At 53.1% G+C, this 52,950-nt stretch carries 48 protein-coding genes and 1 pseudogene; 25 read left to right on the top strand and 24 right to left on the bottom strand.

All coding sequences use genetic code 11. The annotated features are described in order from the left end of the window. Positions 1-113: 113 nt before the first annotated feature. From M0P74_12410 to M0P74_12345, 14 genes are all read right to left on the bottom strand, one after another. On the bottom strand, positions 114-293 hold the full coding sequence (locus M0P74_12410) for a hypothetical protein (GenBank protein MCK9364385.1): 180 nt from the start codon (positions 291-293) through the stop codon (positions 114-116). Beyond that, positions 290-754 carry an acyl-CoA thioesterase gene (locus M0P74_12405; protein MCK9364384.1) on the bottom strand — a complete coding sequence of 155 codons (465 nt, stop codon included), beginning with the start codon at positions 752-754 and terminating at the stop codon, positions 290-292. The genes M0P74_12410 and M0P74_12405 overlap by 4 nt, the downstream gene beginning before the upstream one ends. A gap of 215 nt (positions 755-969) precedes the next feature. Next, positions 970-2,193 (bottom strand): ABC transporter permease, encoded by a 1,224-nt coding sequence (locus M0P74_12400; GenBank protein ID MCK9364383.1) that lies wholly within the window; start codon positions 2,191-2,193, stop codon positions 970-972. 2 nt (positions 2,194-2,195) lie between these two features. Further along, positions 2,196-3,410, bottom strand: coding sequence for an ABC transporter permease (locus M0P74_12395; protein MCK9364382.1), 1,215 nt, complete (start codon positions 3,408-3,410; stop codon positions 2,196-2,198). Next, positions 3,403-4,080, bottom strand: a complete 678-nt coding sequence (locus tag M0P74_12390; protein MCK9364381.1) for an ABC transporter ATP-binding protein — start codon at positions 4,078-4,080, stop codon at positions 3,403-3,405. Before M0P74_12390 ends, M0P74_12395 begins: the two co-directional genes overlap by 8 nt. Further along, positions 4,077-5,300, bottom strand: coding sequence for an efflux RND transporter periplasmic adaptor subunit (locus tag M0P74_12385; GenBank protein MCK9364380.1), 1,224 nt, complete (start codon positions 5,298-5,300; stop codon positions 4,077-4,079). Before M0P74_12385 ends, M0P74_12390 begins: the two co-directional genes overlap by 4 nt. A gap of 43 nt (positions 5,301-5,343) precedes the next feature. Then, complete coding sequence (locus tag M0P74_12380) at positions 5,344-6,618, bottom strand: TolC family protein (protein MCK9364379.1); 1,275 nt, start codon at positions 6,616-6,618, stop codon at positions 5,344-5,346. Between the two features lie 125 nt (positions 6,619-6,743). Beyond that, entirely contained in the window at positions 6,744-7,964 is a 1,221-nt protein-coding gene (locus tag M0P74_12375) for an MFS transporter (GenBank protein ID MCK9364378.1), read from the bottom strand. A 25-nt stretch (positions 7,965-7,989) separates the two neighbouring features. After that, positions 7,990-9,648, bottom strand: a complete 1,659-nt coding sequence (gene ilvD / locus M0P74_12370; protein ID MCK9364377.1) for a dihydroxy-acid dehydratase — start codon at positions 9,646-9,648, stop codon at positions 7,990-7,992. Between the two features lie 10 nt (positions 9,649-9,658). Continuing rightward, positions 9,659-10,402, bottom strand: a complete 744-nt coding sequence (locus M0P74_12365; protein ID MCK9364376.1) for an MBL fold metallo-hydrolase — start codon at positions 10,400-10,402, stop codon at positions 9,659-9,661. Further along, positions 10,402-10,965 carry a cob(I)yrinic acid a,c-diamide adenosyltransferase gene (cobO, locus tag M0P74_12360; GenBank protein MCK9364375.1) on the bottom strand — a complete coding sequence of 188 codons (564 nt, stop codon included), beginning with the start codon at positions 10,963-10,965 and terminating at the stop codon, positions 10,402-10,404. Before cobO ends, M0P74_12365 begins: the two co-directional genes overlap by 1 nt. A 19-nt stretch (positions 10,966-10,984) precedes the next feature. Beyond that, a complete protein-coding gene (gene meaB / locus M0P74_12355) occupies positions 10,985-11,962 on the bottom strand; it encodes a methylmalonyl Co-A mutase-associated GTPase MeaB (GenBank protein ID MCK9364374.1) in 978 nt (325 codons plus the stop codon). Between the two features lie 70 nt (positions 11,963-12,032). Continuing rightward, positions 12,033-12,437, bottom strand: coding sequence for a cobalamin B12-binding domain-containing protein (locus tag M0P74_12350; protein MCK9364373.1), 405 nt, complete (start codon positions 12,435-12,437; stop codon positions 12,033-12,035). Between the two features lie 27 nt (positions 12,438-12,464). After that, a complete protein-coding gene (locus M0P74_12345) occupies positions 12,465-14,153 on the bottom strand; it encodes a methylmalonyl-CoA mutase family protein (GenBank protein ID MCK9364372.1) in 1,689 nt (562 codons plus the stop codon). A gap of 301 nt (positions 14,154-14,454) precedes the next feature. Between M0P74_12345 and M0P74_12340 the strand changes: the two genes are divergently transcribed. Beyond that, entirely contained in the window at positions 14,455-16,245 is a 1,791-nt protein-coding gene (locus M0P74_12340) for an amidohydrolase family protein (protein ID MCK9364371.1), read from the top strand. Positions 16,246-16,443: 198 nt separating this feature from the next. Here the strand turns inward: M0P74_12340 and M0P74_12335 are convergent, their stop codons facing one another. Then, entirely contained in the window at positions 16,444-16,692 is a 249-nt protein-coding gene (locus tag M0P74_12335) for a hypothetical protein (protein MCK9364370.1), read from the bottom strand. A 407-nt stretch (positions 16,693-17,099) separates the two neighbouring features. Between M0P74_12335 and M0P74_12330 the strand changes: the two genes are divergently transcribed. The 24 genes and pseudogenes from M0P74_12330 to M0P74_12215 all read left to right on the top strand — a co-directional run bounded on the left by M0P74_12330 (position 17,100) and on the right by M0P74_12215 (position 43,156). Further along, positions 17,100-17,588, top strand: a complete 489-nt coding sequence (locus tag M0P74_12330; GenBank protein MCK9364369.1) for a C-GCAxxG-C-C family protein — start codon at positions 17,100-17,102, stop codon at positions 17,586-17,588. Between the two features lie 31 nt (positions 17,589-17,619). Next, the gene (locus tag M0P74_12325; GenBank protein ID MCK9364368.1) at positions 17,620-18,996 is read left to right on the top strand and encodes a B12-binding domain-containing radical SAM protein; all 1,377 of its coding nucleotides are present in this window, start codon (positions 17,620-17,622) and stop codon (positions 18,994-18,996) included. Between the two features lie 13 nt (positions 18,997-19,009). Then, a complete protein-coding gene (locus tag M0P74_12320) occupies positions 19,010-20,335 on the top strand; it encodes a SpoIID/LytB domain-containing protein (protein MCK9364367.1) in 1,326 nt (441 codons plus the stop codon). A 128-nt stretch (positions 20,336-20,463) separates the two neighbouring features. Beyond that, complete coding sequence (locus tag M0P74_12315; GenBank protein ID MCK9364366.1) at positions 20,464-21,993, top strand: PAS domain S-box protein; 1,530 nt, start codon at positions 20,464-20,466, stop codon at positions 21,991-21,993. Next, complete coding sequence (locus M0P74_12310; GenBank protein ID MCK9364365.1) at positions 21,986-23,356, top strand: sigma-54 dependent transcriptional regulator; 1,371 nt, start codon at positions 21,986-21,988, stop codon at positions 23,354-23,356. Before M0P74_12315 ends, M0P74_12310 begins: the two co-directional genes overlap by 8 nt. A gap of 514 nt (positions 23,357-23,870) precedes the next feature. Continuing rightward, entirely contained in the window at positions 23,871-25,508 is a 1,638-nt protein-coding gene (locus tag M0P74_12305) for an AMP-binding protein (GenBank protein MCK9364364.1), read from the top strand. A gap of 158 nt (positions 25,509-25,666) precedes the next feature. Next, the gene (locus M0P74_12300; protein ID MCK9364363.1) at positions 25,667-27,235 is read left to right on the top strand and encodes an acyl--CoA ligase; all 1,569 of its coding nucleotides are present in this window, start codon (positions 25,667-25,669) and stop codon (positions 27,233-27,235) included. Positions 27,236-27,251: 16 nt separating this feature from the next. After that, on the top strand, positions 27,252-27,518 hold the full coding sequence (locus tag M0P74_12295; protein MCK9364362.1) for a phosphopantetheine-binding protein: 267 nt from the start codon (positions 27,252-27,254) through the stop codon (positions 27,516-27,518). 34 nt (positions 27,519-27,552) lie between these two features. Further along, on the top strand, positions 27,553-28,779 hold the full coding sequence (locus tag M0P74_12290; protein ID MCK9364361.1) for a beta-ketoacyl-[acyl-carrier-protein] synthase family protein: 1,227 nt from the start codon (positions 27,553-27,555) through the stop codon (positions 28,777-28,779). Between the two features lie 189 nt (positions 28,780-28,968). Next, on the top strand, positions 28,969-29,739 hold the full coding sequence (locus M0P74_12285; protein ID MCK9364360.1) for a hypothetical protein: 771 nt from the start codon (positions 28,969-28,971) through the stop codon (positions 29,737-29,739). 68 nt (positions 29,740-29,807) lie between these two features. Continuing rightward, complete coding sequence (locus tag M0P74_12280) at positions 29,808-30,506, top strand: enoyl-CoA hydratase/isomerase family protein (GenBank protein ID MCK9364359.1); 699 nt, start codon at positions 29,808-29,810, stop codon at positions 30,504-30,506. Then, positions 30,497-31,651 carry a 6-hydroxycyclohex-1-ene-1-carbonyl-CoA dehydrogenase gene (had, locus tag M0P74_12275; GenBank protein ID MCK9364358.1) on the top strand — a complete coding sequence of 385 codons (1,155 nt, stop codon included), beginning with the start codon at positions 30,497-30,499 and terminating at the stop codon, positions 31,649-31,651. Before M0P74_12280 ends, had begins: the two co-directional genes overlap by 10 nt. Before the next feature lie 89 nt (positions 31,652-31,740). Continuing rightward, positions 31,741-33,282, top strand: coding sequence for a radical SAM protein (locus tag M0P74_12270; GenBank protein ID MCK9364357.1), 1,542 nt, complete (start codon positions 31,741-31,743; stop codon positions 33,280-33,282). A 10-nt stretch (positions 33,283-33,292) separates the two neighbouring features. Then, complete coding sequence (locus M0P74_12265) at positions 33,293-34,219, top strand: MBL fold metallo-hydrolase (protein ID MCK9364356.1); 927 nt, start codon at positions 33,293-33,295, stop codon at positions 34,217-34,219. Next, entirely contained in the window at positions 34,216-34,917 is a 702-nt protein-coding gene (locus tag M0P74_12260) for a nitroreductase (GenBank protein ID MCK9364355.1), read from the top strand. Before M0P74_12265 ends, M0P74_12260 begins: the two co-directional genes overlap by 4 nt. A gap of 47 nt (positions 34,918-34,964) precedes the next feature. Beyond that, the gene (locus M0P74_12255; GenBank protein ID MCK9364354.1) at positions 34,965-35,441 is read left to right on the top strand and encodes a hypothetical protein; all 477 of its coding nucleotides are present in this window, start codon (positions 34,965-34,967) and stop codon (positions 35,439-35,441) included. 26 nt (positions 35,442-35,467) lie between these two features. Then, positions 35,468-36,238 (top strand): enoyl-CoA hydratase-related protein, encoded by a 771-nt coding sequence (locus tag M0P74_12250; protein ID MCK9364353.1) that lies wholly within the window; start codon positions 35,468-35,470, stop codon positions 36,236-36,238. Between the two features lie 297 nt (positions 36,239-36,535). After that, a pseudogene (locus M0P74_12245) lies at positions 36,536-36,712 on the top strand (ISKra4 family transposase). Between the two features lie 86 nt (positions 36,713-36,798). After that, on the top strand, positions 36,799-38,055 hold the full coding sequence (locus M0P74_12240; GenBank protein MCK9364352.1) for an ABC transporter substrate-binding protein: 1,257 nt from the start codon (positions 36,799-36,801) through the stop codon (positions 38,053-38,055). Between the two features lie 21 nt (positions 38,056-38,076). After that, positions 38,077-38,946 (top strand): branched-chain amino acid ABC transporter permease, encoded by an 870-nt coding sequence (locus M0P74_12235; protein MCK9364351.1) that lies wholly within the window; start codon positions 38,077-38,079, stop codon positions 38,944-38,946. A 3-nt stretch (positions 38,947-38,949) separates the two neighbouring features. Next, positions 38,950-39,960, top strand: coding sequence for a branched-chain amino acid ABC transporter permease (locus tag M0P74_12230; protein MCK9364350.1), 1,011 nt, complete (start codon positions 38,950-38,952; stop codon positions 39,958-39,960). Then, positions 39,957-40,724, top strand: coding sequence for an ABC transporter ATP-binding protein (locus tag M0P74_12225; protein MCK9364349.1), 768 nt, complete (start codon positions 39,957-39,959; stop codon positions 40,722-40,724). Before M0P74_12230 ends, M0P74_12225 begins: the two co-directional genes overlap by 4 nt. Before the next feature lie 6 nt (positions 40,725-40,730). After that, complete coding sequence (locus M0P74_12220; GenBank protein MCK9364348.1) at positions 40,731-41,477, top strand: ATP-binding cassette domain-containing protein; 747 nt, start codon at positions 40,731-40,733, stop codon at positions 41,475-41,477. Between the two features lie 11 nt (positions 41,478-41,488). Then, positions 41,489-43,156, top strand: coding sequence for an acyl--CoA ligase (locus tag M0P74_12215; protein ID MCK9364347.1), 1,668 nt, complete (start codon positions 41,489-41,491; stop codon positions 43,154-43,156). A 172-nt stretch (positions 43,157-43,328) separates the two neighbouring features. Here the strand turns inward: M0P74_12215 and M0P74_12210 are convergent, their stop codons facing one another. The 9 genes from M0P74_12210 to M0P74_12170 form a co-directional block, all read right to left on the bottom strand. Beyond that, complete coding sequence (locus tag M0P74_12210) at positions 43,329-44,267, bottom strand: 2-dehydropantoate 2-reductase (GenBank protein MCK9364346.1); 939 nt, start codon at positions 44,265-44,267, stop codon at positions 43,329-43,331. 74 nt (positions 44,268-44,341) lie between these two features. Beyond that, the gene (locus M0P74_12205; protein MCK9364345.1) at positions 44,342-45,730 is read right to left on the bottom strand and encodes an FAD-dependent oxidoreductase; all 1,389 of its coding nucleotides are present in this window, start codon (positions 45,728-45,730) and stop codon (positions 44,342-44,344) included. Between the two features lie 53 nt (positions 45,731-45,783). Next, positions 45,784-46,524 (bottom strand): 3-oxoacyl-ACP reductase FabG, encoded by a 741-nt coding sequence (locus tag M0P74_12200; GenBank protein ID MCK9364344.1) that lies wholly within the window; start codon positions 46,522-46,524, stop codon positions 45,784-45,786. Positions 46,525-46,566: 42 nt separating this feature from the next. Next, positions 46,567-48,183 carry a long-chain-fatty-acid--CoA ligase gene (locus M0P74_12195; GenBank protein MCK9364343.1) on the bottom strand — a complete coding sequence of 539 codons (1,617 nt, stop codon included), beginning with the start codon at positions 48,181-48,183 and terminating at the stop codon, positions 46,567-46,569. Between the two features lie 85 nt (positions 48,184-48,268). After that, entirely contained in the window at positions 48,269-49,570 is a 1,302-nt protein-coding gene (locus M0P74_12190; protein ID MCK9364342.1) for a TRAP transporter large permease, read from the bottom strand. Continuing rightward, positions 49,567-50,046 carry a TRAP transporter small permease gene (locus M0P74_12185; protein ID MCK9364341.1) on the bottom strand — a complete coding sequence of 160 codons (480 nt, stop codon included), beginning with the start codon at positions 50,044-50,046 and terminating at the stop codon, positions 49,567-49,569. The genes M0P74_12190 and M0P74_12185 overlap by 4 nt, the downstream gene beginning before the upstream one ends. A 77-nt stretch (positions 50,047-50,123) precedes the next feature. Beyond that, positions 50,124-51,155 (bottom strand): TRAP transporter substrate-binding protein, encoded by a 1,032-nt coding sequence (locus tag M0P74_12180; protein MCK9364340.1) that lies wholly within the window; start codon positions 51,153-51,155, stop codon positions 50,124-50,126. A gap of 74 nt (positions 51,156-51,229) precedes the next feature. After that, a complete protein-coding gene (locus M0P74_12175) occupies positions 51,230-52,405 on the bottom strand; it encodes an acetyl-CoA C-acetyltransferase (GenBank protein MCK9364339.1) in 1,176 nt (391 codons plus the stop codon). Between the two features lie 181 nt (positions 52,406-52,586). Next, on the bottom strand, positions 52,587-52,950 hold a 364-nt coding region (locus M0P74_12170), incomplete at its 5' end, for a hypothetical protein (GenBank protein ID MCK9364338.1).

Genomic DNA, 52,950 nt, shown 5'->3' with positions numbered 1-52,950 from the left:
TGCGAGTTGGAGTTAAAGACCGAAAAAATTGGAGGGACGCGCTTCGTCGCGTCCGGAACGGCGCTTCGTTTTCAAGTGAAAAAATGCCTATGTGAGGCTTCTCTCCAAAATTGCTATTTTTTCCGATAAACGTTCAGCCCGACCTTGGCCTCTTCATGTCCGTCCACGGAAACGTTCCCTTCCGTCGAGGCGATGATAATGGTCTTCCCTGATGAGGACGGGCCAAAATCTTTCGACAGGTCAACCTTGATGGTAAGAATATTGCCTTCAACCTTCATCTCTACGTTCTTCATAAATCGCTCCTTTTGTGAACATTAAGCTTCGCTTTGTGGCTTTCAAGGGCCAATATTCGTTGCCTTAATTCCTCCGGCACGGGAACCTTTTTGTTTTCTTGATAATTGAAGGTCACGATCAGCCCCTCGCCTTCGGCGGCCATTTTCTGACGGCTTGCACTGAAAACGCAGTAGCCCATCATAAAACTGTGCTTTCCGATGTTCGTAACTTTGGCTCCGATCAGAACATCGTCCGGATATGTAATCTGCACCTTGAATTTGCAGGAGAGGGAGGCGAGAATCGGGCCGATTCCTGTCCTGGCCATTGCCTCGATCATGTCCAGCTTGTAAAAATAGGCAATCCGGGCGCTTTCGAAATACCTTAAGTAGATGATGTTGTTGACATGCTGGAAGGCATCCATCTCCCCCCAGGCCACAGGCGTCTTTATCACTACCGGATAACCATTCAATAGGTTTTCCATCCCGACCTCCGTTGTAATATCTGGTTACGGCGCTCATACCACATATTTTTTATTCCCGGCAGAGGAAATTATGAATTTTTTTTGGCTAACACCCATTCCCGAGGTCGGGAACTTTGCCGGATACGCCTGACCGAAGGAAGAATGAAAACATTGCATCCAACTTTCCGCCCCTTCAAAGGATGGGCCAGGGTGGGGATGGGTGGGGCCCGGCAATTTCAGGAGCGGATGATATCAACCGGGTTGATCTGGATCGCCTTGACCGAGGGGTATATCCCCGCGACGATCCCGGAGAGGGCCGAGGCGGCGAAGGAGAGAATCAGTCCCGGTACGGAGATGGTTGCCGGATAGACCAGAATCCTGGCGATGGCAAGGCTGGCCAGGATTCCCGCGAGAATCCCGATCAGACCGCCGGTTACCGAAATGAAGGAGGATTCGAGCAGGAATTGCAGGATGATATCGCGCCTGCGCGCTCCTACCGCCCGGCGGATCCCGATTTCTATCCTCCGTTCGTTCACGATCAGAATCATGATCGACAGAATCCCGAGGGCGCCGATCAGAAAGGATGCCGCCGCCGCTGTTCTGCCCAGGATCGTTATCATGCCCATCGCGTCATTTTTCAGGGAGTTGACGTCCTTCAAATCGACAACGGTGAAATCGTCTTTAAATCCTTCCTTTATCCTGTGCCGCATCCGCAACAGCGCGGCGATGTCCGTTTGCAGGGTCGCGATGGCGTTGCCATTTGCCGCCTGAATATAGATAGAATTGACATATTCCTGGTTGGTAAAGGTGCGCAAGAAGGTCTTGAGCGGGATGAATATCTGGTTGTCCTGGTCATTTCCCGCGATATCGGAGCCCTTGGCAATCGTAATGCCGATGACCTGGCAGGGGACCCGCCAGATCAGGATTGTTTTTCCCACCGGGTTTTCCTTGCCGAAAAGTTTTTCGGCGGTGGTCGGACCGAGCACGGCGACCTTCCGCTGGTTTTTGTCATCGTCGTCGGTTATCGAGTTCCCCTCGGCAATTTCAAAATTACGGACTTCCGCGAAATTGGGGGTAACGCCGTTGACGGCGATGGCCTTCAATACCGAGTTTCTGTAGCGGATGGGGAAGGCCTTCATCCCTGCCGGCGAGACCTGGGTTGCCGCGGGCAGCGAGTCCAAAATGGCCGTGCCGTCTTCCCGTGTCAGGGTGGTGGAGCGGCTTGTCAGGGAGGTCCGCGGGCCGTGCTGATGGAACTGGCCGCTGAAGACAATGACGAGATTTTTGCCGAGATTGTCGATTTCCTGTGCCGTTTTTAACGAGAGGGAGTCGGAAAGGTTGCCCACGATAACCAGAGACAGCGTCCCGAAAAACACCCCGAGCACGGCGAGCGCCGTCCGGAGTCGGTAGTTGCCGAGCGCGCCGAGGGCGATTTTCAAATTGAGGATGATTCTATTCATGTTCAGCCTCGGATCGCTTCGATGGGTTTCAGGTTGGCCGCGCGGGATGCCGGCTGGAGGCCAAAGGCAATGCCGACAATCCACGAGAGGATAAGCCCGATCACGAAGGCCTTCCAGGAAAAATAGATCGGGAAATCGGCCAGTTTCTGGAGCAGTTTGGCCCCGGCAAAGCCTAAGAGAAAGCCGCAGGCGCCGCCCGCCGTGGTTAGAAGCAACGCCTCGCCGAGAAACTGGTACAGGATGTCCCGTTTTTTTGCCCCGACCGAACGGCGGATGCCGATCTCCCCAGTGCGCTCCCGGACGGACAGATGAAAGAGATTTGCCAGGACAAAGCCTGCGACGACAAGCGAGATGATCCCGACGATGCCCACAAAGACGATCAGCGATCCGGTCAGGGCGACGAGAAATTTTATGATGTCCTTGGAAGAGAATATCTGAAAGTCGTCCACTTCCCGCTCGGGAATGCGGTGCCGCATCCGCAGGAATTCCTTGAGTTCCTCCATGCGCAGATCGATGTTTTCAATATCCTCGAAACGCACCCGCAGCACCGAGACGTATTTTGCCTCGTTCTGCAGCTTTTTCATGACGGTTGTAATCGGCATCACCACCCGATTGTCGAGGTTGCTGCCTCCCATCGAGGCCCCCCTTTCCAAAAGAACGCCGACCACCTGAACGGGAATCGTTCTTACCTGGATAAACTTGCCGACAGGGTTTTCATCGCCGAAAAGCTCATGCATGGTTTCGCTGCCGATCAAGGCAACGTTTGCGGAACGTTTGAGGTCTTCTTCGGTGAAATCCGACCCCTCCACGACCGGCCAGCTCCAGGCGACGCTGTAATCGCTTGTTGAGCCGACAACCTGGGACGCGTAGCGGTTTCCCAGGTAGGAGACGGTTACATCGCGGAGAGTGTTCATCGGGGCAACGAGGTAGGCGGTGCCGAACGAGGCGCGGATCGCGTCTGCGTCCGCTATCGTCAGAGTTTTTACGCGCCGGGTAATCGCCCGCGACTCCTCCGAGCCGCCGACAATCAAAACGGCGTCGGGGCCGAAGACATCCACAATATCGTAGGCTTTTTGAAAGGCGCCCTCGGTTGTGGCGACAATGATCGTGATTGCCGAAATGCCGATGGCGATGCTGAGGATGCAGAAAAAACTCCGCAGTTTCAGGGCAATGACCGCGGCAAGCGACTGGGAGAGGATGTTGATGATTCTACTCATCGATGATGACACCGTCTTTTATCCGGATGATCCGCTGGGCGTTGGCGGCAATCGCCGCGTCGTGGGTCACGAGGATTACGGTTTTGCCTTTTTTGTTCATTTCGGCAAGCAGGTTCATGATTTCCGAGGCGGTTTTGCTGTCCAATTGACCGGTCGGCTCGTCGGCAAGGATCATCTCCGGGTCGTTCATCAATGCCCTACAGAGGGCTACCCGCTGCTGTTCCCCCCCGGAGAGCCGGTTCGGACGGAAGTTCATCCGCTTTTCGAGGCCGACCAGGTGGAGAAGTTCAACGGCGCGCTTCTCGACGTGTCCCCCCCCTTTTTCCCTGTAAAGCGTCGGCAGCAGCACATTTTCCAGAACGGTCGCATAGGGGAGAAGATAGAAGCTCTGAAAAACAAAGCCGATATGGGTGTTGCGAAGTTCGGAAAGATCGTCGTCCTGCAGTCCCAGCACCTCCCTCCCTGCTAGCAGATAGCGCCCGGAAGTTGGGACGTCGAGGCAGCCGATCAGGTTCATCAGCGTGGATTTCCCCGAGCCCGACGTGCCCATGATGGCGATGAATTCCCCTTCGTCAACCGCCAGGTCGATTCCCTTCAGCACCTCGACGGATACGTTTTCGCCGAGGCTGAAGGTCTTTGTAACATTTTCCATCAGGCATAGTGCGGTCATGGACGGCTTCCACTCGCGTTTTTAGCAGCGCCGTTCTTGGGCGCGGTCGGCAGGACGAGTTTTGTCGCAAGTTCGGTTCCCTCGGCAACCCCGGAGAGAACCTCGGTGCGCTCTTCGCCGCGGATTCCGAGCTTCAACTGCACCTTTTTGACGGACCGGGAACCTTTCGCTGCTATATATGCGATCTGACGTCCTTTTTCGAATTTGATCGCGGCGTTCGGAACCGTCAGCACGTCTGACTTTTCGGTCAGGACGATCTTCACATGGGTTGTCATCTCCGGACGGAGGAAGGCCGCGTCGGCGGGGGAGACTTTCACCGTTGCGAGGTAATAAACGATGTTGTCCTTGACGACCGGCTGGGGGTTGATTCTCTCGATTGAACTGGCGAAGGTGCGGTCGGGGAAGGTATCGACGGTGTATTCGACCATCTGCCCATTTTTTGCCCGGCCGACATCGGTTTCGTCAATATAAGTCCACATTTCGAGTCGCGTCGGATCGAGAACCGTAACGAGGTTGGCGACCTGAAGACCGGCGACGATCGTTTCGCCCTCCTGCCCGGTGACATCGGCGACGATCCCGGCGAGCGGCGAATAGATGCGCGTATAGGAAAGCCGGATCTCCTGCTGTTCGAGCTGGGCCGTTATTTCTTTGATCGTGGAGTTGGCGATCTGCTCTTGCGTGACGAACTCCTCTTTGAGCCGCTGCAAAACCGCCTCCGCCGCCAGGGATTGATTCTGCGCCCGGTCCAGCGCATCTTTTGTAGTGTATTCCTTTTTGAGCAGTTCCTGCTGGCGCTCGTAGGCGATGCGGGCGTAGCTCCGATTCGCCTCCGCCTCCTTTATTTTCTGCGGGTAGGTAAGTTTGGTCTGCGCCAGGGTGCTTTGGGCGACGCGCAGGGCGGCCTTCTGCTGATCGATCGCTTTCAGGGTTTCCCGGTCGTCTATTTTGGCGATAAATTGTCCGGCCTTGACCCGGTCTCCCACCTTGACGAGCATTTTATCCAGTCTGCCTGTGGCCCGGGCGCCGATTTTCACCACCGCCCCCACCTGGGATTTGATGATCCCGGTTTCGACAAGCACGCCCCGGATATTGCCCTTTTCCACCCGTCCTGTCTCGAGAACCTGTGTCTGCGGTTTGGGGTACAGCTTTTTGTATCCGGCAAATCCTCCCGCGCTCAGTATTGCAATCAGAACAACTGCCCACAATAATTTTTTCTTCACGTTATTCCCTCGTAAGACACATATTTCTTTCGCGTTTCTCTAATCAAAGCTGTTTTCCCGATATTTTTTCCAGAAGGGCCGTGGCCAGGGCGACGTTCAACTGCGCGGCAATCAGTTGTTCCCGCGCGCCGGCCAAGAGGCTTTCCGCCTGGACAAGCGACAGGATGTCCCCCACGCCGACCTTGTATTCGCCAAAGGCCTGTTCGTAGTTCTGAGTCGCCTGCTGAAGTTGTGCGCCGGCAACCTTATTGTTGCGCATCGCCGTCGCGAGATCCTCCCACCCCTTGCGGCAATCAAGCAGGAGCTGCCTTTTCAGCTCCTTGATGTTTTCGTCGGAAATCGCAATCTCAATTCCCGCAGCTTTCTTCCGGTAGAATTTGCCCAGTTCGAAGATATTCCAGGATGCTGTTAAACCGATGTTTTTGTCTTCCACCATCCTTGTTCCCAACGTGCCCGCATCACCCCGGCTGTACGAGAGATTGGCGGACAGGGTCGGATAAAAATCGGCCCCGGACAATGAAAGGTTGCTTTGGGCCGTTTTCAGGGCGATTTCCGCTTGGCGTATTTCCGGCCGCTGAAGCGTGGCGTCGGCCAGGGGGTTGAACTCCGGGAGGGCGCTGTCGAACGACAACGTTCCTTCCGGAAGATCGTTCAAAATATTGTTTTCGTATGCATTATGAACATCAAGCTCCGCTTTGCCGATCAGGGAAGAGAGCTCGGAGACGGTTTTGTTGAGTTCCCCCTCCGCCTGAACGACGTTGAAACGGGCCTGTTCGAGACGCACGGAGGCCTGAAGAACCTCGGAAAGCCGCGCGACGCCCAGCTTGCGCCTCCCTTCAGCGATGTCATAATCCGTCTGGGCATTCTTTAGTTGGATCCGGCGCTGATCAAGGATATTTTTATCAGCCAGAGCCGTGTAAAAGATGACCTTTACCCGATAGTCGAGTTCGAGCAGATTTTTCCGCAGCTCTTCCTTTTGTGTTTCGAGATTGAATCCCGCTATATCCCTCACAGGACGGCGCCGGGGATTGAAGAGGCCGTAAGAAAGCGTCGCGCCGTAGCCCTTTGTGCTGTAATCGTCGCTGCTTCTATAGTCCCGATCCGCCTGCGCGGACGCATCTATGCTGGGAAGGTAGGGACCAAGTGTCGCTTGATATGAAGCGTCAGCCGCCTCCACCTTTTTTTTCACCGCCTGATAGGAGGGGAGGTTTTCCCGCGCCTTTGACAAAGCATCCTGCAGCGTCAACGCCGAAGCCGACCCCATGAAGGCCGGCATTATCCCCAAGATAAAACCGATAAGCGCCGCTTTTCTAAACATTATCCGTTCCCCATAAAAAAGACCGCCCCAGTTCCCTGCCTTCGGCTATGGACAAAACGGCGATGCGCGGAATATACCGTAAATAACGACCATACGCAAAACAAATGTTTGCAGGCGGCGAGGGTTCATATCCCGCGATAGGCGCGGCTGGAAAGACCGAAGATGATGACCGCAAGGGCCAGTAAAAGCCCGCCAGACCCGACCGCTGCCTGAACTCCAAAGGCGTCGGTCAAAAGGCTCATGAGCATGTTTCCCAGAGGCAGGGCGGAAAAGGTAAGCATGTAAACGCTCATGACGCGGCCGTGATATTGCCTTTCTGAGCGGCCCATGATGAGGGTGGCGTTCAGGGAAAGATAGCCTGAGGAGGCGATGCCGATGACAAAGAGCATTGGCAGCGCCAGGTAAAAAGAACCGCTGAAGGCAAAAATCGCCAGCGTCACCCCTAAGAGAGCCCCGAGGGCAAGCTGAACCATGCCGGGCCGCTTTAGACTGCCTGACGAGGCGATGGCAAGTGACCCGGCGATGGCGCCGGCGCCGTTTGCCATCATCAGCATCCCCAGCCCCGCGGGGCCCACGGCGAAGATATTTTTTGCAAATACCGGCATCAGGGCCTGGAAGGGCATGCCGAGGATGATCGGGGCGATGCTCAATACAAGAAGTACCAGCAGGACCTGGTTTCCCCGGATATAGGAAATTCCCTGAACGAAAGATTGCCACCCCTTTGCGCCAGGTTCTTTCCTTTGTGCGCGGTCGGGGATTCTAAGAATGCTGGGGATTACCAAAACATACATGGCGGCCATCAGCAGATAGACGCCGCCCGCGTTTATCCAACTGATGCCGATCAGCCACCCGGCAAGCGGCGGGCCGATAACCCGGCAGGCATTGAACCCGGCGCTGTTTAAGGCAATCGCGTTCAGCAAATATTTAGGGCTGACGAGTTCAGCTATAAAGGACTGGCGGGCCGGCATTTGAAAGGAGAAGGCGGTTCCCTGAAGAAAGGAGATGGCCGCCATCTGCCATATTCCGAGGGCGCCCGATATCACTAAAACGGCCATGAGCAACGCGGCGGCGGTGGTAACTCCCTGGGAGGCCAATAAAATCATCCGCTTGGAATACCGGTCGGCGATTACGCCAGCCGGCAGGGAGAAACAGAGCATGGGAATGCCGAATCCGAGCGATATCAGGCCGATTGACGCTGCCTTGCCGGTAAGCTCGAAGGCAAGATAGCCATTGGTAAAGAAATTCATCTGTATCGCCAGAATGCCCGGCAGCATCCCTGCCCAAAGGACGCGGAAATCACGTTCCTGGAGCGACGGAAAGGTTTTTAACCAGGGACGACTCGTCATTTTGCATCCATAAAGCTCTAACTAATTAGCACAGAACCGCGCCCCGGTTGCCCGAAGTGACGACCCGGCGATAACGGTTCAAAAACGGGCTGTCCACCGGCTGTTCATAGGGTTTCCATTCGGCGCGGCGGCGTTCCAGCTCCTTTTCATCCACAAGGAGATCAAGCTTTTTCGCGGGGATATCAATGGCGATCAGATCGCCTTCGCGCACCAGCGCGATCGGGCCGCCCGCGGCCGCCTCCGGCGATACATGGCCGATGGACGCGCCCCGGCTGGCGCCGCTGAAGCGCCCGTCGGTGATCAGGGCGACGGTTTTGTCCATCCCCATGCCGGCAAGGGCAGAGGTGGGGGTGAGCATTTCGCGCATCCCCGGCCCGCCTTTTGGCCCCTCGTAGCGGATCACCAGTACGTCTCCGTCCTTGATTGATTTTTGGCGGATGGCCTGGTAGGCGGCCTCCTCGCTTTCAAATACCCGGGCCGGCCCGGTATGGACGAGCATCTCATCGGCCACGGCCGACTGCTTGACGATGCCGCCCAGGGGGGCGAGCGTTCCCTTGAGCACCGCGAGCCCGCCTTTCGCATGGTACGGAGTGGCCAGCGGGCGGATCACGTTTTCATCCCTGACGCGGACTCCGCGCAGGTTTTCGCCGACGGTTTTCCCGGTGGCGGTGATGAGTTCCTGACGCAGCAGGCCTCCTTCTGCCAGACGGGCCATGACGGCCTGGACGCCGCCGGCGCGGTAGAGGTCCTGGATATGGTGGCTGCCGCCGGGGCTCATGTTGCACAGATGGGGAACCCGCTCCGCGATCGTGTTGAAAAGTTCGATCGGCAGCTCGATCCCCGCCGCATGGGCGATTGCGGGCAGATGGAGGGCGGTGTTGGTGGAGCCGCCCAGGGCGAGATCGACGGCGATGGCGTTTTCGAACGCTTCTTTCGTCAGGATGTCGCGGGGGAGGATATTCCTTTCCAGGAGTTCCATGATTTTCCGCCCTGCTTCCTTGGCCAGACGGTCCCGTTCGGAATAGACGGCGGGGATGGTTCCGTTTCCCGGCAGACCGAGCCCAATCGCTTCCATCATGCAGTTCATCGTGTTGGCGGTGAACATCCCCGCGCAGGAGCCGCAGCCGGGACAGGCGGAGTTTTCTATCTCCCCCAGTTCGGCATCGGTCATGTTGCCGGCAATGTGCTTGCCTACGGCCTCAAAAACAGTGGCAAGGTCTATCTCTTTTCCGTTATGGAGCCCCGCCAGCATCGGCCCGCCGCTGACCACGATGGACGGGACGTTCAACTCCGCCGCCGCCATCGCCATGCCGGGGATGATCTTGTCGCAGTTGGTGACCATAACCAGGGCGTCCAAGGCGTGCCCCTGCGTCATGATTTCGATCGAGTCCATGACGATCTCCCGGCTCGGCAGCGAAAACTTCATGCCGATATGGTTCATCGCTATGCCGTCGCAGACGCCGATGACGGGGAACTCAATGGGAAGCCCCCCCGCGGCATACACCCCGATCTTCACCGCTTCGGCGATTCGCTTCAGGTGCACATGTCCCGGAATAATCGCGTTATAGGCGTTTACCACCCCAATCCAGGGACGGTCAATCTCCCAGTCCGTATAGCCCGATGCCTTCATTAGCGAACGGTGCGGCGCCCGTTCAACGCCCTTCTTGGCTTGGTCGCTTCTCATGCTAAACTCCTTAATCTTCCTGGTTAATTCGATATGTGCCTGTTTGCCGGAGGCGGGAGCAGACAACGTATCTGCTTCCCCCGTTAAGATTTTCGAAAGCCTCTTTCACCTTGATTACGGTGTTGTTTTTTTCGGAGAGATGCGCCAGCAGCACCAGCGAAAGGTGGGTCCCGTAACGGCTGATAAAATCGCTCGCATCGTCGTTGCTCAGATGGCCGCGGTCGGAGGCAATCCTGGCCTTCAGATGCGCGGGGTAGGGGCCGTGAAAAAGCATTTCCTCGTCGTAATTCGATTCCAGAACGACAACCTTCAGATTGCCCATCGCCTCTTTCATCCCTCCGGTGACGCGGCCCGTATCGGTGAAGATCCCCAGGCTGCCGACGACAAAACCGAACGAGACGACGTCATGGGATGTTTCCACCGGGGTGATCACCATTCCGTTGATCTGGAAACATCCTTGAAAATGGTGGATCTCAACTTTTCCCAGCCTCTCCCGGCAGGATTTATAGACCTCCCGGTCGGCATAGACGGGGATATCCAGATTTCTGGAGAGGGGACCTATCCCCTGATAATGATCCGAGTGGGCGTGAGAGAGGACAATGCCGTTTAACTGCCGGATATCCTTGCCGAGCGCGGCAAGCCTTTGGACTGTCTCATGGAGGCCTATGCCGGCATCGATCAGCACCGAGGCGCCGCTTTCTTCCAGAAGATAGCAGTTTCCATTACTTCCCGATGCGATTACCGATAATTCCATTAGTACTCTATTCCCGCCCGGTCTTTGATGCCGGCGTTATAGTGGTGTTTTATTTCCCGCATTTCGCTTGCCGTATCGGCAAGGGCGATGATTTCCGGCGGGGCGTAGCGGCCGGTGAGAACGATATCGAGCGCGGCCGGTTTCTGTTGAATCAGCTCGATTACTTCAGGCAGGGGCACTAATTTGAAGTCGAGCGCTACGTTGATTTCGTCGAGGATGACCATATCGTAGCTTCCCGAAGAGACAGCCTCCCGGGCAAGAGCGAGGCCCTTTTGGGCAAGCTCGATGTCGAGCGGGGCAGGATTGTCGCGCATGACAAAACTGTCAAGACCGGAAAGATATACGGTCAAATCGGGGGAGAGGCGCTCAGCGGCTATGTATTCCCCGTATTTGCGCCCCTTCATGAACTGGATGATGCAGACTTTCAGCCCCTGGCCAACGGCCCGCAGCGCCTGACCGAACGCGGCGGTCGTTTTTCCCTTGCCGTTTCCGGTATATACCTGAATGATCCCCCGGCGGTATTTTCCGATGACCTCTTCCCGTGGATCGGCTGCTGTTTCCATCTGAATTACCCCTGACTTGTTACTTAAGATACCGGCGCGCCGCCTCTTCGGCGATCGTGTAGGGGTCGGATTCTCTCTTCAAAAGCCGCTCCACGATTAGGTCCATCTCCCCGCTTTTCGTCAGCTCTCTGAGAATCGGCGTCAGGATCGCGTCGCGGAGAGCCTCGCCGATTTCCACCATCGCCTTGCGCTTCATCCGGTCGCCAAGGAGACCGGTTTCTTCGAGACGCCGATAGTGATCGGCGATCGCGCCTGTCAGCTCCTCGATGCTGGGCGTAAAAGACTGCGGCTCAAAGCAGCTCCCGATCTTGACGACCGGGGGCCGCCAGCCTCCGGGAAAGGCGGGGGCCATGTTCAGCATCGAACCCAGCTCGTTGGCCAGTTGGTTGGCGCCGTCCCGATCCGCCTTGTTGATCACAAAGATGTCGGCGATTTCCATGATTCCCGCCTTGATCGCCTGTATTTCATCCCCCATGCCGGGGACGAGGACGACGATAACCGTATGGGAGTGGTTGATTATCTCCACCTCCTGCTGGCCTGTGCCGACGGTTTCGATCAGGATAAGATCCTTGCCCATCACGTCGAGCACATGCACCGCGTCGCCCACCGCCTTCGAAAGCCCTCCCAGGGCGCCGCGCGTGGCGAGGCTCCGGACGAAAACGCCCGGATCCTCCGCATGGCGCTGCATCCGGATGCGGTCGCCGAGGATTGCGCCGCCGGTGAAGGGGGAGGTCGGATCAACGGCCAGGACGCCGACCGTTTTTCCCATTTTCCGGAACGAGGTGATCATCGCGTCAACGAGGGTGCTCTTCCCGGCACCGGGGGAACCGGTTATCCCGATGACATGGGCCCGGCCGGTGTCGAGGAATATCCGTTTCAACGCTGTTCTCGCCTCGGGAAGTTCGTCTTCAATATTTCTGATCAGGCGGGACGCGGTGCGGACGTCGCCTGCCTTGATTTTTTTAAGCTGTTCCGCTTCTTCCATGTTTTTTGTCATTGCTGTTCTGCTCCGGGATTAGCCTTGCGGCTGTTTGCCGCGCAGAGGGCCGCTTGGGGAAAAGATACTGCTATTCCCTCGGTTTAAGGTTATTTTTTATCCAGTCAAGAATCGAATCAAGGGTGGCGCCCGGGGTGAAGATCGCCTTGATGCCGGCGTCATAGAGCTTCTGAAAATCCTGATCGGGGATGATGCCGCCGCCGATCACGGTGATGTCCTCCGCCCCCTTTTCCTTCAGCAGCTCAACTACGCGGGGGAAGAGGTAGCCGTGGGCGCCGGACAGACAGCTCAAGCCGACGAGGTCAACATCCTCCTGAACCGCCGCCGCCGCGATCTGTTCCGGGGTCTGGTGGCAGCCCGTATAGATTACCTCGTAGCCGGCATCCCGAAAGGCGCGGGCGAGAATCCTCGCCCCCCGGTCATGGCCGTCGAGGCCGGGTTTGGCAACCATAATGCGTATTCTTCTTTCTGCCATATTGTCTCCTCAAAAATGGGGTGATACTCAAAATAGGCCGGGGTCGCGGTATTCGCCGAATGCCTCGCGGTAAACATCGCATATCTCCTGAAGCGTAGCCATATCCTTGACGGCCTTAATGCAGTAGGGCATGACGTTTTTCCCGGTTATGCAGGCATTTTTCAGATCTTTCAGATCGGCGCTGACGGCCCGCGAGTCGCGTCTCCGCTTGACGTCGGCCAGACGCTTAAGCTGTTCTTGCTCAACCTTTTCGTCGATCTGGAGGGTCGGGATGGGCTGTTCTTCGGAGGTAACATACTTGTTGACGCCGACCATGATCTTTTCGTTATGGTCTATCTGCTGCTGGAAACGATAGGCGGCGTCGGCGATCTCCAACTGCGGGAATCCCTTGTCAATGGCCGCGATCATGCCGCCCATCTCGTCAATCTTGGTTATGTATTGCCAAGCCTCTTCCTCCATCTTGTTCGTCAGCGACTCGATGAAGTAGGAGCCGGCGAGCGGGTCGATTGTGTTGGCGACGCCGGTTTCCTCGGCGATAATCTGCTGGGTGCGCAGCGCGATTTGAACGGAGTGTTCGGACGGGAGGGCCAGCACCTCGTCGAGGGAATTGGTGTGCAGCGACTGCGTTCCGCCCAGCACCCCGGCCAGGGCCTCGATCGCCGTGCGGACGACGTTGTTGTACGGCTGTTGGGCGGTGAGCGAACATCCCGCCGTCTGCGTGTGGAAGCGCAGCCACCAGGAGCGCGGGTTTTTGGCGTGGAACCGTTCCTTCATTACATGGGCCCAGATTCTTCTCGCTGCCCGCATCTTGCAGATCTCCTCGAAAAAATCGATGTGCGAGTTGAAGAAAAAGGAGAGGCGGGGGGCAAATGAATCAACATCCATACCCTTGCGGCGAATGGCGTCTTCGACGTACTCGATGCCGTCGCGGAGCGTAAAAGCCAGCTCCTGAACGGCGGTGGAGCCCGCTTCCCGGATGTGGTAGCCGCTGATGCTGATCGTGTTCCACTTCGGGACGTATTTCGTGCCGAATTCCACTGTGTCGCTGATGATCCGGACCGAGGGTTCCGGAGGGCACATGAAGGTCTTCTGGGCGATAAATTCCTTGAGCATGTCGTTCTGAATCGTTCCCCCGATTTTGGAGAGCGGCACCCCTTTTTTGTCTGCGGCGGCGCAGTACATCGCCCAAAGCACCGAGGCGGGGGGGTTGATGGTCATCGAGGTGGTCACCTTGTCTAACGGAATTTTGTCCACCAGGGTCAGAAAGTCGTCGAGGGTGTCTATTGCCACACCGCACCGGCCGCACTCGCCGCGGGCGTTAGGGGAATCGGTATCGTAGCCCATCAGCGTCGGGAAGTCAAAGGCCGTGCTGAGCCCTGTCTGACCTTCGCGGAGCAGCATGTGCCAGCGGGCGTTGGTGTCGGCGGCGCTGCCCATTCCGGAGAACATCCGGAATGTCCAGTAACGTCCCCGATAGCCGGTCGGCTGGTTGCCGCGCAGGTACGGAAACTCCCCCGGCGCGCCGATGTCGCGGGCGAAGTCGGTATCCTTGATGTCTTCCGGCGTATAGAGCCGCTTGATTTCCAGATCGGAGACGGTTGACCAGCGCGATTTCTGATCGGGGCTCTGCACGACGCTGTGCGCTACTTCGTCTTCCCATTTTTTGGTCAATTCCTGCGACTTATTGACCGTATCGTCTGAAAAATATGAACCCATTCCCAACGCCTCCCGGTTTCCGGATATATTATGAAGATTATGCGCGTCGCACGCGAAGCCGGATTTTCATAACTATCGGCCTGCTTTGGTTATGTTTCGCGCAATAATTATGGAACATTTTAAAAATTGAACCTGTGCTTTCTATCCCCAAAAGCTTTTTTCTGTCAAGAGATTATGTGCCGTCTGCCGCAAGACGGTTTTTAAGGTCAGGATGTCTATTTTTCTTGAAATTAAAGGCGACAGCGATTAAAGGGAACAGGCTTGAGGAAAAAATACAAAAATAGTGCAGGGAGGTATTTTCGTGATCGCATCGGGGGAAGTGGCTGTAATGCAAAACAGCGAGGCCAGGGAAGTGATGCAGACGGCGCTGGGACGTCAGACAGCCGATCTCGTGGTTGTCAACGCCAAGGTGGCAAATGTCTATACAGGTGAAATTCTTGATGATTATTCCGTGGCAGTGAAAGGCAAATGGATTGCTTATGTCGGGCGGGAGCCTCGGGAAAACATCGGCGCGAAAACCGTTGTTATTGACGCGGCGGGTATGACCGTCATCCCCGGTTTCATCGAGAGTCACACCCATTTGGTGCAGATTTATGACAGTGCGGAGTTTTTACGCTATGCAATAAAGGGGGGGACAACCACGATCATCACCGAAACGATGGAAGTTTTTCCCATCGGCGGTTGCGATGCCGTGGTGGATTTTCTGGAATCGTTTCGCGACCAGCCTGTGAAGGTCTATGGGACAATGCCGGCGATGGGTTCCATCAGCAGCGTCTCCAACGGAATATCAGTTGAGGCCATTCAGAAACTGCTGCTCAGGGACGATATTCTTGGTTTGGGAGAGACTTACTGGCAGTTGCTGCTGCAGAACCCCGATCAGTTCCTTCCTATTTTTGCAGAGACCCTGCGGCGGGGGAAGACGCTGGAAGGTCATTCCGCCGGGGCCGGCGGTCGGAAACTGATGGCCTACGCGGCGGCCGGGATTTCTTCCTGTCACGAGCCGATAACGGCCGAAGAGGTGCAAGAAAGGCTGAGATTGGGGATTTACGTGATGATCAGGGAGGGAAGCATCCGGCGCGAGCTGGAAGCCGTCGCGCGGATAAAGGAGATGAATGTTGATCTGCGCAGGCTGATTCTTGTGACCGACAGCGTTGAGCCCAACGATCTGCTGGAGAAGGGCTATATGGAATATGTAGTTCAGAAGGCGATTGATGTCGGGTTTAAGCCGATGGATGCCCTGCGGATGGCGACGCTGAATGCAGCCGAACATTTTTCTCTCGATGGAATTATGGGAGGAATAGCGCCCGGCAAGTACGCCGACATGGCGATTATCCCGGATTTGCAAACCATCAGGCCCGAGTATGTAATTGCCAATGGCAAGATAGTGGCGAGGCAAGGCGAGGTTCTTGTAGCTCCCCATGAACACGTTTACGCGGAGGCGAGTCGCCACAGCGTTCATCTGCCCGCCGAGTTCCAGCCGGATGATTTTTCCATCCGGGCAGATGCGGCTGCCGCCAGTGTGAATGTCCGGGTGATGGATCTGATAACGGAGCTGGTAACGAAGGAACTAAAGATGGATATGCTCGTTAGCGACGGCCTGATCCAGGCCGATCCGGGGCGCGATATTATAAAGGTTGCCGCCATTGACCGAGCCTGTAACCCCGGCAGTAACGTTGCGAATGTTAAGCGCCGCTTTGTCGGTCTTATTCGTGGCCTTAAGATGCGGGCCGGCGCCTTCGCGACATCAACGGCGTGGGATACATCGGACATCGTTGTCGTCGGCGTCAGCGATGCCGATATGGCGCTTGCCGTAAACAGGATACGCGCGCTGCAGGGAGGAATGGCGGTTTGTAAAGACGGGAAAGTCATCGCCGAATTTGCCCTTCCCCTCTGGGGCCTGGTTTCCGATCAACCGATGGAGATCCTTGCCAAAAAACTCGATGAGATAAACGACGCCGTCTCAAGCCTTGGCGTTCGTCTTGCCAAACCGTTCTTAACGCTGGGCACCTTAACCACGGCTTCAATTCCCTACCTCCGCATCTGCGAAGAGGGGCTGGTAAATCTCCGGGACGGGAAAACGGTGGGGTTATAATTCCTGGATGGTGCGCTTTTTCAGATCAGCGAGACGCCCTGGCATGTTGCTGTCCTTGCGGAACAAGGCGTTGCGCTTCTATCCCCAGCGAAGATTGCAGCAAATGGAGCTGACTGGCCTGCAACGAGGACACAACAACGTTTTGATAAAGGAACTCAACCTGAGCGGTGGGCAGTGATGACATCTGGAAGGACGGGATTATCTTAATTTAGCTGTATAGTTTTTATAGGCCGCAAGCAGCGCTATCCTGTATTCCCTTTCAACGCCTTCGACGATATAGTTTCTTTTCTTCGCCATTTCCAACAGTTTTTCAGCAACTTCTTCATCATCCAGATCGAGGTTCTTTACATCCAGAAAGGCCTGTTCAACTCCGATCAAACCCACCAGTTCGCTGCCCACGATGAGAGTGATTATTTTAGGCGCTCCCGGGGCACAACAGTTGCCCATCCTCTCTTCCCCCTTTCATTTATTATAAACCCCCATGCCCGTGGGGCACAACGAAGCATGAAAATCCCCCCTTACCCCCCTTTGCCAAAGGGGGGATGGGGGGATTTTCATACAAAAAACAAAGCATTTGATGGACGCCAGCCATCATTAACCGGGCAGCCGTGGTTTATAGCACAAATTTTACAAAAATCCAAAGCAAAGGGCCTGTCCACAAAGACCTTCCTTGAAAATATATGATAATCGCCAATTACGCATTGACAGCCACAGCCGGATGAGCAATGATAGCTTGTAATCCATGTGTTTTACGATTAAGGCTCACAAATAATGACCGTTCGAGGGGAGTAAAGGCTTTGCGACCGGCTTATTGGCGGTTAGCATTTCGAAAAATAATGAATTGGGGGTAACAGGTGACCAACGAAGAGATGAGGGATAAAGCCGTCGAGCTGATGATGGTGAAGCGTTTTCATTGCAGTCAGGCCGTGCTGGCGGTCGGGCAGCAGAAGCTCAATAGGAAAGACGACGAGGTGATCAGGGCTATGGGGGCCTTCGGCGGGGGGCTCGGTGGAAACGGAGAGGTTTGCGGCGCCGTTGCCGGAGCGGTGGCGGTGATCGGGCTGAGGTTCAGCCGCGCTTCGGAGGATGAGCGGGAGGACCCGAAGATGTGGTCCTACGCCCAGGAGATTCTGGAGCGGTTCCGGCGGGAAATCGCCAAAGACTGTGGGAGCATCCTTTGCCGGGAAATCGCCGGGGTGGACTGGAAGGACCGGGAACAGGTCAGGGCTTTTTATAAGGGCGAACGGGTGCATGAATGTGGACGGATCGTGGGCGATATGGCCATGCTGGTTTTTGAACTTCTGGAACGTGCGGATAAACAGGAGTTGAGGATCGTCAAATGAAATTCTTTGCATTAAGGGAAAAAGGCCGACGATGGAAATTCTGCTGATAAATCCGTATCTCTTCTCCAGAGAAGGCAACATCTGGACCAGCATCCAGGGCGCCATGCCCCCGCTGGGGCTGGCTTATATTGCATCGTACCTGGAATCAAAGGGTATAAACTCCGAAATCCTCGACATGAATATTGAGCCCGGCAGTGCCGCTGAACAGGTGGCTCGCATTAAAGGTTTGCCTGACATAATCGGCATCACTTCCATGACCAGCGCCATTATGAACGCCTACGATATTGGCCGGGAATGCCGTAAAAAATTCCCCCAGGCGAAGATAATTTTTGGCGGGGTGCATCCTACGGTCCTGCCGGCGGAGGTCCTGTCGCATGAATTCGTCGATTATGTTTTCAGAGGCGAGGGGGAGGATTCTTTTTACAGGTTTTTAAAGGGCCAGGATATTGAGACCATCCCCGGGCTTTCCTACAAAACTAAAGGATTATGCGTGCATAATCCTGATTCCGTTCTGATCGAGGACCTTGATACTCTGCCCGTTCCCGCATATAAAAAATTAAAGATAGAAAAATACGTCCCGACGCTCGGCGCCTATAAAAGGCTTCCGGCCATAAGCATGCTGGCCAGCCGCGGTTGCCCCGGCAAATGCACATACTGTTTCGGTTCTTTTCTCGGAGGAAAGGTCAGGATGCATTCGGTGGATTACCTGATCAGGGAAATCCAGATGCTGGTTAGCAATTACGGAATCAAGGAAATACTTTTTTACGATGACACCTTCACCGTTTACAGAAATAAAGTAATGGAATTATGCAGTAAAATAATTGAAAACAAAATAGACATCACCTGGGTCTGCTTTTCCCGGGTGGACACGATCGATGAGGCAACCCTTATTGCCATGAAAAAAGCCGGGTGCCATCAGATCATGTATGGCATTGAATCGGGCAGCGCGGAGATACTGAAAAACATCAATAAAAAGATAGACCGCGCAAAGGCCCTAAATGCCGTTAAAATGACAAAAAAAACCGGCATTGAATGCCGGACAACCTTCATGCTGGGAAACCCCGGCGAAACAGAGCAAACAATAAAAGAAACAATGAAATTCGCCTTTGAACTTGACCCGGACATTGCGTTGTTTAATATTACAACACCTTTTCCCGGGACCAGAATGTTTACTTGGGCAAAGGAAAACGGCTACTTGAAATCAGAGGACTGGTCCAAGTATGATTTTTCCAACATGGTAATGGAGCTGCCCACTATCAGCCGGGAGAAAATAGCCGAATATTACAGGAAAGTCTTCAGGATGTTTTACTGGCGGCCTTCTTATCTGCTCAAAAGGCTCCTGATGCTTCGGAGCTTTAACGACATTAAAATGGCTTTCAAGGCTTTCATTGTGATCTTTAAGCACTGATTGGGAAAGAAGGATGGAAGAGCCAAGAATAAAGGTGGGGATCTGCGATCGCTACCCGGAAATAAGAGGAAGGCTGAGCGGTTTTTATCGCCCGAACGGGATAGCCTTGAGCGGGGAGTTTGTCGTTCGTCCGCAGGGAAACGCCGCCGTTTTTTGCGATGAACATGGCCGGGAAATCATCAAGGCGCCCGAGCTGAGACTGTTCGCAGAAAAAAATGCAAACTTTACGATAAACGAGGTAACGATCGGCGTCGGTTTCCATTGGGAGCAGCAGGAAAAACAGACCTTCCCCGGGGATCTGACCTTTCTGGCCTCTGACGACGGAAAGATAACGGCGATAAACGAGCTTCCCGTCGAGACCTATCTGCAAAGCGTCGTTTCGTCGGAGATGAGCGATGACGCCCCGCCGGAATTTCTCCATGCCCACGCCATAGCGTCGAGAAGCTGGCTTGTCGCGATGCTCCAGCGCAAGGAAAAGGCAGAAAAAATTGGCGGTTGCGAAAATTACGGCGCCAATGGCGAAAAAGAGGTGATCCGCTGGTATGAACGGGAGGATCATGATTTTTTCGATGTCTGTGCGGATGATCACTGTCAGCGCTATCAGGGAACAGGCAACAGGGCAGGTGGCAACGCGGCAGCGGCGGTACGGGCGACGCGGGGGGTATTTCTGATTTATGAAGGTCAGATCTGCGATGCCAGGTATCACAAGGCGTGCGGCGGGATGACGGAAGACTATCGGACCTGCTGGGCGCCCAAGGATGTTCCCTACCTCTCCCATGTTTGCGATTCGGCAAGGCCATTTCCCCCGCTTCGCACGGAGCCGGAGGCGGCAGACTGGATTCTATCCACGCCTGATTCCTGGTGCAATGTGAAGGATGAAATGCTGCTGAAAAAAATCCTGCCCGCTTATGACAGAAAAACAGCCGATTTTTTCCGCTGGCGCGTCGAATACAAAAGGGAGGAGCTGGAAGAGATAATCCGCCGGAAATCGGGCATCGATTTTGGCGTTCTGCAGAACCTCGTTCCGCTGCAAAGGGGGCCTTCCGGCAGAATCAGTTCCCTGCGCATCGAAGGGACAAAGGCCAAAGTGGTCGTCGGCAAAGAGCTGGAAATCCGCCGCTGGCTTTCTCCCAGCCATCTCTACAGCAGCGCCTTTGTCGTCGAGAGCAAAAGCGGTTTTTCCGGGGCGCCCTCCGGTTTTGTTCTGCGCGGGGCAGGCTGGGGGCACGGAGTTGGCCTCTGCCAGATCGGCGCCGCGGCGATGGCCTCCCGGGGATTCACTGCCGAGGAGATACTCCGCCATTATTTTCGTGGTGCGGCATTGGTGAAGCGTTATTGAAAAAATTACGTTCAGTTTGCTGTCAAAATCCTCTTGACAGATAAATTTTATATTCATATACCCACCCTGTAAAAAACAACTCCTTATCCAATAATTACAGAAGCGCATTAATTAAAAATGGAAGCGCAATGGGCTTTGATCTATCAGAGTTTATCCAATGCAACCGCTCGCTAATCATTGCGGAATGGGCTGACAGGCTGCATGCTGAGGAGGGTGAGCAATATTCCCGGAGACCCCATAAAGAATTGGTGGGTACGGTGACCGGGGCATTCGATGCCAATACCCATGTTCTGCTTCATAATGACTTCAGCTATATAAATCGATTCATAAATAAAATCACTCGCATGCGCTTGGGATCCGGGTTCTTGCTTTCTGATGTGCAAAAGGCCTTTGAGCTGTACCGGACGATCATGTTTCCCCTTTTGGCAAACGCAGCCAATGTTAAAGATTTTCATAACGCAATATCCAAAATCAACAAATGTCTGGCCTATACCATTCACCGCTTCAGCGATCTTTTTCAGAATATGCATGAAAAAGAGATTATGGAGTATGCCCAGCGGCTTGAAGGGGAGGTGAAAGACCGGACCGCGGAGCTGAAGGAATCGGAATTAAAATATAAAACCCTGGTTGAGGAAATCAATGATGGATATTTTGTCATTCAGAAGGAGGCGATTGTTTTTGCCAACAAGGCATTCTGCCAGATGCACGGATATAAACAGGAAGAGGTTATTGGGCAAAAGTTTTATCTGTTCATAGCCCCGGAGAATCAACAGAAGGTCATCGAAATCTATGCGGATAGTCTCAACAGGAGGCGCTCTCATCCCATATTTGAATACAAACGGCTTACCAAGGATGGTCACCGTTTTCCTACAGAAATCATGGCCAAGGTCATCCGCTATGAAAATCAGCTTTCCAATATCGGCATCTGTCGGGACATTACCAAAAGGGTGGAGATGGAGCAGCGAATTCGGGAGGCGGAAAGGATGGCCTACATCGGCCAGATCACCACTTCGCTATCTCACGAGATCAGGAATCCCCTTTCCGCGGTTAAGATGAATATTCAAATACTCAACAAAAATCCACAGTTGCGCGGCAATGACCAACGGCGCGTGGAGATATCCATCAAGGAGGTGCTCAGACTGGAGCGGATATTGACGGAACTGCTGGATTTTGCCAAGCCATTGCAGTTCGAATTCAAGCCCTGTTACGTTAATCAGATTCTCTTTGCCTGCGAAGAACTGCTCGAGATGAAATTTAAGGAAAAAGAGCTCTCCCCATTCTTTTGCCTTGCCCCGGAAATATCGGAAATAATGGCGGATAAGGAAAAACTGGAACAGGCGTTTATTAACTTGCTGCTCAATACTATCGAGGCCTGTCGGGAAAGAGGGGAGATATTGGTAACAAGCAGGAGCGGTTTATGTGACGGCAAGCCCACAGTCGAGGTGATTGTAGAAGATGATGGCCCGGGAATACCCAGGAAGCATATGGAGGATATCTTTAAGCCTTTTTTTACCACAAGGAGCAATGGCACCGGTCTGGGGCTGGCCAATGTGAAACGGATTGTCGAGGCCCACGGAGGGTGGATCAAGGCGCAAAACCGCGACCCCTCTGGCGCCTCTTTTCATATATATTTACCAAGGGGGGGGGTGCATGCCTAAGATACTGGTAGTAGATGACGAATGTTCCATCAGGGAAACCCTGACCATGTTCCTGAGTGAAAAAGGCCATGAGCTAAGCGCGGCCTCTTCAGGCCAGGAGGGGATCGCCCTTTTTGAAAGCTTCAATCCGGAGGTGATCATCCTGGATATTCGTCTTCCCGACCAGAATGGCTTGGAGGTGCTAAGCCAGATGCGAAGCCGCAACAATCTGGCCAAGGTGATAATGATCACCGCCTTTCAGGACATGGATACGACCATTCAGGCGATGAAAAGAGGGGCTTATGATTACATACACAAACCCCTCGATGCCGATGAGATAGAAAAAGCCGTCAATGGCGCCCTCCACACCCTCAGGCTTGAAAGGGAAGCCTCGCTTGCCAGGGAAAAGTGGCAGCCAATGAACAGAGACGCCATTATCGGGAAAAGCAAGGAAATGCGGGATATATTCAAGATGATAGGTCTGCTTTGCCAGAATCGGGCCTCGGTGCTGATTGAGGGCGAGACAGGCACAGGCAAGGAATTGATCGCCCGCATGATTCATCAAAACAGGGATTGCGCCGGCGAACCGTTCATCACTCTGGATTGCTCGGCTGTTGTCGAAACATTGCTGGAGAGCGAACTTTTCGGCCATGAAAAGGGCGCCTATACCGGCGCTGAGTACACAAAAAAAGGGAAGATCGAACTGGCCGCCGGCGGCACCCTCTTTTTGGATGAGGTCGGAGAACTGCCTTTAGCCCTGCAGGGGAAGCTCCTGGGTTTTCTGCAGCGCCACGAATACATGCGGGTGGGCGGGCAAAAGATCTTGCAGTCGCACTGTCGCATCATTGCGGCGACTAATCGCAATCTGGCGGCGTTTGTGCAGCAGGGCAAGTTCCGGGAAGACCTTTACTTTCGGCTGAACGTTGTGTCTATCAATGTTCCTCCGCTCCGGGAAAGAATCTCCGACATCCCCCATCTGGCGAGACACTTTCTGCGAAAAATAAATATGGAACTGGGCACCGATGTATGCAGATTGCATCCCGGCGTACTGAAATGTTTGAGCCTCCATCCCTGGAAAGGAAATGTCCGGGAGTTGGAGAATGTGCTTGTGGAAGCTGTGGTAAAAGCCCGAGGCAATGTAATTCTTGCAGAAGATATTGAAAAGATTTTGAAGAAGAACAGCCCTCTTTCCCCGCAGAATCTATCGGATTATTCGCTGCCCGTTATGGAACGAGAGCAGATTCAGAAAGCCTTGTCGCATGTAAGCGGGAATCGGACAGAAGCTGCCCGCCTGTTGGGGATTTCCCTCCCTACCTTGCGCAGCAAGATCCGTAAATACAACCTTATTGTCTCCAGCAGGGCGAGCGCCTTGTTGATCAAGTGAGGTGAAAGAATCTTTCTATCAATGAAAGTTTCTTTCAGTACGGCCACGCCCGTTTTTTATGCCGGCTTTTTGCCGCTCTGAAATATTTTGCATGGTTTCGAATTGTTATATGGCAATTTATTCTAAAAAACCGTTTTTTATTTTTGGCACATAGGTTGCTTTATTCTGGGAATTCAAACAAAGAATACTAAAGCAACGCCAAGAGAGAAGAAGATTGTAGCCGGAAGCACCCAGCGGGAAATCATTGACAAAGACAACTTCCTTTTTGTCAGGTTTCTTAGGTGATGCAAAATAGGTGGGTAGGTTTAGGAAAGAAACCGACTGTAATGCCTTGAGCCGTATTGTTATATGTATTACGAGAGGATCTATTCTCATCTGGAAAATGTTTAAAGATTCCCTTTTTTTTAAAGATGGTGGAAGCGCTTAAATCTGTAATTACCTTTTACAAAGTATAATTGGTTATTTTTCCCTTAAATTTTACGACTATCCAAGATGATTTCAAATGAGGTGGACAATGAAGTTGTTCAGAATGTCGGTGGGAAGCCTTTTGGATGAGGTGACTACAACATATCCAGAAAAAGAAGCTCTGGTTGATATTTCTAATAGCAAGAGACTTTCCTACAAGCAGTTTCTGAGACTAACAAATCAGCTAGCCAAAGGGCTTTTGAAACTTGGCTTTGAGAAAGGAGAGCACCTGGCCCTCTGGGCGCCTAACAACTTCGAATGGATCATCACCCAATTCGCGGTAGCCAAGATTGGAGGGATTCTTATCAGCATAGATACCAATGTTCAGGTTCAGGAGCTTGAGTATATCCTGAAACAATCCGACTCAACATACCTTGTTCTGGCTGAGGGTTTAAAGGGATCCGAATATATAGACGCGATACATCGTCTCTGCCCAGAGGTCTCCGTTTCAATCCCCGGACAAATTAACTCTTCAAAACTGCCAGAGCTTAGAAACATTATCTTAACATCCGACTGCTCCTCTCCGGGTATGTTCAACTGGAATAATATCTTGGAAGCAGGGACCGATGTTCCCGACACTTTGCTTTCTGAAAGGCAACTTTGTTCCAGTGAAGACGACGTGGTCACCATTCTCTACACCTCCGGGACAACAGGAGCCCCCAAAGGAGTGAAGTCGACCCACTTCGGAATTATGAATGCCACCTTAGCAAGTGCTGAAAATCAGAGGTTGACCGAAAAAGATAGACTTTGCCTATCCGTTCCTCTTTTCCATATGTTCGGTTGTATCTGTGTAACCTTGGCAGCAGTGATCAAAGGGGCAACCCTTGTCATCCCATCCAACACCTTCGATACAGGAAGGATTCTTGAAGCGATCGAGAAGGAAAAATGCACAGCAATCTACGGATCTCCAGGTGCATTCATTGCTCTGATGGAGGACCCGAGATATAAAAACTCTAATCTAATATCTCTTCGCACGGGAATTATGGGAGGAGCCCAGTGTCCTATGGAGGTGATGAAGAGGATCGTAGAAGAGATGGGTGTAAGAGAGATCATGATTGGATATGGACAGACTGAAGCTTCTTCTTGGCTCACAATGACACGTCCCGAGGATCCACTCGAGTTGAGAGTCTCCACCATAGGTAAGCCTCTTCCCGGGGTGGAGGTTAAGATCATCGACCAGGTTTCTGGTAGGGAAGCCAATATAGGCACCATCGGTGAAATCTGTGGAAGGGGCTTTAATATGAAAGGATATTACAAGATGCCTGCTGCGACTGCAAATGCCATTGATGCTGAAGGATGGCTTCATACCGGCGATCTTGGCACCATGGATAATCTGAGTTATTTTCGAATTTCAGGACGTATGAAAGAGGTGATTAACAAGGGAGGTGAAACCATTTATCCCACGGAGATCGAAGAAATTCTATTTAGCCATCCGAAGATATTGAACGCCCAAGTCATCGGGGTTCCCGACAGGAAGATGGGGGAGGAAGTGGCCGCATGGATCATACCAGAGGAAGGAAGCACCGTCACTGAAGAAGAAATCGGCCGGTATTGCAGGGATAAGCTCCCCGCCTCTCATCTTCCCCGGTACGTGAAATTTGTCAAAGATTTTCCGGTAACGCCTTTGGGAAAGGTCCAAAAATTCAAAATGCGTGAGATAGCAATCAAGGAGTACGGGTTAGAGTAGAAAAAGGCAAAAAAGCATGATTTGGATCACTCTTGTCCAAATTGAAAATTCACTGCATAGCCGGGAGGAATCATTCCAGCGACATGTAATGCCGCCGGTCCGGATTGAACAGGATGGGTCCAGCATCTGTGTTGCCAAAGGCTGAGGGAGGTTGGGGGATGACATTTCTTCATCAGGCATGTCTACGGCGCGACCGTAATGAGAACATTGCATTGCACCTGCTCGGCGAGTTCACGACTCTTAGTTTCGGAGCATTGGATGCCGCCAGTCTGACCCTATCTCTGCATTTGCAAGCGGCAGGGATAGGCAAGGGAGCCCGCATCGCCGCGTTCGTCGGTCTCTCCGAAGAGTTTTTCGTCGCATTGCTTGCCGTTTCCCGCTGCGGTGCGGCTTTATCTCCAATCGATATCAGCTTGCGAGGCATTTCCCTTTCCTCGCTGATGGAACGCTTGCGGCCCGCCGCGGTGATCACCACGGAAGCAAATGGCCAGCGTGTTTTCGATGTCTTGGGCGAACGCTTTCCGGTGTTTGTGTTTTCGGATCGGCGTTCCCGCGACGGGGAAGTTGCGCTATGGGGAGATTGGCGGCAAGGAACGGAACGTATGCAATGGATGCTGCCGTTCACCATCCCCGATCGGGCGTCCGCATTACACATGCCACCGGAAAGCACACCGGACGACGACTTGCTACTGATGCCCACCTCCGGTAGCACCGGCAACACGAAATTTGTCCGTCTCAGCCATCGTGCTATCCTTTTTAATACCCGCGCACATGTCGCCAGCTTTGGCATTGCTGGGCCGTTCAAGGCGTTGCAGATTCTCGATGTCAGCTACAGCTACGGGCTGATCGCCTCGGCGTTGGGAGCTCTAGTGGCTGGGGGCAGTTTGGTGCTTCCAGCCCATAACACCGCCCGCAGCATCCGAGAAGCCATCGATACCGCCAGGCCGGAGGTCTGTTTGGGAAGTCCGGCCCTGTTCGAATGGCTTATCGACAATTGCCCGGAGGAGGAACGGGTCGCGTTGCGCCACTTACGTAAGATCGGCATTGGTGGTGACCGTTGTCGCTACCCCCTGCGGGAAAAGATCCGCGCCGTATTCCCCGAGGCAGAGGTATTCGTTACCTACGGCGCCACCGAGGTAGGGCCAAGGGTGTCCACCTTGCCTGCCGGGCAATTGCTGTTGCGTCCCGACTCGGTGGGTTTGCCCTTGCAAGGCATAGCCATCGAGGTGGTGGATCCAGAGGGGCAGCCCTGCCCTCCCGGCGAGGCGGGCCTGCTACGGGTGCGTACGCCCTCGCGCATGAACGGCTATCTCTTCGACGACACACCGTTGGAGTCGGACGACTGGCTAACCGTGCAGGATTTGGCCAGCTTAGATGAGGCCGGCTACTTGACCATACAGGGGCGGTTGGACCGTCGGATCAAGCATCGGGGCCGGCTTATCAACTTGGTGCAGATTGAGAAGGTTATAGAATGCTTTGCCGGCGTTGTCATTGCACAGGTGGAGCCGGTGGGCAACGACGAGGACCATCTACGGGCAATGGTATTTTATCGCGCTGGCGAAGCCTCCGGCTTCGAGCGTCAGTTGGTTGCCCACTGCCGTCGCAATCTGCCAGCCCGATTGGTGCCAGCGGAAATTGTGCTGTCGCTGGCGGATGGAAGGTATTTTTTCAAGAGGAAACCGCTCCCACTGAGCGATAGTCCGAACTTACTTGGTGAACTAAAATAGGAAAGTAGGGGGTGCAATGGGAAAACAGGAAATCATCGATCGTATCAAGAGCATGCTTGTCGAGGATCTTTTCTTGGCAGATTCGGCAGACGAGATTTCGGGCAGCGCAGAATTAGGCGCTGACTTGGGCATGGATTCCGTCGGCTTTGTGGAACTGGCCACGCTGGTGGCCGAGGTCTTCGAAATCAAAGTCGCCGATGTCGACATCGGCGAGGGCCATTTCATCAGTGTGGACAGGCTGACTGAATTCGTCGCATCGCGTCTGCAGCAGAGGTTTAAATAGGTAAAAGATGGCGGCATGAGGAGGGATAAGGGATATGACCATGAGTGCCAGAGTGGGAGCGCCTGTTGTGACCGGAATGGGATGCATCTCTTCCTTGGGGGAGAGTGTCCCCGCATTCTGGCAGGCTTTGCTGCAGGGAGAGAGTGGTATTAAAGAGATCAAGGAGTTTCCCCGACAGGCCTTGCGCAATTCTCTCGCCGGGGTAGTTCGCTCCTCCCCTGAGTTATTGGAACGGGCGGCCCGGGACGGGATCAAGTCGCGGATACAGCTCTTCGCCGCAGCCGCCTTGGACGAGGCACTGAAGGATGTGCGGATCAATCTCAGGGCCATAGGGTCTTGGCAGGGCAAAGTCGCGTTGGTGGTTGGCACTTCCCTTGGCATGTCCCTGGTGATGCCGGCGCTGGTTCCTGACGAGACATTGGCGGCGCTCGATGGGGAGAACGACGCCAACCCCAGCTTGGCCAGCCTGACCCGTTTTTTCGAGGATCGCTATGGCTTGCCGGGGGCGGTGTCGATGGTATCCACGGCCTGTGCCTCGGCCACCCATGCTATCGCCTTGGCCTGCGACATGATCCGCCACGGCGGCTATGACATTGTGATCGCCGGTGGCGCTGATAGCCTGGATCGGATGAAGTATCTGGGTCACACCGCGTTGTCGACCCTAACGACCGGACTTCCTAAACCCTTCTCCCGTGCCCGAGACGGCGCCTTGTTCGGTGAAGGGGCGGGATTCTTAGTCCTCGAGCGGCCGGGCCGGGCCGGCGCACCCAAGCCCTACGCGATCTGCCTGGGGGCCGGGTACAACAACGACAATTACCACATCACGGCACCGGACCCGACAGGGTCGGGGGCTGCCATGGCAATGGCGGCGGCGGTGGCCGATGCCGGTCTGCGACCGGCGGATATTGGCCACGTCAATCTGCATGGATCCGGAACGGCACTGAGCGACAACGCGGAATATTTGGCTCTCAGCAGTGTGTTTGGCGACAGGGTGACCGCTTTGCCCGTTACTTCCATTAAGGCGGCGGTGGGCCATGCTATGGGCGCGTCTGGGGCGCTGGAATGCGTTGCTACCGTCATGACGTTGCGGGAGCAGATCGTCCCCTTTACCCTTAATGTCTTGCCGGATGAGGTGGCGTTCGAGATGGACTTGGTGGTGGAAAAGCCGCGCTTCTTGAATGGCGTGAATTATGCGGTCAGCAATTCGTTCGGATTCGGTGGTGCCAACGGTGTGGTGGTGATAGGCAGGTTGGCGGCTTAACATAGCGCCGGTGGGTGCGCATCATATGCTGATGGGGGGCAAAAACGGGCATAGTGGCAGGTCTGACTGTATATTAACTGAAAGTGTTCGACCGGGAAGCTCCATCGCGAGACTTGGCTGCGAGGTTTCACCGGAGTAAGGAATGGAGGAAGTGCTGTGCAGGTATCCCGGAAAAGGCAGGATCAATCCATGAGCGCAACCGTTGCAACGGTGCCGGTGTCCGCGGCAGGCTGGATCGCCGCTCCAGACCAGACATCCCCGCCGCTTTGGCTTCCGGCGCAGCCGGGTAAAGCCTCCTGTAAAGAGGAAGGCTTGGTGGCGGCTTTCATGCGGCGCACCCAGCAACGCTATATCGACAAGGCCGCTGTGCAAGGCATCTTGGCCCTGAATCGGACCTGCGCCGCCGCCAGTATCGATCAAGAACGCATAGACCGCGAACCCGGCAATGTCGGACTCCTCATCGCCACTGATCTAGGACCGGCGGGCACTCGGGAGCAATACCTGCGTTCCTACGCCCAGAGAGGGGGCAAGTCTGCTTCGGCAACCCTGTTTTCGAATTGCGGCTACAACATTGTCGGCTCCAACTTGGCCCGTAGCCGCAATATCTGCGGGCCGGTACTGACCCTAGGGGGGGCGGCAGATTGGCCCTTGGTGCTGTTTTGCACAGCGCTGCGTTTCTTCGCGGCTGGCCGAGTAGACCTTCTGTTCGTTGTTCGGGCGGAAGCAGAGGGTGCGGTCGTGATTTGCCTCGACCGGAAGGCGTCGCTATGTTTAGGTTTGACTCCCGCGCACAGGGAGGGCCTTGCCGTGGGAGTGGCGCTGACGGCGGTGTCGGGACAATGTCAATCTCCACAATCTTTCTTTCCCGGCGACAACTGCATTGAGCTTTGGGTTCGGGTCGCCTCGCTAGCAGCGGCTTCCGCGCCCGCCGAGTCTATCCCTAGGATTGAGGCGCTATGACATCGTCCAGCGACGCTATGCAATGGAAGGCACAAGATTCCACCGCAGTAGGGGGAGGGGGTGATGCCGTGGGTTTGCTTTCCCTCGCGGAGGGGGAAGAAGACCGGCTGATATTGACCGAAGCCCGGGTGATGGGGCTGTTGGCCAAAGTGGAGGCGCTGGCGCACGACGAATCGTTGGGGCTGGTCTTGGTGACCGGCGGTGCCAAGACGTTTTGCCTGGGGGCGGATCTGCCCGTCTTGCGTGCCAGCGAACCGGCTGATATGGAACGCTACCTGCGCGCAGGACAGGCGCTAATCAATGCTCTGATCATGTTGCCTGTTCCTACTGTCGCCGCTGTGGGCGGCTTGGCGCTGGGAGGAGGATTCGAAGTAGCTCTGGCCTGCGACCTGCGCTGGGCTCACCGGCGTGCGGTGTTTGCTCTGCCGGAGGTCCGAGAGGGAATCATTCCTGCTTGGGGGGCGATTTTTACGCTCGTCCGGGAATTGCCTTGCGCCTACGCTTGGGAACTGCTGCTTGGGATTAGGACAGGGACACGGATAGCCCATCAGATGGGTTTAGTAGGCCGTGTCTTCGACGGTCCGGATTTCTCCGGCCAAGTATGGGCAGCGGCTCAGGAGCTTGCCCTCTTGGGAGGAACGGTCACGCGAGCCCTCAAATCCGTATGGGGCTGCGTTGACAAGGAGACAGCGCGCGACCGTCAGCGGGCCGTCTGTATGGCCCTGCTGACGGGGGACAAATCATGGAGGAATAAATCATGGCCGTGACCGCAAGCTTCCACGCTTGGCGTATGGTTCCGCAGCAGAAACCGGCCCGTCCCTTCCGTTTTGAGAGGGTTGACGAACCGCTGCCGGAAATTGGCCCCGAGGACGCCCTAGTCGAAGTTGCCGCATGCGGCATCTGCGGGACCGATATAGGCTACTTTTTCGGTAACGTGGCGCCGGTGGTTACGCCGCCGTTGACACTGGGCCACGAAATTAGCGGCCGCGTTGTGCGCGGCGGTCTGCAAGGTCGGCAAGTGGTCGTGCCGACCATCATTCCTTGCCGTAACTGCGAACTTTGCCGCGCCGGCCGCGCGAATCGCTGTGTGCGCCAGCGCATGCTGGGAGGAAATTACGGTATCCAAGGCGGGTTTGCGAGCCATGTCGTTGTTCCCGCTCGAGAACTCGCGCCGGTGCCGGAGGATAGCCCTATCTCCCTGGAGTGCCTCGCCGTGGTGGCGGATGCAGTGTCGACGCCCTATCAGGCGGCGCTTCGGGCAGGCGTCGCACCGGGCGACAAAGTCATTGTAATCGGTGCCACCGGTGGGCTTGGAGTTTATCTGTCCCAATGGGCGACGCACATGGGGGCCGAGATAGTGGTCGGCATCGCGCGCGACCAGGCCAGGTTGGAAGCCCTCGTCCCCTATGGCGTAGATGTACCCATCGCTATCGGTGACCGGAACGTCGACGACATCCGGCACGACATCTGGGGCGCCTGTAAAAAACGCGGCATCAATCCCCGCTATTCCTGGAAAATTTTCGAGGTCAGCGGAACCTTGACCGGCCAAGAACTGGGCCTGAGCCTACTTACTTTCGCCTGCAAGCTGGTGCTGGTCGGCTACGCTCCCGGCGAGTTACGCTACGCTATGTCAAAGGTCATGGCCTATGACGCCGAGATCGTCGGCAGCTGGGGTTGCGATCCAGCACTGTATCCGCGCGTGATCGAGCATGTGGTGGCAGGAGACATACAGATTCGGCCCTTTATCGAAACCCGGTCCATGCAGACCATCGCTGCCAGTTTCGACGATGTAAGGCAACGGAGGACAGGCTTGAAGCGCATCGTGCTGACGGCGGATTGGCAGGCTGGTGCGGTGGTGGGCGGCGGAAATCAAAACGGAGAATGGAAGGAGAGGGGCGGTTTGGTTTCGTAACAAAGCGCAATTGAGCGTGGCGCGAATGCGGTATCAGTTATCAGTGTATTGGACGGGCTGAATATTGATGAGGAGAAATCATGGGAAACATGCAACCTATTAGTTTACATTTGGCCGACCGGCCCCGGCGTTCGGGATGGGTTGAGTACACCAACAAGACTGGCTACATTCCGCGGCCAGAGGAAGTGCTCTTTACCACTGCGCCGCGTGACATCTACGAGAACGAGGGCTATGGCGGCGACATCCCCTGCATCACCGAGGATGGCCGGCTGGACTGGTTTGCACATCATCCGCTCACCTATCCGGAGGAATACCAGCCTTCGATAAAGTCCCGTTCCTACGATGTGGCCTTCCTGTCGGCTAATGTGCCGGGGCCAACTTATCTGGAACTGCCGATGCAGGCGGAAATCGAGGCGGCCCTCGCCAGCAGGCAGTTCCAGGTGTTGGCGATCACCGCCTACACCTGGACGATCCCTTGGGCGCTGAAACTGGCGGAGAGAGCGCGCCAAGAGTATGGCGTACGGGAGGTATGGCTAGGCGGCTACGGCGTTATGACGGCCACGCCGCTCATCCGGGAGGTTTTCGACCGCCTCTACTGGGGCTATGCGGAGACGACCTTCCGGGAAGCCATGGATATGTCGCCCATCAAACCGGCGGAAATCGAACACCCTCTGTTGATTAACGAGTCCACTTATCTCGCCCACAAAATCAAAATTGGCCATCTTTTCTGGGAACGGGGCTGTACACAGAACTGCATTTTCTGTGCCGATCCGGTTTTCCAGCCAGGGGGCGAACCGACTTTTTCCGTGGCCAATGTCCGCAAAGTGCTGGAACGCTATAAGGAGGAGGGCGTGGTGTCGGTGCACCTGGTAAACCAAGACGTTCGACCCTTCTCGAAGGTGGGCAAGCAGATCATCGAACTGTTGCACGAATTCGGCCTGCCTTTCACCATGATGACCAGTTTTCAGGCGCTGACAGCCAAGGGGCTGGACGGTATGAAATGGCTTGCCGACCGGGGGCTGACCATGGCGCAACTGGGCGTGGAATCTCTGAACGACGTCAACCTTAATCTGGTACAGAAGACGACCAACTGTGCCCACATTCAGGAAACGGTGCGCCAGATGGACGACCTGCGCATCCGGTTGTCCGCCACCTATATCATCGGTTTCGAGAACGATACGCCGGCGAGCATCCGGCGAGCAACGCAACGGTTGGCGGAGTTGGGACCGATCTACACATATTTCAGCATCCTCCTGCCCATGCCCGGCACCCCTCTGTACTACAACATGCTGAAACGAAATCTTATTAACGACTGGGATTTCCGTAAATGGACCGGCGGCTATCTGGTCTGGAAACATCCGGTGATTCAACCGGACGAGGCCCGGGATCTGGTACGGGAAGTTGACTTGGCCGTCAATACCCCCCAGGGCAACAAGCGCCTGCTGCTGGAATGGGCGCGCATTGACCGCATGCGGGAAAGACTTCGACAGCGGGAACAGCAGGGAATGTTTACCGACATGCGCGCCCGCGCCCGGGTGTACTACCACCCGGAGAGCCTTGCACAGCTGCCAGCCGATAGCTTCAGGGTTAAGCCGGGGGGCAACGGTTCCGACGGGCTTGTTGGCGTGTAGGGAGGAGATTATGTGGTCAGTCGTTGAGATAGCGCCGGGCGCTTGGTTCATCCAGCGGGATTGGCTGAGCTGCAATCATTTCATATCTAAGTCCCCGCAGATGACCTTGATCGATACCGGCTATAAAGGCGATTTGCAGGAGACCATTGCAGTGCTCCGATCTTTCGGTGTCGGGCCGGCGGACGTTGACTTGATTGTGAACACTCATTGCCACTGCGATCATGCTGGTGGCAACAGTTATTTTATCGAGCAGTCCGGTTGCGAAGTCTGGATGCACGAGGAAGAAAAGCGCCGCATCAATACGCGGGACGACATTGGCACATGGTGGCGCTTTCACGACACTTGGGCGGATTTTTTTAAGGTCGATAAGGGGCTACGCGAGGGCGATGAAATCCGCTTCGGCCCCCTCGTTCTACAGGCGATCTATGGCCCTGGACATTCCCGCGGCCAGATGCTTCTATATTCTAAGGAGTTGAAAGCTCTCTTCAGTGCGGATGCATTATGGCATGGGGATATGGGGGTCATTAATCCCATTGTCGAAGGAGAGGATGCCCTCGACCGGGCGGTCGAGACGCTGGAGCGCATCGACAGGTTGAACGTGGAGGTTATCTATCCAGGGCACGGTCCAATCATCCGCAAACCCAAGCCGGTTATTAATCGGGTCCTGCGAAAGCTGGCCCGCTATCGCGAAGATGAGTCCTTGATGCATATGGACCATATTAAAAAGATGATCTCCTATTACGTTCTGACCCAAGGAGGCGTGAAAGAGGAAGGTTACTACAAATACCTGGAACGCTCAGTGTGGTTTCCACAGATGGTGGACCGCTATTTCGATGGACGCTACGATTCTGTCTATCAGGCGGCCATCGACAGCGGTTTGCGCAGCAAGATGATCATTCGGGACAACGGATACTTTTACGGGGTGCGGAAAGTATGAACGAGGAGGAGGGGATGCCTGCGCCGCCAGCGGAAGCGAGCAGGGACATTGTTTTGCGTAATATCCGGGAGCGGCGCTCCGTGCGCGCCTTTTTGGATCGGCCGGTGATGTGGGGGATGATCAACACCGTGCTTGATGCAGCCCGCTGGGCGCCTTCTGGTGCCAATGTGCAGCCTTGGGATGTGAGGGTGGTGACCGGCTCCACCAAGGCCCGTATCACTAAGGTTCTGCTGGAAGCCCGGGAGAAGGGTGTCCAAGAACACCCGGATTACCAGTACTACCCCGTCGAATGGTTTGAACCTTACAAGGTCCGGCGTATGGGGCTCGGTGTAGCGATGTATAGCACCCAAGGAGTGAAGCGTAACCGCGCCGAATTATGGAACAACAACTATAGTTTCTTTGGTGCGCCGGTCGGGCTGCTGTTCTTCATTCACAAAGACCTTGCCTTGGGCTCCTGGATGGACTATGGAATGTTTATACAGAACGTGATGCTGGCGGCACGGGCACTGGGATTGGAGACCTGTCCCCAGGCCTCCATAAGCGACTACCCGAACGAGATACGGGAAATTTTGGGGATTGACTCCGAACGACTGCTGGCCTGTGCGGTAAGCTTGGGCTATCCGGACTGGTCAGCAGCCATCAACGGTTTCGACCGTGCCCGTATGCCAGTGGCTGAATTTGCGGTTTTTCACGACTGATCTGGGTTACGGATTGGTCAAGACGACATCTCAGGGAGGAAAGCTATATGGCAGAAAACAGTCGCGTGATCGGCTTCACCGAGCTTAAAGAAAAATACCTACCCCAGCGCTATCCAATGCTGCTGCTGGACAGGATTACTGGCTTTATGCCCGGCGAATGGATCGAGGGCACCAAGGCCGTTACCGGCAATTCGCCGGAACTGGTCGGCCACTTTCCCGAGCGCGCAATTCTCGCCGGATCATACCTGATGCAATCCTTTTCGCAACTGGGCATAGTGTTTTTCAAAGTCACCAACGGCCCCTTGACGGAGGACGAAATCACAGTCATCTCCTCTTTCAAGATCCGTCTGACCGCACCGATCCCGCCGGGGGAGATCATCACTCTACGGTTGGAGGTACGGCGCTTCACCCCCGTGGTCGGCGTCTTCCGCGGACATTGCAGCATGAACGGCAAGATCGTCGCTCACGCCAGCCTGACCATTGCCAAGGTCAGGCTGGACAGCTACGTTGGCATCCCTTGGTAGGCAATGCAAAAAGGAGGTATATTCTTATGAACAATGTTCTCTATGAAAAACGCGAGGGCGTGGCCTATGTTACCCTCAACCGACCCGAGGCGATGAATGCCATCGACGAGGCCACCAACGTGGAACTAGAGGAAGTGTGGCGAGATTTTGCCGGTGACGATGCCCTGGATGTGGCCATACTCACCGGTAGCGGGCGGGCTTTTTGCGTTGGCGCCGATCTGAAGACCTTCATCCCCAAGTGGGAGGGGGCCAATATGCTGGATGTGCGCAAGAACATCCCCCATGGCCTCGGCGGCGGGTTGACCCGCGGGCAGCACCGTCTCTATAAGCCCATCATTGCCGCCATCAACGGCTATGCCATCGGTGCCGGATTGGAAATTGCACTGGCCTGCGATATACGCATCGCTTCCGAAAAGGCCAAATTTGGTGTCTTCGAAGTACGCCTTGGTCTGCACCAGGGCGATGGCGGCTTGGTCCGGTTGGTGGCGGTGGCCGGGGTAGGCGTGGCTCTCGATCTTACCCTGACAGGGAGGGAGGTCACGGCCCAGGAGGCGCTCGGCCTCAGACTGGTCACCCGAATCGTGCCGCCGGAAAAACTGATGCAGGCCGCCGAGGAGACGGCGCGCATGATACGGGGCAACAGCCGCAACGCCGTTCGGTCCGCCAAGGAGACCATCTTAGAACTGATCGGACGCCCTCTGGACGACGCGCTGAGGCTGGAGACGCTATACGGCTATTCAAGTCTAGGGGACTTCACCGATGCCCGCGGAAGGCTTGCCCAGTTTGCAAAGAAGTAGGCGGCAGGAGCCGTTTCGGCTCCGCTCCTTTTCAAGTATGCAATCCCATCGCCGGGCGGCGCGGACGCCACTCGCGCTATTCTTTGGGGGGTGGACGTAGACAACCCACGGACAGATGCCAATGGTGAGCTATGTTGGGGCCTGACGTCCATTCGGTCTCGGTCAAGAAGATTTGTATCACCTGGCAGATGTTCAAATGGAAGCAAAAGCAGTAGAGCGTATATCACGGATGGCCGGCAGTCAGGTGGAAGCGTTTCACGCCGCAGAGGCGAAGACGTCGCTGTCTGATAATATGTCTTTCGGAAACGTGGGTTCTTCGTAGACTCTGGAGTCCTGGAGGTAGGATGTCGAATCGTGGTCGCACAGCGTCTGAAACAATCAAGTATACACTGGACGGTTAAGGGTGCGGAAAATAGCTGCAGCATTCTGAGCAACCGCTGGGAAGATTTTTGGGAGCATCAGACGGTGGCGTAAAATTGTTACCCATAAATTTGTCGCACACCCCTATCAAGAGAAACCATTATGCTTTATTCACTAATCGAGAAAAAAGGAGGGTGGTCATGAAGAACAAATTGTCGCACTTGTTAATGGTTGTACTGGTTGTATTTTGCATGCCGTTTACATCTTTTGCCCAGGGAAAGCCCATTGTCATAGGCGCGCCGCTGGCAACTGCTTTTTTGTACGGCTGGGATGCGGAACGGGGGATCAAGCTCGCCGTTGATGAAATCAATGCCGCCGGCGGCGTGAATGTCGCGGGGCAGAAAAGACCTTTCAAGGTAGAGGTGATTGACACCAGGGATCTGGAACCGAGCGTTCCTGTCGCGGATGCCCTGCTGGCAATGGAGAAACTGATCCTTGACAAGAAGGCGGATTTCATTGTCGGCGGCCCTGTGCGCTCGGAGGCTGCCCTTGCGGCCATGCCGCTGCTCAGCAAGCACAAGAAGGTCAGTATCCTTACGACAGGAGTCCTTACGCCTGCGTACGGGAAAGCGGTGGCGGAAAATTACGACAAGTACAAATACTGTTTTCGCAATACGAGTCATGTGCCGGTCATGATGGGCGACTTCATGGCCATCTTGACCGATCTTCAACAGAAACATGGGTTCAATAAAGCCTATATCATGGTGCAGGATGTGGCGCACGCAAGAGCCGGCGGGGAATACATGAAGAAGGCCCTTGCAGAAAAAAAGTGGGAAGTTGACATGAAAATCTATCCCACAGGAACTACGGACTATTCCGTCGGACTCATCGAGTCCGGCAAGAAGGGCGCCCAGGTGCTTTTTCTCTGGATGGATATGCCGGAAAGTGCCGCGCTGCTTCAACAATGGAGCAATATGAAGCTGAAATCCCTGCCGATGGGCTTCATGAATGCTGCGGAGCAGCCGGGTTTCTGGAAGGCCACGGGCGGCAAGGGCGAATTTATGATTGTTAACCTCGTCAACGGCGGCAATGCCCCGGCCAATATTACCCCCTGGACGATGAAATTTGTCAATGCCTACACGAAAAAATGGGGACTGGAGCCGGAGGGGTATGGGACGTCATCGAGCTACATGGCGGTTTATCAGTTAAAAGATGCCATCGAGAAGGCCAAAACCACCGATTCGGATGCCGTTGTTACAGCCCTGGAAAACCAGGACCTGATGGGGGTTTACGGGCGAATGAGATTTGACAAGAAAACCCATCAGATAATCCCCTCCTGGGATCCCAAGGAGGGAGCTGTTACCGGTATTATTCAGTGGCAGGCCGGAAAGCGCGTGCAGATTTTCCCGCCCAAGGCGGCCGAAGGGAAAATCATGTTTCCGCCCTGGATGAAATAACTGAAGAGAATAGAGGCTGACGTGGAAATAATTGTTTATGGAGTTATAAACAGTGTGATTCTCTCCTTGACGGCTCTGGGGTTTACCCTGGTGTACAGCATTGCCAGGATGCCCAATTTTGCGCACGGAGCCCTCTACATCACAACGGGATATTTGGCCTGGCTCTTTATGAACAAGTTTGGGTCGCTCCCTTATCCGGTGGCGATTGTGCTTGCCATCGGCATTACTGCCGCGATCGGGGCCTTTATGTATAGGTTTATCCTGATACGGATACGGGGAATGGAGATATCCGAGATTATCGCCACGTATGCGATAGGTCTGGCAATTCTTGAAGGACTGAGGTGGGGAGGGTTGAGAGGAATGACTTTCACCCTTCCCCCTTTTATCGCCGGTTCCATGAATATTTTCGGGGTGAGCGTCGATTACCAGCGACTGCTTATTGTTGCGGTGGGCATTATTGTCTTCGCTACCCTCTATCTTTTTACACATTTCAACAGGGTGGGGCTGGCCTTGCGGGGGATAGCCCAGGACGAGAGGGCAGCCATGATGCTCGGCATTGATTCGGATATGACGGCAATTATCTCGCTGGCATTAGGGTCGGGCTTGGCCGGTCTTGCGGCAGTAATGCTTCTGCCTCTGGGAAACATAATCGTGGAGGTCGGCTACAGTGTCCTGATTTTTGCGATTGCCGTGAGCGTAATCGGGGGATTGGGAAGCTGGGGCGGGACAATTCTCGCGTCCTTCATCATCGGTTTTGCGCAAATCCTTACGGAAGCCTTTCTCTCGTCGCAATACCAGATGGTAGTCGCCCTCCTGGCGATTATTATCACTTTGCTCATAAAGCCATCCGGGATATTCGGCAAGCAGAAAGAGCTCGAAGAAAGGGTCTAAGTTATGGAGATGATGCGGAAGGAAAGGATTGACAGAGGCGTCCGGGTTAGAACCGCGGGGCTCTATGCGATCTCAACGTGGCGGGAAATGCTCTACCTGATAGGGCCTCCGCTTTTTTTAATAATCGGGATGATAATCCTTCCCATCGTCCTTGAGTTTGCCCCCTACTGGAAAAGGGTCATCAATATCGTGTGCGTTTATGCGCTGCTCGCCCTTGCTTTTGATTTCCTTGCCAATTTTGTTGGCCTGGTGTGTCTGGGAGGCGCTTTTTTTGTGGGTGTCGGCGGTTACCTCTCCGCCATCTTCAATGTTTACTTTCATTTCCCGGTTTATCTTTCCATCCCGCTCGCGACAATCTGCGGGGCTGCCCTTTCCACGCTGCTGCTGATGCCGGCCCTGCCGTTGCGCGGGGTTTACTTTGCAATTGTTACGCTCATGTATCCGCTGCTCGCGACCAGGGTGATCGAGGCATTGAACATCTTTGGCGGGACGAATGGCATTATCGGTCTCGACAGCCTCCCCAATGAGTATGTTGAGCACTACCTGATTATCATCGCCACGCTGATCTTCCTCTACGGACTGAGGCGCTTTGTCAATCAGGACATGGGCCTTGTCATCAGGGGGGTCAAGGATAACGATCAGGCGGTGCGGGCATCGGGCATCAGCGTCACCCGGATGAAGGCATTTGCCGTATTTGTGGCATCCTTCATGGGTTGTTTTGGCGGGGCGTACATATCGCACATGTACTCGTGGGCAGGCACTTCCCTTTTTGCCCTCGACTTTTCAATTATCCCAATTGCTTCGGTGGTGATCGGCGGCGGAGGCACCCTGCTGGGCGCAGTTGTCGGCAGCTTCATTCTGGTGCCGGTATCAGAACTGCTGCGTAATTTCGGTACCTTCAGGATAGTCATCTATTGTGTAATCCTCACCGGTTTTATAGTTTTCAAGAGTGAGGGAATAATGGTTTACGTCATGAGAAAATACCACCAGTTCGAAAGGTGGGTAAAGGTATGAGCGACGAAATAATCCTCGCTGTTCAGGGCATAAGCAAGACCTTCGGCGGTCTCAAGGCGCTCGTGGATGTGGGCTTTGAGATTAAACGGGGTGAGGTTTACGGCATTATCGGGCCGAACGGTTCGGGAAAAACCACGCTGATCAACTGCATCACCGGCTTTATTAAACCCGATGCCGGGCGCGTATCGTTCAAGGGGAAAAATATTACCGGGTGGGCGCCCCACAAGATCGCCCATATCGGCATCAGCCGGACGTTTCAGATCATGCGGCCCTATTACAGCCTCCCAGCCTACAAAAACCTGATCATTCCCCTATGGTCGCCCCGGGCAAAGACCGTGGGCGGATGGCGGGGCGGCGGCAAGCATGGCGACCGGGATACAGTGGCGATAGATATCCTCGAAGAAATCGGTTTCGAGAGGGATTCGCGGGTTCCTTACAAAATCGCCTCCACGCTGCCAACCGGATATCAAAAGCGGCTGGAATTGGCGCGGTGCATTGCGATGCGGCCGGAGATCATTTTTTGCGATGAGGTATTTTCCGGATTGAGCATGAGCGAAATCGCCGGCATGCTTCCCCTGATCGAAAAGATGAAGGAAGAAGGGATTACCCTGATCATGGTTGAGCACCGGCTCCGGGAGTTGTTCCGGGTGGCCGACCGGGTCATGGCCCTGAACTTCGGGGAAAAGATTGCGGAAGGTGAATCGAGCGTTGTTATCGAAAACAAGAAGGTGAAAGAAGCCTATCTTGGCAAAGAAGAGGTATAGCGGACTATGCTTGAAGCGCGCGGGATGATGATTTTTTATGAAAACATGATTGCCCTGAATAATGTCAGCATTGATGCCCCGGACGGCAAAATCATCGGCATCTTCGGCTCGAACAGCGCCGGCAAAAGCGCGCTGATGTATTTCCTCTCCGGGATAATTCTCGATATCAAGAAGAAAGAGGAAATGCGCGGCGGCGAGCGCATCTCGGTATATGGGACATTAACCCTGAACGGGGAGGATGTCTCCAATCTCAAACCCCACCTGCGGGCAAAAAAGGGGATAATATTGTGTCCGGAGAGAAGGAGAATATTCCCGGAAAGTTCCGTCCTGGAAAATCTGAAGATCGGCGCTTATCTTTCAAAAAAGCAGGATACGAAAGACAATCTTGAATATGTGCTGGACCTTTTCCCCCGTCTCAAGGATCATCTCAAAAGGCAGGGGGGGTTTTTAAGCGGCGGGGAGCAGCAGATGCTGGCCATCGGCAGAGCGCTCATGGCAAACCCCACCGTCCTGCTTTTGGATGAACCCCTTCTGGGTTTAAGCCCGGCTTATATGGATATCGTTATCAGCGGCACGAAGGCTATCCGCGATACAAAGGGCATTACCATTATTATTACAGAACAATACGCCCGTCCGGTTATCCCCATTATCGACAATGGCTACATTCTCGAGAACGGCTCCAGCGTGCTTACCGGCACAGGCGCGGAACTTCTCGATAATCCGGACGTAAAATCAGCCTATTTTGGCGTTTGAGGGGAAAATCCATGGATAATTTTGAAAGCCAGTTAGCCTTCTCGCGTTTTTATGAGATCTGCCGGAAGCATCCTGGCAACACAGCCCTTATCTACCTGGGAAAACGATTTTCTTACAGTTTGTTAGAGCGAATGGTTGATAAATTTGCGGCGGGACTTTCCGCCCTCGGGGTGAAAAAGGGCGATAAGGTGATGCTCTATATATCAAATTGTCCCCAGTGGATAATCGCCAACTACGCCATCAACAAAATAGGGGCGATCACTGTCCCCGTTTCCCCTATTTATACCGCCTTCGAGATCAAATACATGATGCTCGATGCAGGAATAGAATCCGTCATCTGCTTAGATACCAACTTCGGATATGTGAAAGAGGTAATGGAAGGGGCCGGGCTTAAGCGCGTCATCGTTACGAACCTCGTCGATCTTGTCCCCTGGTGGAAGAAGATGATTGGCCATCTGCTGGACAAGATTCCGATGGGCGCCGTGGAAAAAGGGGGAAAGATTTATTTTTTTAACGACATCATGAAGAAGGACTGGCCCCAGCCGCCGGCCGTTGCCATCGATCCGATGAAAGACCTTTCTTATATCATGTACACAGGCGGCACGACGGGATTTCCGAAAGGGGTACTGGGCAATCATAGCGGCGAGGTTTCGTACATAAATGATATTATGGAGGATGTAGCAGGAGGGTTCGTCGAAGAGGGAACAGACGTGGTGCTGATGGTAAACCCCCTCTTTCATATTATGGCCAAGGGGTTTGCGATGGCTTTCGGCTTGAACTTCGGCAATACGGTGGTATTGATGCCGCTCCCCGAGGTTGATTCGATACTTTCGGCGATAGAGAATTATAAGGTGCGCTGCATGCTGGGGGTTCCCGCCCTCTACCGCATGATTCTGGAAAATGACAGGATTGATCAATATGATTTAAGTTCCTTGCGCTACTGCTATTGCGGCGGGGATGTCCTGCCCCAGGAAGTCTTCCGGACATGGCAGGAAAAATACGGCATTCCGCTGTACCAGGTGTACGGTTCAACGGAGATAGGGCACGTAAGCTACAGCCCCTTGGACAAAGAGCCGTCGCCCACGACCATCGGCAAGACCCTGAAAACAAGGAAATCGATCGTTGTGGATCGGACAACGCTTGCGCCGCTCCCTGTTGGCGAGCTGGGCGAGCTGCTTGTAACGTCCTTATACCCAATAAAGGAATATTTGAACAAGCCGGAAGAGACAAAGTACTCCTATATCGAGATAGACGGCGAAACCTACTATCGAACCGGCGATTACGTTAAAAGAACCGAGTCCGGGGAACTGGAGTTTGTGGAGAGGACCGCGGATATCATCAAATATAAGGCTTACCGGGTTTCGGCCTCGGAGATCGAAGCGGCGCTTCAGGACCATCCGACCGTGATGGGGGCATGCGTCGTCGGAGTGCCTGATCCGAAAGTGGGCGAGCGGATCAAGGCGATCGTGGTTTTAAAGGAAGATGCGAAGGGAATAGGCAGCGCCGAGCTTATCAGTTGGTGCCACGAAAGGCTTGCCCCTTACAAGATTCCGCAATACATTGAATTCCGGGATATGCTCCCCAAATCAAAAGTCGGCAAGCTGCTCCGGAGAGAGATCCGGGATGAAGAAAAGCGCAAGCTCGACAAAGAAAAAAAACCAGTTGCCGCAGTGTCATAGGATTTTAAAGGATCTTATTCCGTCGCCCAGAAATCTCTGCCGGAGCTCCGGCAGAGATTAACTATTTGATATAAGTAATGAATCGACGAAGGGGTGCCCGGCTTATGATGAACATTTTATGAAGTTCGGGGGCTCTCAAAAATCAGTGCTGGGATACCAGTGATCAGTTTTGTCAATGCCCGAGATATTTGTCTTCCATGGCCCTGACCAGGTTCGCCATCGTTGCGTAACACGGAGTGGAAACGCCGGTTTCCCTTCCGTATTCCACGACCTTTCCCCCAAGAAAGTCAATTTCTGTGCGTGTTTTGTTGGCGACATCGACGCACATGGAATCTTTATGAATCCCCACCTTTTCAAGATAACTCAATGCCTGTGTCAGGTAGTCATCGCCGAGATCATAACCTTTTGCCTTGGCGACAGCCAGAACCTCCTTGAAACAGGCATCGGCGATTTCTCTGGTGGGGGGAAAAGAGAGGGCGTCTTTTATGGTTCTGTCCGTGACGGCACAAATGGAGGCCATGGTGCATTTCATGATCATCTTTTTCCAGACATAGAGTTTGATGTCATCGACAAACTCCGTATCCAGAGCTCCTGCTGACAACAATTGAGCGATTCGTAAACCTGTTTCCCGGTTTTCGGGAATCAAGGCGCCCAGATGATGGGGACGGTTGAAAAAGGCCATTTCGACCTCGCCCGGCCCATTCAGGGAAACACCATAATTGAGTGACATTCGCAATGCCGCTTCAGCCCCAAACGCTTCGGCAATGAGATCCTCAGTCCCAAGGCCGTTGTGGGTGCTGACGATCTTTGTTCCCTCCTTGAACACTCCCTTCAAGTCCGTTAAAACCCGGGAGAAATGAAAGGTCTTGGTGGAAACGAATATTAGATTCGGATCGTATTCCTTACATTTCTCAATCTTATCAAAGAAATGACGAACAGGAACCTGATAGTTCACTTCGCCTGAAACCCTGAGCCCATCCTTTAGGATCTTTTCACCCAGACCCGGCATGGGATCAACAAGTACAGTATCCGGATTCTGACTGAGCAAAGCTGCCGCCAAAACAGTCCCTGTGGCTCCAATACCTACCACAGCGATTCTAAAGTCATCCATGAATTATGCCTCCTTCAATTGAATTCGCGCCCAAATAAAAATTGCCTCTATAACGATGAACATAAATGAAGGCACTAAATAAGATTGGTTTTCAGAATTCTCTCCGCACAGAGAATTCCTGAATGGGCAGCGAGGTCGGTGCCATTGCCCATGCCCTTAATCATATCGCCGGTAAAATAGAGACCGTCGATAGACGGCGCTTTCACATCCAGCCGCTGTTTCCAGGCGTTACCGGGAAATTGCATGGTAGTATCCAGCAGCCGGAGAAGTCCGGATCCACTTCTTATAATGCTCGAGCGGTCAAAATCTGGGAATAATCTCCATAACTCTTCCTCAAAGAGCTTCAAATCCTTCTCATAGATCTGGGGCATTTCCCGGAGAAGGTCTGCATAAGAGCGAGTCACGGCATTGCCATAACCAAAGTAGTGTTTGCCCGGAGGGGCAATATTCGGAGTTAGACTGGTTGGTTGAAATATCCATTTAAGGTAGCTGGGGCCGGCGCTGTTTTCAACGGATTCCGCAGGCACCACTATGTTGGATTTCATGTTATGCAATGGCTTTGTGGCAATAAAAGAGATTCCCAAACTGGCGCCAGTCCATTCGAAATAGACTGACTCCAAAAAACGGACACGTTCAATAAACCATCTTGGGAAATGATCCGTCGATATCAGTTGGAAAATATTCATTACTGGCACGTTGCTGACAACCACAGGCGCTTCTAATTTAAGAATTCCTTCAGGGCTTTCTGCAATGACGCCTGTTACGCAATTATTTTTTACTGTGATTTCTCTAACTGTGGTGTTTGTTAAAACCTGTCCGCCATGGTTCTTAATGGCTTCGGAAAAGGCAATATTAAAAGCATTAAAGCCGCCCTTTGCGGGATAACAACCCAAAGGTTTTCCTCTTCTCAGCGCTTCGCCTATCCAGCGAAGCGCGGGGCCGGCAGCTGCTTCTGCCGGATTATCCTGAGTAGCGCTGATGCTGCCTAATATGCATAGAAACCCTATGATAGATTGGCTGCTTGTTCTAGCGACTAACCAGTCTTTCAGGCTCATCGAGTCAAATTCATCTGACTCCAATGGTATTTGCGCTATATGCTTGAGCAGTTCGACTAATTCATTGCGTTTGTCGCTGGGAATGTATTCGAATTTACTATAGTCATCCAAAGTACTGGGTAGTGGAAAAAATCTTTTATCGTGATAAATGTAAAAAAAAGGGTCGGGATATATCATGGCAAGGTTGGAACCGACAATTTTCAGGGCTTTTTCAATGCTTCCATACGCAGTTCCTGAATGCTGACCGTAGTCTGTCAGCACTCCCTCTCGCTCATAGGTTGTTGCCCGACCGCCTACCCTGGATCTGCTTTCCAATAATGTAACTTTTTTACCGTGCTTGGCAAGCAAAGCTCCAACAGTGGAGCCCCCTACTCCTCCACCAATTACGATGACATCACTTTTTCCCATTATAAACCTCCCGTCAATATGAAAATTCATCTAAAAGCAGGAATTTTTGGCATCTACATTGCCAGTCCGCCATCAACTCTGATTACCGTGCCCGTGACATACTCTCCCTTGAACACAAGATAATTGACCATATCAGCAACCTCTTCCGGTTTCCCGGGGCGGTGTATGGGTATGTTCTGAACTTCCCGGTCAATCTTCTCCCGGGTGTTGAAAAGCTCACCCGTCATATCAGTCGGAACAAATCCCGGGACAACAGCATTCACCGTAATGCCTTTTGCTGCCACTTCTTTCGCCAGGGACATGGTAAAACCCAGAATCCCCGCTTTGGCAGCACCATAAGCAGTGTCCCCGGGGTAGCCGTGGAGCGCCACGTACGAAGACAGATTAACAATCCTGCCCCATTTCCTGCTCACCATAATCGGCACCACATACCGGGCACAGTGAAATGCGCCTCCAAGCGCTGTGTTTATTACGAGATCCCAGTCTTCATGTGCAAGGTTCTGAATCCTGCCGCCCCTGTGTAAGGCTGCGTTATTTATAAGTATATCAATACTTCCCCATCTGTCCACCACCTGATCCACCATTGACTTAACTTCAGCGTCGTGAGCAACGTCAGCCTTCACAATCATGGCTTCGCCTCCGATACTTGTTATCGCCCGAGCCACGTCTTCAGCAGCAGCTTGTTTTGATTGGTAGTTAACCACGACACGAACCCCTTCCTTTGCCAGACCGATGGCAATCGCTCTCCCTATGCCTCGTGCTGAACCGGTTACCAAAGCTACTTTCGCTTCCATAATTGTATGCTTAGCCTCGCCTAAACTATAAATACACCTGATTCACTTATTCGGAACATACCGTAATTCGGCTTTTATTAACTTCCCTGCCGGGTTCCTCGGAAGGCTGCTGGCAAACTCTATGAATTTGGGGATCTTATAATCCGCCAGACGCTCCGCACAGAATTGTTTGATCTCATCCTCCGTGGCTCTTTCACCTTCCTTCAGGACAATAACTGCCTTTACGACTTCACCCATGACGCTATCTGGCACACCCACCACCGCAACTTCCATCACTTTTTTATAATCGAATATTAAATTCTCTACTTCCTGGGAGTATATTTTTTCCCCACCCCGGATGATCATATCCTTTTTACGATCCATTATATAAAGGAATCCTTCGTCGTCCATTTTCCCGATATCGCCTGTATGAAGCCATCCGTCAGACGTAATAGTTGCCTTGGTGGCTTCCGGGTTTTTCCAATATCCCTTTGTAATTTTTGCACTTCTAAGCAAAATCTCGCCAACGCTTTCAGGGGGTAGTTCCTTGCCTGCGTCTATTACATCCACTATTTTCGCCTCTACCGTAGGCAGCATTTTACCTACACCTCTTATTTTGCGAAAGACATCCTCGTATGGCGTTGTGCAGACCATGCCAAAGCTCTCCGTCAAACCATAGCCTACGCTGATATTGAGATTCGGCAATTTCTTGAAAATACCCTTGACCATCTCTTCTGTAGCTGGAGAGCCGCCAAAAAAAGCGGTCTTGAAACTCGAAAAGTCATATTGATCAAAATCCGGGTGATTAATCATGAGCCAGATAATATTTATAACGCCGATATAGGCCGTTACCTTTTCAGAGGACAGGAGCTGTAAAAATTCTTTGGTCTTAAAAGTTCTCATATATACGCAGGAAATTCCACTGTTAATTGAAGCAATCATTACCTGGTTGAGACCTGTGATATGAAAAAGCGGGATGCAGGCTATCATCTTATCCCCTGGTTGCAAGCACATGAAGTCACTTACAAGCATCGCCGTTAATACGAGACCCCGTTGCTGAAGTACGGCGCCCTTCGGCTTCCCTGTCGTTCCGGATGTGTACATGATTAAGGCATCATCTGTCTCTGACAGCTTTGCCTGTGTAAATATCTCTTCCTTATTATCCTTTAATAATTGAAAAGGGAGGACTCCGCCGGGAACATTATCTCCGTTATAAAAAATATTCCGGACCGTTTTCAACTGGTCGCGTACAGAATCGATAAAAGGCCAGTACTCTTCGTCAACAATTAATAGTTTGCTCTCAGAGTCATTAATTTCATAAGCCAGCTCTTCTCCTTTAAACCTGGTATTGAGTGGCACTGCTAAAGCCCCCAATTTCATCAAGGCAAAAAAGATCAAAGGAAATTCCAGTTGTATGCCTAAGAGTATAGCAACATGGTCGTCTTTTTGTACCCCGAGCTTTTCCAGTCCCGCTGCTATTCTGTTAACGATTCCATCAAATTCTTTAAAAGTCAGTCGCAGGTTGCCATAAATAAAACCCTCTTTATCGGGATATGCAGTGACAGTATTTTCCAATATCTCCACAACATTTTTCGGCCTGTTTTTATAAATCTTCCCTTTAAAATCAGGCCCCTCTACTTCCTCTAACGCCCAGCCCAATTTGCTCTGCAACGTTTTCATGGTTTCTCCTCTACTTGTTCTATGTATTGAATTTTCTTTGGATCCAACCGACTGTTTACGCACCAACAGGTTGTATATTCGCAGATCAAGCCCCCGAAAGGGAGGGCAACCATGTGGCAATCCCCGGGAAAAAGAAGAGGAGGGCAGCACAGGCAATAAGGCTCAGAAGAAATGGGACAACACCGGCGTAAATCACCTTAAAGGGTTCGCCTGTTATGTTCTTCACAACAAAGACAGCGATGGCTACCGGCGGTATAATGACGCCGACCATAAGGGTTATGGCAATCATAATGCCGAACCATATGGGGTCGTAACCCAGTTTTATAATAACAGGATAAAAAATAGGAGTGGCCATGATCATAAAAGCCAGATCATCGATAAATGAACCGCCGATAAGGTAAACGACGATAATCAAAATCATAACAATGTTTTTGTTGATAGGCAGACCGCCTATCCAGTCAGCGGCGACAAAGGGGATCGATGTGACGGCAAGAAAATGGCCGAAAACCACGGAACCGCCGATGAGAAGGATAACCATGCAGGCCGTTCGAAGTGATTCATCGAAGGATAAAATTAGTGACTTAAAAGATAATTTTCTTTTAGCATAAGCCAGTATGAACACTGCTGCCGTGCCGATGCTTCCTGCCTCTGTCGGCGAGAACCACCCTGCCATGAGCCCTCCAATGACCAGGGAAAAGATTATCGCTACCCACAGAAACTCGGGAGAAGATTTTATCCTTTCCTCCCACGTTGATCTTGGCGATGGCCTCGCAATGGATGGATCAATCTTGACCCAGCCTATGATCACGAATATGAAGAACAGGGCAATGATCAGCCCAGGGAAAATACCCGCGAGAAAAAGCTTGCCGATCGATTGTTCAGTAATGATGCCGTAAATCATAAGGGGAATGCTTGGAGGAATCAGCATGCCCAGTGTGCCTACCGAGGCGACAACCCCAGTAGAAAGCTTCTTGCTGTACCCCATCCGGTTCATTTCAGGAATTGCAACGCTTGCAAAGGTAGCGCAAGTAGCAAGCGTAGATCCACACATGGCCTTGAAGAGTGTTGCCCCCACGACGGTGGTCATGGCAAGGCCTCCGGGAATGTGACCTACGAATTTCCCTGCAGAATTATAGAGATTTTTTGCAACATCCGAGTGGTATGCAACCTGGCCCATAAGGACAAAGAGAGGGATCACTGTAAACCCGTAGTTGGTGAAGGTTTCGAAAAAATCCTTAACAACCTGGTTGGAGGCTCCGCCCCACGTGCCGAGGTAACCGATCCCCAAAAATCCGAGAATGGCCATTCCGATCCCCAGTTCGATGCCGGTCAGGAAAATGACCATCAACATGAATATGCCGAGAATTCCTATCGATATTTCACTCATGCCGGCCTCCTTACAGTCTCTATAATCTGCGAAACAAACACACAGCACTCAATAATGCAAGCGAATGCCAGCCCAAAGGATATTGGGTAATAGGGAAGCTTGAACACAGGGGTAACCTCATTTGACTTCATGAGGTCAAGGCTCATGACAACGAAATTCCAGCTCATCCACAGAAATAGCGTTATGCCGAGGCTCCTCGTGAAGACCCGCATGGCGCCCCTCGCTTTTTTCGGGAGTTTCTCTATCAGGAAATCAACGATTACATGCCCTTTAAGTAAGGATGTGTACGGAATAGCAAAGCCAAATACAATCGCCCCTAAAAAAGAGATAACCTCAAAATCCCCTAAGATGGGTTTCCCGAAGGCCCTCACTGCCACGTTAACGAGAGTGAACAAAAACATGAAGGCAAGCGTTACCCCCGCTATCAACTGAAGAAACCGGCACATCTTTCTTACAAAGGCAAACCACACAGTCATTGCTTCCCCTCCCTCGCGCAAACAATGGTTCAGGGGTCAAACAGCTTGCCCCTGAACCATTCCCTTGATCGATCGCTTTATTTGGCAGGCGCTGTCTTCAGATAATTGAGACACCACTTCAAGGCCTCATCGCCGGGAAGGCCCTTGTCCTTCATTCTTTGTACATAGGCATCGAATAGTGGGTTAATTTTCTCTCTCATTTTCGCCTCTTCCTCCGGGGTTGCGTATACGATCTTCTGGCCGGTCTTCTCCGCGAATTCAAGCCCACCTTCATCTACCCAACTCCACATTCTCGCCTGTTTCTCAAACCACTCTTCGTTAAGTTTGTCGATGATCTGCTGAATGTCCTGGGGGAGGGAATCCCATCTTGCCTTGTTCATGGCAAAGAAGAAGCCGTTTGCGTAGGCATTGCCATGATTTATGTAAGTGTATTTGCAGACCTCTCCAAACTTCCATCCCTTCAGCGTCTCAATGGGAAGGAGCACACCGTCCGCAAGCCCCCGCTTCAGGGCGTCATAAGTCTCTAACATGGGCATAGTGGTGGGTGTAGCCCCGGCTGCGGCCACAACCTTTGATGTGTTCGCATCGCTCTTTATTCTAAGGCCCTTCAGATCCTCAATCTTGTTGACCGGTCCCTTGGTGTGAAAGAAACCCGGGCCATGGGCGTGGAGATAAAATAGTTTCACATCATCATATTCCTTCGGTTTGAACTTCTGATAGAAGGCATTTGCCAACCGAGTAGCCTGATACCCGCTTTTGTAACCGAGGGGAAGAACGAGAACCTCTGAAAGGGGCATCCTTCCCGGTGTGTAGGACATTATGCTCCAACCGACATCGATAACGCTTTTTACAATGCCGTCATACATCTGGTTCGCACTTACCAGTGTTCCGGCAGGGAAATAAGCAACCTTGACACGTCCATTCGTTCTCTTTTCCAGTTCTTTACACCATTGATTGGACAACTCGCTGATGGGATGCCCCGGTGGCATAAAACTGGCGTACTTCATCCGAATGACAGGTTCCGCAGAAAAGCTTGATGTAGCTAAAAAACATGCAACAAATGCCACCGCGCAGACAGTGAAAAAAACCTTTCTTGTACAGTTTCTCATTTTCATACCCTCCTTGTTATTTAGTTCTTCTCCGGACTGAATAGAGAAACAGCCCTCACCTTTCAAACAATTATCTAATCTCTTTCTATGATTATCGCAAACCCCTGGCCGCCCCCTGCGCAGAGTGTTGCAAGCCCTCTGTGTAAATTTCTTTTCTCCATCTCATAGAGAAGGGTAACCACTATTCTGGCGCCCGTGCATCCTACCGGGTGCCCCAAGGCAATACCGCTTCCATTCACGTTGACTATGTCGCGATTCCAGCCCAGCTCCCGCTCACAGGCTATGCACTGGGCTGCAAATGCTTCGTTGATCTCGATAAGCTCAATATCATCGAGCTTCCAGCCGGCTCGCTTTAAGGCTTTTCTGGTTGCAGGAACCGGACCGATACCCATATATGCCGGATCAACACCAGCAACAGCATAACTCGCAAAGCGCGCACGGGGCTTTAGGCCCAGCTCTTTCGCTTTTTTCCTCGTCATAATTATGAGAGCCGCAGCCGCATCATTGATGCCGCTGGAGTTACCTGCTGTCACTGTACCACCTTCTTTAAACGCAGGTGGAAGTACGGCCAGCTTTTCCATGGTCGTATCCAGTTTCGGGTGTTCATCGGTGTCAAACATTTTAGGCTCCCCCCTGCGCTGAGGGACTGGAAACGGCGATATCTCGTCCCGGAAACGTCCTTCCCTGATAGCTCTGCCGGCCAATTGCTGACTTCGCAATGCAAGAACATCCTGCTCTTCCCGGGAGATGCCATACTTTTCTGCCAAATTTTCCGCAGTCAGTCCCATTCCTGGCCCCACGGGAGGTTCCTGCATAGATTTCCAGACTGCATCGGTACATTCATTATGTTTAAAACGCATGCCCCAGCGCGCCGTCTTCAGGACAAAGGGCGCTGTGCTCATGCTTTCAACGCCTCCCGCTATCACACACGAAGAATCGTCATCGGAAATGCTTTGAATACCGTTCATTATAGCCTGCATGCCGGATCCGCAGGTGGCAACGACCTGGTGAGCAGTGGTTTCAAAGGGAAGCCCGGCCTTTAAAAGGCCAACTCGCGCAACGTTATGTTCAACGCCTTCGAAGCAGCAACCCAGGATCACCTTGTCGATCATATTCTTCTCTATGCCGGTATTTCTGATAACTGAATCGACAATGAACGGCGAAAACTGGTTTGCCGTTACATCCCTTAATGTTCCGCCGAATGTTCCTATGGCTGTGCGCGTCCCTCCCACAATAACTATGTCCTTCATAATAAAAAGCTCCTTTTTAGATTAGGTTAGGCGTGCCATACCATCTTGGACATTCATACATTCCCTGTAACTTGTTATATTAATCATCAGATTCGAAACAAACCGACACTGCCTTATTCATGGACAGCAGTAACAGCGAAGGTCTTTGCTTATTGATGGATGTCATTATGCACTTAATATTTTAGAGACCACTTTTGACGAGAGCGTTACTCTTTAAACCATAGAGCATGATTTTCCTGAATGTCTTTACAAAAATCTCCCCATTAATTACATCCCTGTTCATAGACCATTGAAACAATACTCCATGGTGAAAGGCCATGATTGTTAGTGCAGAAAGATTTGTATCCAGATCTTCTTTGAAAACCCCCTCTTTTTTCCCTTGCATAATCATATCTGAAAGAAATGCTTGATATTTATTGTAAATTCGCCTAAATTCAGGTTCTATTCTGTCATGGGCGCCAACGAGTTCTGCTGCCAATGTTTCGAATGAAACACAAAGTTCTCGATTGTAGTAAGCAAACGCTGAATTAAAACGAATATACTTT

This window comes from Syntrophales bacterium (assembly GCA_023229765.1).
Lineage (GTDB): Bacteria > Desulfobacterota > Syntrophia > Syntrophales > UBA5619 > DYTH01.
The sequence above is the reverse complement of the archived record's forward strand: the minus strand, read 5'-3'. Positions and strand labels throughout refer to the sequence as shown.

What these genes read in the sequence shown, in the direction of transcription:
- M0P74_12270 (MCK9364357.1), top strand. Translation starts at nt 31,741, where the DNA reads ATGCAACCTATTAGTTTACATTTGGCCGACCGGCCCCGGCGTTCGGGA.
- M0P74_12315 (MCK9364366.1), top strand. Translation starts at nt 20,464, where the DNA reads ATGGGCTTTGATCTATCAGAGTTTATCCAATGCAACCGCTCGCTAATC.
- M0P74_12390 (MCK9364381.1), bottom strand. Translation starts at nt 4,080, where the DNA reads ATGACCGCACTATGCCTGATGGAAAATGTTACAAAGACCTTCAGCCTC.
- M0P74_12260 (MCK9364355.1), top strand. Translation starts at nt 34,216, where the DNA reads ATGAACGAGGAGGAGGGGATGCCTGCGCCGCCAGCGGAAGCGAGCAGG.
- M0P74_12225 (MCK9364349.1), top strand. Translation starts at nt 39,957, where the DNA reads ATGAGCGACGAAATAATCCTCGCTGTTCAGGGCATAAGCAAGACCTTC.
- M0P74_12365 (MCK9364376.1), bottom strand. Translation starts at nt 10,402, where the DNA reads ATGGAATTATCGGTAATCGCATCGGGAAGTAATGGAAACTGCTATCTT.
- M0P74_12335 (MCK9364370.1), bottom strand. Translation starts at nt 16,692, where the DNA reads ATGGGCAACTGTTGTGCCCCGGGAGCGCCTAAAATAATCACTCTCATC.
- M0P74_12405 (MCK9364384.1), bottom strand. Translation starts at nt 754, where the DNA reads ATGGAAAACCTATTGAATGGTTATCCGGTAGTGATAAAGACGCCTGTG.
- M0P74_12305 (MCK9364364.1), top strand. Translation starts at nt 23,871, where the DNA reads ATGAAGTTGTTCAGAATGTCGGTGGGAAGCCTTTTGGATGAGGTGACT.
- M0P74_12180 (MCK9364340.1), bottom strand. Translation starts at nt 51,155, where the DNA reads ATGAGAAACTGTACAAGAAAGGTTTTTTTCACTGTCTGCGCGGTGGCA.
- M0P74_12210 (MCK9364346.1), bottom strand. Translation starts at nt 44,267, where the DNA reads ATGGATGACTTTAGAATCGCTGTGGTAGGTATTGGAGCCACAGGGACT.
- M0P74_12400 (MCK9364383.1), bottom strand. Translation starts at nt 2,193, where the DNA reads ATGAATAGAATCATCCTCAATTTGAAAATCGCCCTCGGCGCGCTCGGC.
- M0P74_12255 (MCK9364354.1), top strand. Translation starts at nt 34,965, where the DNA reads ATGGCAGAAAACAGTCGCGTGATCGGCTTCACCGAGCTTAAAGAAAAA.
- M0P74_12240 (MCK9364352.1), top strand. Translation starts at nt 36,799, where the DNA reads ATGAAGAACAAATTGTCGCACTTGTTAATGGTTGTACTGGTTGTATTT.
- ilvD (MCK9364377.1), bottom strand. Translation starts at nt 9,648, where the DNA reads ATGAGAAGCGACCAAGCCAAGAAGGGCGTTGAACGGGCGCCGCACCGT.
- M0P74_12185 (MCK9364341.1), bottom strand. Translation starts at nt 50,046, where the DNA reads ATGACTGTGTGGTTTGCCTTTGTAAGAAAGATGTGCCGGTTTCTTCAG.
- M0P74_12410 (MCK9364385.1), bottom strand. Translation starts at nt 293, where the DNA reads ATGAAGAACGTAGAGATGAAGGTTGAAGGCAATATTCTTACCATCAAG.
- M0P74_12295 (MCK9364362.1), top strand. Translation starts at nt 27,252, where the DNA reads ATGGGAAAACAGGAAATCATCGATCGTATCAAGAGCATGCTTGTCGAG.
- M0P74_12230 (MCK9364350.1), top strand. Translation starts at nt 38,950, where the DNA reads ATGGAGATGATGCGGAAGGAAAGGATTGACAGAGGCGTCCGGGTTAGA.
- M0P74_12350 (MCK9364373.1), bottom strand. Translation starts at nt 12,437, where the DNA reads ATGGCAGAAAGAAGAATACGCATTATGGTTGCCAAACCCGGCCTCGAC.
- cobO (MCK9364375.1), bottom strand. Translation starts at nt 10,965, where the DNA reads ATGGAAACAGCAGCCGATCCACGGGAAGAGGTCATCGGAAAATACCGC.
- M0P74_12325 (MCK9364368.1), top strand. Translation starts at nt 17,620, where the DNA reads ATGGAAATTCTGCTGATAAATCCGTATCTCTTCTCCAGAGAAGGCAAC.
- M0P74_12300 (MCK9364363.1), top strand. Translation starts at nt 25,667, where the DNA reads ATGACATTTCTTCATCAGGCATGTCTACGGCGCGACCGTAATGAGAAC.
- M0P74_12345 (MCK9364372.1), bottom strand. Translation starts at nt 14,153, where the DNA reads ATGGGTTCATATTTTTCAGACGATACGGTCAATAAGTCGCAGGAATTG.
- M0P74_12200 (MCK9364344.1), bottom strand. Translation starts at nt 46,524, where the DNA reads ATGGAAGCGAAAGTAGCTTTGGTAACCGGTTCAGCACGAGGCATAGGG.
- M0P74_12220 (MCK9364348.1), top strand. Translation starts at nt 40,731, where the DNA reads ATGCTTGAAGCGCGCGGGATGATGATTTTTTATGAAAACATGATTGCC.
- had (MCK9364358.1), top strand. Translation starts at nt 30,497, where the DNA reads ATGGCCGTGACCGCAAGCTTCCACGCTTGGCGTATGGTTCCGCAGCAG.
- M0P74_12215 (MCK9364347.1), top strand. Translation starts at nt 41,489, where the DNA reads ATGGATAATTTTGAAAGCCAGTTAGCCTTCTCGCGTTTTTATGAGATC.
- M0P74_12310 (MCK9364365.1), top strand. Translation starts at nt 21,986, where the DNA reads ATGCCTAAGATACTGGTAGTAGATGACGAATGTTCCATCAGGGAAACC.
- M0P74_12195 (MCK9364343.1), bottom strand. Translation starts at nt 48,183, where the DNA reads ATGAAAACGTTGCAGAGCAAATTGGGCTGGGCGTTAGAGGAAGTAGAG.
- M0P74_12205 (MCK9364345.1), bottom strand. Translation starts at nt 45,730, where the DNA reads ATGGGAAAAAGTGATGTCATCGTAATTGGTGGAGGAGTAGGGGGCTCC.
- M0P74_12395 (MCK9364382.1), bottom strand. Translation starts at nt 3,410, where the DNA reads ATGAGTAGAATCATCAACATCCTCTCCCAGTCGCTTGCCGCGGTCATT.
- M0P74_12250 (MCK9364353.1), top strand. Translation starts at nt 35,468, where the DNA reads ATGAACAATGTTCTCTATGAAAAACGCGAGGGCGTGGCCTATGTTACC.
- M0P74_12175 (MCK9364339.1), bottom strand. Translation starts at nt 52,405, where the DNA reads ATGAAGGACATAGTTATTGTGGGAGGGACGCGCACAGCCATAGGAACA.
- M0P74_12290 (MCK9364361.1), top strand. Translation starts at nt 27,553, where the DNA reads ATGACCATGAGTGCCAGAGTGGGAGCGCCTGTTGTGACCGGAATGGGA.
- meaB (MCK9364374.1), bottom strand. Translation starts at nt 11,962, where the DNA reads ATGACAAAAAACATGGAAGAAGCGGAACAGCTTAAAAAAATCAAGGCA.
- M0P74_12320 (MCK9364367.1), top strand. Translation starts at nt 19,010, where the DNA reads ATGGAAGAGCCAAGAATAAAGGTGGGGATCTGCGATCGCTACCCGGAA.
- M0P74_12265 (MCK9364356.1), top strand. Translation starts at nt 33,293, where the DNA reads ATGTGGTCAGTCGTTGAGATAGCGCCGGGCGCTTGGTTCATCCAGCGG.
- M0P74_12190 (MCK9364342.1), bottom strand. Translation starts at nt 49,570, where the DNA reads ATGAGTGAAATATCGATAGGAATTCTCGGCATATTCATGTTGATGGTC.
- M0P74_12375 (MCK9364378.1), bottom strand. Translation starts at nt 7,964, where the DNA reads ATGACGAGTCGTCCCTGGTTAAAAACCTTTCCGTCGCTCCAGGAACGT.
- M0P74_12380 (MCK9364379.1), bottom strand. Translation starts at nt 6,618, where the DNA reads ATGTTTAGAAAAGCGGCGCTTATCGGTTTTATCTTGGGGATAATGCCG.
- M0P74_12285 (MCK9364360.1), top strand. Translation starts at nt 28,969, where the DNA reads ATGAGCGCAACCGTTGCAACGGTGCCGGTGTCCGCGGCAGGCTGGATC.